This is a genomic window from Lelliottia nimipressuralis (assembly GCF_004402045.1).
GTDB classification, from domain to species: Bacteria; Pseudomonadota; Gammaproteobacteria; order Enterobacterales; family Enterobacteriaceae; genus Enterobacter; species Enterobacter chinensis.
On the sequence record NZ_SOMG01000009.1, the window covers coordinates 1 to 47960 of the forward strand.

The window sequence follows — 47960 nt, forward strand, 5'->3', positions numbered from 1 at the left end:
TACTAATATGTTTATTTTTTTTTTTTTTTTTTTTTTTTTGGGTTTTTTTTTGGGGGGGGGGGCGCCCCCCCCCCCCCCAGTTTTTTTTCCCCGGGGGCCCCCCCCCCCCCCCCACCCGGCGAACAGACGACACTACTCTTTATTCTTCTGCTCAATCGACGCCAGAATCCCGCGCAGGATATTCAGCTCCTGGCTTTCAGGGCGCGCACGGGTGAACATGCGACGCAGCTTGTTCATCACCTGACCTGGATGGCCTTCACGGATAAAGCCGGTTGAGAGCAACGTCTGCTCCAGGTGGCCATAAAAGCGCTCCAGATCGTCTACCAGCGGGTAGGCCGTCTCTTCTTTATGTTCTACCTCTTTCTCCTGCGTCGCCAGCCAGGCCATACGCACTTCATAGGCGATTACCTGCACCGCCATCGCCAGGTTCAGGGAACTGTATTCCGGGTTCGCCGCTATGGCGACGTGGTAGTGGCATTTCTGCAGTTCGTCGTTGGTCAGGCCAACGCGCTCGCGGCCGAATACCAGCGCAACCGGTGCCTGTTCAGCCTCAGAAACACTTTTCAGGCCACATTCACGCGGGTCCAGCATTGGCCACGGCAGCGTACGCGAGCGCGCGCTGGTCCCCACCACCAGGCTGCAACCGGCCAGGGCTTCGTCAAGGGTATCAACGATCTGCGCATTGCCGATCACGTCACTGGCACCGGCCGCCAGAGCAATAGCCTGCGAGTCGGGTTTTACCAGCGGGTTAACCAGCCACAGGTTCGTTAAGCCCATGGTTTTCATAGCGCGGGCAACGGAGCCCATGTTGCCAGTGTGCGATGTTTCGACCAGCACGATTCGAATGTTTTGCAGCATAATTTTTAATGTCTGAATTCAGTGTCTGAAGAATATTCCGGCATATTATCATAAACGGGAGACATAATCCGATCCCGCTGCTATACTCTGCGCCGATTTTCCTGTTCTTTAACATCCAGTGAGAGAGACCGATGCATCCGATGCTGACCATCGCCGTGCGCGCAGCGCGCAAGGCGGGTAATGTAATTGCCAAACACTACGAAACGCCAGACTCCGTAGAAACCAGCCAGAAAGGCAGCAATGATTTCGTGACTAACGTCGATAAAGCCGCAGAAGCGATTATTATCGAAACAATCCGCAAATCTTACCCGCAGCACACCATCATCACCGAAGAAAGCGGTGAACATGAAGGTACCGATCAGGATGTTCAATGGGTTATCGATCCACTGGATGGCACCACCAACTTCGTAAAACGCCTGCCACACTTCTCTGTGTCTATCGCAGTACGCATTAAAGGCCGTACTGAAGTCGCCGTTGTTTACGATCCAATGCGTAACGAACTGTTCACCGCTACCCGCGGTCAGGGCGCACAGCTGAACGGCTACCGTCTGCGCTGCAGCAACGCACGCGATCTGGACGGCACCATCCTGGCGACCGGTTTCCCGTTCAAGGCGAAACAGCACGCGACCACCTATATGAATATCCTGGGCAAACTGTTTACCGAATGTGCGGACTTCCGTCGTACCGGTTCTGCGGCGCTGGATCTGGCCTACGTGGCAACCGGCCGCGTTGATGGCTACTTCGAACTGTCACTGAAGCCATGGGATTTTGCGGCGGGCGAGCTGATCGCGCGTGAAGCAGGTGCGATCGTATGCGATTTCACCGGCGGCCATAACTACATGTCTACCGGCAACATCGTTGCAGGTAACCCACGCGTTGTTAAAGCCATGCTGGCAAACATGCGTGATGAACTGAGCGATGCGCTGAAGCGCTAATGCCGAAAATTCCCTCTCCCTGTGGGAGAGGGGATCCCAACTAAAACGGCCGCAATCCCCTTCCTGGCGGCACCGCACTCATCCACATCGTCACCGCCGCCACCAGCAAAATCAAGCCCCCCGCCAGCGCAAGCGTTGTCCAGCCAACCTGCCGCCATAGCACCGGCGTTTTATTGCCGCTGAGTTTGACCGCCAGCTGACGGAAGCTGTGAACCAGCAGAGCCAGAGACGAAATCGTCAATGACGTTCCTGCCGCCATCGCCAGCGCAGACAGCATTCCCCAGCCGAACACGCCAATCACCTTACTGAACAGCAGCACCATGATTGCTCCCGAGCACGGGCGCATGCCCATCGAAAGCACAATCATCAGCCGCGCGCGCCAGTCATCGCCACTCTGTAATTGTTCCTGCGTGGGCAGATGCTGATGCCCGCAGCCGCAGTTTTCATCATGCACGTGGTGCGGCATGAAGGTTTTAAATTTCGGTTTTTGCAGCAGCACGCGCAGTTTTTTCAGCGCCCGCCAGCAGAGGATAAGCCCCAGCACGCCCACCAGTGCATAACTCCCCTTCTCCAGCCAGAAGCTGCTCATATGCAGCTGGCGCGCGGGAAGCTGTAACAGCGAAAGGACAACCACGACCAGCCCGATAGCCACGCCCCCCTGAAGCAGCGAAGAGGCCAGCGTCAGGCCGATACTCGATTTCAGCTTCGACGGATGTGTGGCGAGCCAGGTCGTGATGACGATTTTGCCGTGCCCCGGCCCCAGCGCGTGCAGAACGCCATAGATAAAACTGAACGCCAGCAGGGAACCGCCCGCTTTAGACGGGTTATCCGCTACCGCTTTGAGTAACCCGCTCATCTGCTGGTTGACCTCACGCTGCCAGACAATGCTTTTCATCATCACCTGCGGCCAGGCCTGCCACAGCCACAGCGCGCCGCAAACGGCCAGCAGTAAAAAGAGCGCCAGCGGCCAGAGATGCAGCCAGCGGCGCGGCTTTCGAACGGACGAGGCGATCACTGACATTGTAACGTTACCTCCTGCGCGAACTGTTTACCCAACTCCATATCCTCAGGCGGTGCATCTTCCTTGTCGAGAGAGACCGCAAAGTTCAGCGTCTCTTCGCTTGGCTTCGGCGTATGCACCGCGAGCTTGCAGGTTTTTTGCAGGACAGTCGGCAGCTGCACGTCACTCTTCTGTGCATAACGCATATCAACGTAGTAGGTGGGATCGAACGTGGAAAAGGTGTATGTCTGCCCTGCCAGCGGCTGCGGATGCGCCAGGGGAAGCACAAACGTCAGCACCGCCTGATGCCCGTCCCGCGTCATGCCGTATTCCGTGGGACGGTTCAGAAATTTGACCTTTTGTCCGTTATGCCAGAACTCAGTAAAGTAGTGCTGGCCGAGCACGTTGGCCATCACTTCCGCCGCCAGCTTTTTCCAGATTTCATCACCGGGCTTCGCGTTCCCCGCATCATAGAGCAGGTCAGCCGAGGTGATTTCATCCATCGTCCAGCGCATTTTCAGTCCGCTCAGCTGCGTGCCGTCGGTGACCAGCTCGGTTTTGAGGGCAATAAAACTGTGAGGGTGTGCGCTGGCAGTGAAACCGATCGCCGCCAAAAATAACGCCATCGCACTTTGTTTAACTGTTTGCATCAATTCCTCACGTCAAAAATTCTGTGATGTTCCCCAGCAATCCTGAGTGAAAGGCCTGCCGACGCGCTTTTCAGCGCCCATCCTTTAGCTATTCTTATCAAACATTCACACTGGATACCCGACAGATGATGCCGACGCTTGAAATTCCATCTGTGCTTTCCAGTTCGCAGCGCCGCTGCCAGGTGCTTTTAATGCTTTACCTGCCCGATGCTGCCGTCACCGCACAGAGCATAATCGCTGCCAACGGCGTGGACGACGCGATGGCACGGCAAGATATAGCCGAGACGCGCGATGAAATCCAGCGCTATCACCGGCTGGATATCGTCACGCACCACGACGGCTGCTACCGGATTGAAGGCACAGCCCTGAATCAGCGTTTATGCCTGCTGCACTGGCTGCGCCGGGCACTGCGGCTTTGTCCGCAATTTGTCTCACACCAGTTTACCCCGGCATTAAAAACCGCGCTTAAACAACACGGCATTGCGCGGCCGCTTTACGACGATGCAAACCTGCGAGCGTTGATCAACTTCTGCTCGCGCAAGCTCCAGCGCCAGTTTGAATGCCGCGACGTCCAGTTTTTACAGCTCTATTTGCAATACTGCCTTATTCAGCACCAACTGGGGAATACCCCGCAGTTTTCCCACACTCAGCGCAGCTGGACCCAGTCGAGAGGGGAGTATTTTACAGCGCAGGAGATCGTCCGGCACTGGAAACGGCGCGTCCCGCAGGGTGCTCACGGCGATGAACAACTGTTTCTGGCGCTCCTGTTTATGATGCTCCGCACGCCCGATCCGGTGCTCGATAAACACCAGCAGGACCAACGTTTGCGCCGGGCCATCGTGCGCATGGTGGCGCGTTTTCGCTCGCAGACCGGGATGAACTTCAGCGATGAGCAAGGGCTGACCGATCAGCTGTATATTCATCTTGCTCAGGCGCTGGACCGCTCGCTGTTTGAGATCGGCATCGACAATAGCCTGCCGGAGGAGATCCATCGCCTCTATCCCCGACTGTTACGTACAACAAAGGAAGCGCTGTTCGAGCTGGAAGCGGAATTTGGGCTGCGTTTTTCCGATGAAGAGATGAGCCTTGTCGCGGTCATTTTCGGTGCCTGGCTGATGCAGGAGACCGATCTGCACGAAAAACAGGTGATCCTGCTGACGGGAGACGATAAAGCCTGTGAGGATCTGATTGAACAGCAGCTTCGCGAGCTGACGCTGCTGCCGCTCAATATTCGCTATCTGACGCTGCAGGCTTTCCAGAAAGAGGGGGCACCGCGCGAGGCCGCGCTGGTTATCACCCCCTACCCTACAGTCCTGCCGCTGTTCTCGCCGCCGTTGATTCATGCCGTTGAGACATTAAACGCGCAGCAGCAAGAACATATTCGCGCCATGCTGGAATCATAGCGACGGGCGAGCGGCCACTTTAGGGCGAACAACGATTGCAGGTAAGGCAACCAGTGCCATTACCCAGAAGACACCATGCCCCAGATGCTGGTAGAGGAACCCCGCAAAGACCGTCATGATCGCAATACTGCCCCCCATTGCGACCGCCGAATACACCGCCTGCAGACGAATAACGTCCCCACCTTCGCGCGCAGCGATATAGCGCATCGCCGCCAGATGACACACGGTAAACGTGCCGCAGTGAAGAATTTGCGCCACAATCAGCCACGGCAGATCGGTCGTCCAGCCCATAATGCCCCAGCGCGCCACGCCGCACACGGCGGAAAGCAGCAGCAGGTCACGCGCGCCAAAGCGACGGAACAGCTTTTTGCTCAGAGCGAATATAACGACTTCGGCCACTACCCCCAGCGACCACAGGTAGCCGACGGCAGAAGCAGAATATCCCGCACCCTGCCAGTAGATGGCGCTGAACCCATAGTACGCCGCGTGTGCCCCCTGAAGCAGACAAACACACGCCAGAAAACGCCAGCTTTGTGCGACCAGGCTCCGCCAGGCGGGCCAGCCTGCGCTCTCCTGATGGCGGCTTTCTCCTTGCGGCATTACTGACGGCCGCAGCAGCATGCCCAACAGCATAGAGGTTATGCCGATGCTCAACAGGGCAAGAATGGCGCGGTAATCGTAAAGGCTAACCAGTTTACCCACCAACGCAGAGCCAATCACAAACGCAATGGAGCCCCACAGGCGCACGCGACCGTAGTCCATGGTGATCTGCTTTTGCCAGGTGTTCGCCAGGGCATCCGTCAGCGGCACCAGCGGTGAGAAGAACAGGTTAAAGCCAACCATTATCACCATCAGCCAGGCAAACTGATTGCTGACCCAGAAGCAGGCCACAAAGACCAGCGTCAGCAGCGCAAGAATACGCACAGCCTTGATCAGTAAGGAGGGATCGCTGACGCGCGGGGCAATCAGCAGGCTGCCGAGGAAACGCGCCACCAGCCCGGCCCCCAGCAGGACACCGATGGTCTCAGGAGTCAGGCCGATACCCTTGAGCCAGACGCTCCAGAAGGGCAGAAAAATACCGTAGCTAAAGAAATAGGTGAAATAACTGAGCGCCAGCCAGCGCGTGGAATGCAAGACCATGAATCCCTCCCGAAATCGAGGCCATAGTCTGGCGAGAATATAAAAATTAAGCAAGTCGATAGCCTGCTATAAATTAACGAAAAATTAACATCTTGTGCAGTCGCCTGGCTTATGGCAGGGAATGAAAATATGTATTACGTTTAAATTACTCCACTTGCAGAGGTTTTTCTGCCATGAACTCACTACGTTATTTCGATTTCGGTCAGTCACGTCACCTGCTGCTGTTGATTGGCCGCATCGCGCTTGTCGTGCTGTTTATTATCTTTGGTTATCCAAAACTGACGGGGTTTAGCGGCACCGTACAATATATGACCTCGCTGGGCACGCCGATGCCCATGCTGGCGGCCATTATTGCGGTGGTGATGGAAGTGCCTGCCGCCATCCTGATCGTACTGGGCTTTTTCACCCGCCCTCTCGCGGTACTGTTTGTGTTTTACACGCTGGGCACCGCGGTAATTGGTCATCACTACTGGGATATGACCGGTGATGCGGTTGTGCCGAATATGATTAACTTCTACAAGAATATCAGTATTGCGGGCGCTTTTATTTTACTGGCCATCGTCGGTCCCGGTGCCATTTCCCTGGACCGGCGTTAAGCCATAAAAAAAGGCCGCAAGCGCGGCCTTTTTTATTTCTGCACAGCAGAGGAATTATGCGTATACCGGGAAGCGTGCGCAGATATCCAGAACTTTACCTTTAACGCGCTCAATAACTGCTTCGTCATTGATGTTGTCCAGAACGTCACACATCCAGCCTGCCAGTTCTTTCACTTCCGCTTCTTTAAAGCCGCGGCGAGTCACAGCCGGAGAACCGATACGGATACCGGAAGTCACAAACGGGCTCTTCGGATCGTTTGGCACGCTGTTTTTGTTCACGGTGATGTTGGCGCGGCCCAGGGCTGCGTCAGCTTCTTTACCGGTCAGGTTTTTATCAACCAGATCCAGCAGGAACAGGTGGTTTTCAGTACCGCCAGACACCACTTTGTAGCCACGGTTCAGGAACACTTCCACCATCGCTTTGGCGTTCTTAGCAACCTGCTGCTGGTAAACTTTGAACTCTGGCTCCATCGCTTCTTTCAGTGCTACCGCTTTTGCCGCGATAACGTGCATCAGAGGGCCGCCCTGCGCGCTTGGGAACACAGCGGAGTTCAGTTTTTTGTAGAGCTCTTCATCACCGCCTTTCGCCAGGATCAGGCCACCGCGTGGACCCGCCAGGGTTTTGTGAGTGGTGGTGGTCACAACGTGAGCATGTGGAACCGGGTTCGGGTAAACGCCTGCGGCAATCAGACCGGCAACGTGCGCCATGTCGACGAACAGGTAAGCGCCGATGCTGTCTGCGATTTCACGCATTTTTGCCCAGTCAACGATACCGGAATAAGCAGAGAAACCACCGATGATCATCTTCGGCTTGTGCTCTTTGGCCTGCTTAGCCATGTCTTCGTAATCAATTTTACCGGACTCATCAATACCGTAAGGGATGATGTTGTACAGTTTACCGGAGAAGTTAACCGGGGAGCCGTGAGTCAGGTGGCCGCCCTGCGCCAGGTTCATACCCAGAACGGTATCGCCCGGTTGCAGCAGCGCAGTGTAGACCGCGAAGTTAGCCTGAGAGCCAGAGTGTGGCTGGACGTTCGCGTAGTCAGCGCCAAAGAGTTCTTTCGCACGGTCGATAGCGAGCTGCTCAACGATATCAACGTACTCGCAACCGCCGTAATAGCGTTTGCCTGGGTAACCTTCAGCATATTTGTTGGTCAGCTGAGAACCCTGCGCCTGCATAACGCGCGGGCTGGTGTAGTTTTCGGAGGCGATCAGTTCGATGTGCTCTTCCTGACGTACTTTTTCCTGCTCCATAGCCTGCCACAGTTCGGCATCATAATCGGCAATGTTCATTTCACGCTTTAACATCCGCATCTCCTGACTCAGCTAACAAGTAAATTTTGGCCTGAAAAGGCAGTCCTGTTGGACGACGGGCAACAGTATAACTGATTAGTTCTGTGATAACAGGTCTTGACAAACGATTTTACGCAAACGTTTTCCTTCGCGCCACGCAAGGGTTTGAGGAATAAAGCCCTCGCCATTTTCAGCGGATTTCTTTTCAGGTTTGTGATGCATATTTTTCATCTTGCAAAGAACCATTTACAACGCAGGGGTATTTTTTATAAGATGCATTTAAAATACATCATTAAAGTCACATCAGAAGGAAGCTGCTATGCTCGACGCTCAAACCATTGCTACCGTTAAAGCCACCATTCCCCTGCTGGTGGAAACCGGTCCTAAACTGACCGCCCATTTCTACGATCGCATGTTCACGCATAACCCTGAACTCAAAGAAATTTTCAACATGAGCAACCAGCGTAACGGCGATCAGCGCGAAGCCCTGTTCAACGCCATCGCGGCCTACGCCAGCAATATAGAGAACCTGGCTGCGCTGCTGCCCGCGGTGGAAAAAATTGCCCAGAAACATACCAGCTTCCAGATCAAACCCGAGCAGTACAACATTGTGGGCGGTCACCTGCTGGCAACGCTGGACGAAATGTTCAGCCCGGGTCAGGAGGTTCTGGACGCATGGGGCAAAGCCTACGGCGTGCTGGCAAACGTATTTATCAACCGTGAAGCACAGATCTACAGCGAAAACGCCGGCAAGAAAGGTGGCTGGGAAGGAACCCGCGCGTTCCGCATCGTTGAGAAAACGCCGCGCAGCGCATTGATCACCAGCTTCGAATTTGAGCCGGTGGACGGTCAGCCAGTGGCCGATTATCAGCCAGGGCAGTATCTGGGCGTGTGGCTCAAACCTGAAGGTTTCCCACACCAGGAAATCCGCCAGTATTCCCTCACCCGCAAGCCAAACGGAAAAGGCTATCGCATTGCGGTGAAGCGCGAGGACGGCGGTCAGGTATCCACCTGGCTGCACAACGAGGCTAACGTAGGTGACGTGGTCCATCTGGCCGCACCTGCCGGCGACTTCTTTATGACCGTTGAAACGACTACGCCAGTCACGCTGATCTCCGCAGGTGTGGGTCAAACGCCAATGCTGGCGATGCTGGATACGCTTGCGGCATCACAGCACAGCGCCCAGGTAAACTGGTTCCACGCCGCCGAGAACGGTGATGTCCATGCCTTCGCTGATGAAGTCAACGCGCTGGCGGCAGAACTGCCACGCTTTACCGCACATACCTGGTATCGCCTGCCGACGGAAGCCGACCGCGCCGCCGCTCGCTTTGACAGCGAAGGGCTGATGGATTTAAGCAAACATGAAGGGGCGTTCAGCGCGCCGGATATGCAGTTCTACGTCTGTGGGCCAGTGGCGTTTATGCAGTATGCCGCGAAGCAGCTGGTGGAGCTGGGCGTGGATAAAGACAACATTCACTACGAATGTTTCGGGCCTCATAAGGTGCTGTAACGCAAAAAGCCCCTCAAACGAGGGGCTTTTTTTTTGCCGGGTGGCGGCTGCGCCTTACCCGGCCTACAAAACCGTTGGCAATGTTAAATCGCGGCGTCGTCTTCTTCGCCGGTACGGATACGGATCACGCGCGCCACGTCAAAGACGAAGATTTTCCCGTCGCCAATTTTGCCCGTCTGCGCGGTACGAATGATGGTATCCACGCAGGTATCCACGATATCATCGCTGACCACGATTTCAATTTTCACTTTCGGCAGAAAGTCGACCATGTACTCCGCGCCACGGTAAAGCTCGGTGTGGCCCTTCTGACGACCAAAACCTTTCACTTCCGTTACTGTCATCCCGGTGATGCCGACTTCCGCCAGCGCTTCACGCACGTCATCCAGTTTGAAAGGTTTAATAATCGCATCAATCTTTTTCATGGTGGGTCCTTAAACGCTTGCCTGTAAGCTGCCTCGTAATCGATTGCTCACAGTATCATATTCAATCGAATTTTGCGGTACTACTCTTTAAAATCGTTGGCTTCAAGCTCATGACGCGACAGCAGCTTGTAGAACTCGGTGCGGTTGCGTCCGGCCATGCGCGCCGCATGGGTCACGTTGCCTTTGGTTATCTGCAATAGCTTACGCAGATAGTTAAGCTCGAACTGATTCCGCGCTTCGGCAAACGTCGGCAGCGCCGTGTTTTCCCCTTCCAGCGCCTGCTCCACCAGCGCGTCGCTGATAACCGGTGAGGAGGTCAGCGCCACGCACTGCTCAATCACGTTGACCAGCTGACGCACGTTACCCGGCCAGCTTGCGGTCATCAGCCGTTTCATCGCATCAGTGGAAAACGCACGCACGAACGGTTTATGACGATCGGCCGCCTGGCGCAAAAGATGGTTCGCCAGCAGCGGAATGTCTTCCGCGCGTTCGGCCAGCGCCGGGATCTTCAGGTTCACGACGTTCAGACGGTAGTAGAGATCTTCGCGAAACTCGTTGCGGGCCATCACTTTTGGCAGATCGCGGTGCGTTGCCGAAATAATACGCACGTTAATATCAATGTCGCGATTGCTGCCCAGCGGGCGGACTTTTCGCTCCTGCAACACGCGCAGCAGTTTGACCTGCAGCGGAGCAGGCATGTCACCAATCTCGTCCAGGAAAAGTGTGCCACCTTCTGCGGCCTGGAACAGCCCTTCCCGGCTGCTTACCGCTCCGGTAAATGCGCCGCGGGCATGCCCAAACAGTTCAGATTCGAGCAGCTGTTCCGGCAGCGCGCCGCAGTTGATCGCAATAAAGGCGTTTTTGCTGCGTGGGCTCGCGTTGTGAATAGCCTGCGCCAGGATCTCTTTCCCGGTTCCGCTCTGACCGTTGATGAGCACGCTAACGTCCGACTGTGCCACCATCCGGGCCTGTTCGAGCAAACGCAGCATAATGGGGCTGCGGGTGACGATAGACTCCCGCCACGCTTCATCACCCGCCGGGGCGGCATGTTCCAGCGCGCTGTCGATAGCTTTATAAAGCGCATCTTTGTCCACCGGCTTGGTCAGAAAGCTGAACACCCCCTGCTGCGTCGCCGCAACCGCATCCGGGATCGAACCGTGCGCCGTCAGGATAATCACGGGCATTCCCGGCTGCTGCTTCTGGATCTCCGCGAACAGCTGCAGGCCGTCCATTTCGTCCATCCGCAGGTCGCTTATCACCAGATCGATTTTCTCGCGGCTGAGGATCTTCAGCCCTTCCAGCCCGCTTTCAGCGGTTACGACGCTGTAGCCTTCACTCACCAGACGCATCCCCAGCAGCTTTAACAGCCCGGGATCGTCATCCACCAGTAAGAGATGGGCAGGTTTACGGCTCGTCATGCTTCACATCCTCTTGTTTCGGCGTATCGCTGTCCGGTGCAGCGGATGAACTCCCCGGCTGATATTTACGCGACGAGAGCTGTCTTTCGATATCGGTCAGGTTTTCCAGCTTACGCGTCGTAGTATCCAGCTGCGTACGCAAATGCTGTTGCTGTTGACGCAGCGTATCAAGCTCGCTGTCGGTGGCCTGTTGCAGCTTGCTGTAGCGGGAGCGTTCTTCAGACAGCTGAAGCTGTAACGTCTGCCCATCGCGCCAGAGCTGGTAGACCGGGCGTACCTGTACCGGAAGATTGACCACAAACGTGTCCAGTCGGGTCACATTGGCGCGGCGTTCAATGGGGGTTATTTTTGCATCTGCCAGTAAAATGCCGCGCTTGAAAGCGTCCTGCCAGGTGTCGTCATCCAGCATCGCCGCTTTCGAGCGGGCGTCTACTGGCGCAAGACGCTGGGCGCAGTCTATTCCACGCAGCCAGAACAGCGGGTTGCTTTCGACATCATGGCCTGACAGGTTCCAGATATCGTCACAGCGGGTTGAGAGGAAATCTGCCAGCTGATTATCGGGCCATTTATCTTCTTGTTTACCGCTGATCGCACTTTGCGGCACATGGGAAACGCAGCCTGCCAGAAATAAACAGGGCAGACCCAGGCGAAGCGTGTTGCTGGAAAACACCGCGCGTACGGCGCGGAAAAAGACGTGTGACATACTCACCAGACATAGATTCATTTTATTAATTTTTCCGGCTCAGGGGCAGTTCAATACGGAAGCAAACGTCGGCACGGTCGTCCGTGGCAATGTTTAGCTCGCCCTGCATGCGTCGTATACAGTCCCGGGCGATGCTTAAGCCAAGACCGCTTCCTTTAACCGCGCCTTTCCGCTGATGACTTCCCTGGAAAAAAGGTTCGAAGATCATGGTTTTTTCGTCATCGGGGATCGGGGTGCCGGTGTTTGCGACGTCAATAAACACCCGTGAACCATTCGTATAACTTCGGATATAAATGTTACCGGATTCAGTACCATAGTGCACCGCATTGGAGTAAAGATTATCCAGAACGCTCATCAGCAGCATGGGTTCAGCCAGGCACGCTGGCGCATTCAGTTCTACACCGGTATGCATCATTTTAGCTCTTGCCGGCAAGCTATGGGCGGAGATCACCATATCCACCAGCGGTTCAATCTCGACGTCCTCCAGTACAACCGCCCCGTCAGCCAGCTTGCGGTTGTAATCCAGCAGTTGCTCAATCAGCTTTTGCAGATTGCGGCTGCTGTTATCCAGGATCTCGACGATTTCTTTCTGTTCTGACGTAAGGGGCCCTGCCACTTCGTCCGCCAGCAGCTCCGTCCCTTCACGCATGCTGGCCAGCGGCGTTTTGAGCTCATGAGAGATATGGCGCAGAAACTGATGGCGCTGAGATTCAAGCCACGCCAGGCGCTCGGACAGCCAGATAATGCGCTGGCCGACGGAGCGTAACTCACGCGGACCTTTAAAGGCGACCGTATCGCCGAGCGATTTCCCCTCCCCCAGGCGGTTGATCATACGCTGGATGCCCTTCACCGGGCCGATGATCATGCGGGTAAAGAGCAGGACCAGCCCAAGACTCACCAGGAACAGCACCAGCGCCTGCCAGCCGAAGAACTGGCCGCGCTCGGCAATCTCCTGCTGGAGCTGCTGGCCGCGAGAGAAAATCACCGTGCGCGTTGACTGCACCATTTCGGTGTTAGCGCTGGCAAAGGCTTCAAGCCGCGCGGCGGCGGCAGCATCCGGCCCGCTATTGTGGCACTGCAGCTGCGCAAGGTCGTTCAAATCCTGACGTAACGCCTGATAGAGTTTGTCGTCAGGCAATACCCCCGCGTGAGCGTCCAGCATTTCGCTGTAGCGTTTACGCTGACTCTGATAAACCTTTTCCAGCGTCCGATCGTCAAGCACGCAATACTGGCGATAGCTTCGCTCCATCTCCAGCGCGGCGTTGGTCATCGCTTCACTGCGCCTGGCATCAATGAGCGTCGTGCGGTTGGTCAAAGCTGCCTGAGCACTCAGAGCGTTCAGACTTTGCCACGCCTGCCAGGCAAGGATCAGTAACGGCAGCAGGATCAGCAGGAAGGCCATCATGACGAGCTGTCGCAGGGAGCGGGGAAAAACGGGCCAGCGTTTCAACGCATTACTCTCTTAATGGGGGTTTACGCAGAGCGTAACTGAGTCTGCCCTTCAGATACAACAAAGCCGGGTAAAAACCCGGCTTTGTCATGGAATGAGGCGGTGCCTAACTCGACGTTTCGCCCTGGCCTGATAAAGCATCGCTATGATCAGTAGTTGGACGGCAGGCACCTTTTTGTGCGTCATTCGAAGTTTATGTAGCGCGTCCCGAAGGGGCTGACATAAGAAGGTGAATGAGCCACTGGTTAATATTATGCAACACCCGTGCCATAATGCAAAACAAAAAATCAACACATTGATATATATGGTTTTTACTCATTTAACCCGTTAATTATCGGTTGAATGATTTCCAGGCTAAGTGTCGCTATTAAGCAACACCTTAACGCGAACCTTTACTGCCATATAAAAATCAATGGGTTAAATGTCTCCTTTTGGAGACATTTAACCCAGAGGGTTGTCGCGATTTTGCGACAGATACAAAAAAGCCCGGTGGCGCTCGCGCTTACCGGGCCTACAGTGACTGCGCTAAAACTTAACCCAACTGTTTACGCGCGTTGCGGAAGATACGCATCCACGGGCTGTCCTCGCCCCAGTTTTCCGGGTGCCAGGAGTTGCTCACGGTACGGAAGACGCGCTCCGGGTGAGGCATCATGATGGTCGCACGGCCGCTTTCGCTGGTCACCGCCGTAATACCGTTGGCGGAACCGTTCGGGTTAGCCGGGTAGGTTTCGGTGACCTTGCCGAAGTTATCGACAAAGCGCAGCGCCACCAGACCTTTGCTCTCAAGCTGAGCCAGATGCGCGGCATCACGCACTTCTATCTGGCCTTCACCGTGGGAAACGGCAATTGGCATCTGTGAACCGACCATACCCTGCAGCAGCAGAGACGGGCTTTGGGTCACTTCGACCAGGCTGAAGCGCGCTTCGAAGCGGTCAGACTGGTTACGCACAAAGCGCGGCCAGGCTTCACTGCCCGGGATCAGCTCACGCAGGTTAGACATCATCTGACAGCCGTTACACACGCCCAGCGCCAGCGTTTGCGGACGGTGGAAGAAGGATTCGAACTCGTCACGCACGCGGCTGTTGAACAGAATGGACTTCGCCCAGCCTTCACCCGCGCCCAGCACGTCGCCGTAAGAGAAGCCGCCGCACGCCACCAGCGCCTGGAAATCTTCCAGACCGGTGCGGCCCGCCAGCAGGTCGCTCATATGAACGTCGATAGCATCAAAGCCTGCGCGGTGGAAAGCAGCCGCCATCTCAACGTGGGAGTTGACGCCCTGCTCGCGCAGCACGGCCACTTTTGGACGCGCACCCGTCGCAATGTACGGCGCGGCGATGTCTTCGTTGATGTCGAAGGAGAGCTTCACGTTCAGGCCAGGATCCTGGTCATTCGCCTTCGCGTTATGCTCCTGATCGGCACATTCCGGGTTATCACGCAGGCGCTGCATCTGCCAGGTGGTTTCCGCCCACCACATACGCAGCGTGGTGCGGCTCTCGCTGAACACGGCGTGACCGTCTGCTTCAATGACGAAGCGGTCGCCCTGAACGGCTTTACCCAGATAGTGCACGCAATCTGCCAGACCGTGCTTCGCAAGGATGGCTTCAACCGCATCGCGATCTGCCGCACGAACCTGAATCACTGCGCCCAGCTCTTCGTTGAACAGTGCCGCCAGACGGTCTTCGCCCAGCGTAGCGATGTTAGCTTCAACGCCACAGTGGCCGGTGAAGGCCATCTCTGCCAGAGTCACCAGCAGGCCACCGTCGGAACGGTCGTGGTAGGCCAGCAGCTTACGCTGCGCCACCAGCGCCTGAATCGCGTCGTAGAAGCCTTTTAACTGCGCCACGTCACGCACGTCGGCCGGTTTATCACCCAGCTGACGGTAAACCTGTGCCAGCGCGGTTGCGCCCAGCGCATTCTCACCGCGCCCCAGATCAATCAGCAGCAGGGCGTTGTCTTCGGTCGCAAGCTGCGGCGTAACGGTATGACGCACGTCTTCCACGCGGGCAAACGCGGTGATCACCAGCGACAGCGGAGAGGTCATCTCACGCTGCTCGCTGCCTTCCTGCCAGCGGGTTTTCATCGACATAGAGTCTTTGCCCACCGGAATGGTCAGGCCGAGAGCAGGACACAGTTCCTCGCCCACCGCTTTCACGGCTTCATACAGGCCAGCATCTTCGCCAGGGTGACCGGCTGCAGCCATCCAGTTCGCGGAAAGTTTGATACGTTTGATATCGCCAATCTGCGTCGCGGCGATGTTGGTCAGCGCTTCACCGACCGCCAGACGGGCAGAGGCAGCGAAGTCCAGCAGCGCCACAGGGGTGCGTTCGCCCAGGGACATCGCTTCGCCGTAGTAGCTGTCGAGGCTAGCGGTGGTCACGGCGCAGTTCGCCACCGGGATCTGCCACGGGCCAACCATCTGGTCACGCGATACCATACCGGTCACGGTGCGGTCGCCGATGGTCACCAGGAAGGTTTTCTCAGCGACAGCAGGCAGGTGCAGCACGCGATTGACCGCTTCCGCCACGGTGATGCCCTGGCGATCCAGCGCTTTGCCTGCCGCTTTACGGGTCTGTACGTCGCGGGTCATCTTCGGCGTCTTACCGAGCAGAACGTCGAGCGGCAGATCGATCGGCTGGTTGTCGAAATGGGTGTCGCTTAAGGACAGGTGTTTCTCTTCGGTCGCTTCACCGATGACGGCATACGGCGCACGCTCGCGGCGGCACAGCTCGTCAAACAGCGGCAGCTGATCCGCGGCAACCGCCAGTACATAACGTTCCTGGGATTCGTTACACCAGATTTCCAGCGGGCTCATGCCTGGCTCATCGCTCAGGATATCGCGCAGGTTGAAACGGCCACCGCGACCGCCGTCGCTGACCAGCTCCGGCATGGCGTTAGACAGACCGCCCGCGCCGACGTCATGGATAAAGAGGATCGGGTTCGCTTCACCCAGCTGCCAGCAACGGTCGATCACTTCCTGGCAGCGACGTTCCATTTCCGGGTTATCGCGCTGAACGGACGCAAAGTCGAGATCCGCATCAGACTGGCCTGAGGCCATAGAAGACGCAGCCCCGCCGCCCAGACCGATGTTCATTGCCGGGCCGCCCAGTACGATCAGCTTCGCGCCAACGACGATCTCGCCTTTCTGCACGTGATCGGCGCGAATGTTGCCGATCCCGCCCGCCAGCATGATCGGTTTGTGATAGCCGCGCAGCTCTTCGCCGTTGTGGCTGTCCACTTTCTCTTCATAGGTACGGAAGTAACCGTTCAGCGCCGGGCGACCAAATTCGTTGTTGAATGCCGCGCCGCCCAGTGGGCCGTCTGTCATGATATCCAGCGCGGTCACAATGCGTTCTGGCTTGCCGAAATCTTCTTCCCACGGCTGCTCGAAGCCCGGGATACGCAGGTTGGAGACGGAGAAACCGACCAGACCTGCTTTTGGTTTAGCACCACGACCGGTCGCACCTTCATCACGGATTTCACCGCCGGAGCCGGTCGCCGCACCCGGCCACGGGGAGATGGCCGTCGGGTGGTTATGGGTTTCGACTTTCATCAGGATATGCGCAGGTTCCTGATGGAAATCATAGCGCCCTGCTTCGCGATCGGCGAAGAAGCGGCCCACCTCGGAACCTTCCATCACCGCGGCGTTGTCTTTGTAAGCAGACAGCACGTGGTCAGGGGTTTTCTCCATGGTGTTTTTAATCATTTTGAACAGCGATTTTGGCTGCTGTTCGCCGTCGATGACCCAGTCGGCATTGAAAATCTTATGGCGGCAGTGCTCAGAGTTTGCCTGCGCGAACATGTAGAGCTCAATGTCGTTCGGGTTACGGTTCAGCTTAACAAACGCATCCTGCAGGTAGTCGATTTCGTCTTCTGCCAGTGCCAGACCAAGACGCAGGTTAGCGTCAATCAGCGCCTGACGGCCCTGCCCCAGCAGGTCCACGCTCTGTACCGGCGCAGGCTGGTGGTGGGAGAAAAGCTTCTGCGCGTCATCGAGAGAGGCAAACACACTCTCCATCATGCGATCGTGCAGTTCAGCCGCAACCGCCTGCCACTGTGCTTCGCTCAGGGTAGAGGCTTCCACGTAGTAAGCCACGCCGCGTTCCAGACGGTTAATCTGGCTCAGGCCACAGTTGTGGGCGATATCGGTGGCTTTGGAAGACCAGGGGGAGATGGTGCCCGGACGAGGCGTCGCAAGGATCAGTTTGCCGGTTGGCGTATGGCTGCTCAGGCTTGGGCCATACTTGAGCAGGCGTTCCAGCTGTACGCGCTCCTCTGCATTCAGGGGGGCATTCAGGTCAGCAAAATGGACATACTCAGCGTAAATATTGCTTACCGGAAGGTCGGCCGCCTGAAAACGTGCCAGCAGTTTAGTGATACGGAAGGCAGACAGTGCAGGCGAACCACGCAGAATTTCCATCATAAGTCTCTCGTCTTCGAAGCGCCGGGGCGCTTACAGTGTGCGCAAGGGGGGAAAACGGGCGTCATTATAAAGAATCCTGAGCGTCGACGAAACCGTTTGCGTCGAAATAAAATCTGCACAGACGTTTAACAATAGATGTGACCTGTATCTCTAATTGGTTGCCAAGTGACGCAAGTTTACGCAAAATGCCGCTCATTCAATGGCAAACCTTATTGTTAACATGGCTACAGCAGACTGAGGCAACCGGCGTCGCAGAGAATTAACTAATTGAAAAAATTAAAGATTAATTATCTGCTCATCGGCATTGTAACGTTGCTGCTGGCAGTGGCCCTCTGGCCTTCCATCCCCTGGTTCGGCAAAGCCGAAAACCGCATCGCCGCCATTCAGGAGCGGGGGGAATTGCGCGTCAGTACCCTCAACTCCCCGCTGATTTACAGCGACATCAACGGCAAAATCATTGGTCTGGATTATGAACTGGCGCAACAGTTCGCCGATTATCTTGGCGTGAAGCTTAAAATCACCGTCCGCCAGAATATAAACCAGCTGTTTGATGACCTTGATAACGACGATGCCGATATGCTGGCCGCCGGGCTGGTCTATAACAGCGAGCGCAGCAAGAACTACCAGCCAGGCCCGACCTACTACTCCGTTTCACAGCAGCTGGTTTACCGCGTCGGGAGCTTGCGCCCGCGCTCGCTGGCGTCAATTAACGATCAACAGTTGACCATTGCCCCCGGCCATGTGGTGATTGACGATCTGCGTGAGCTCAAGGAGAAGAAATATCCGGACCTGAGCTGGAAGGTGGATACGAAACTCGGCACGACGGAGCTGCTGGAGCAGGTTAAAGATCAGAAAGTGCCCTACACCATCGCCGATTCGGTCGCGATCAGCCTGTTCCAGCGCGTGCATCCTGAAATCGCCGTGGCGCTGGACGTCACCGACGAGCAGCCCGTGACCTGGTTTACCCAGCTCGACGACGATCAGACCCTCTCTGCCGCAATGCTCGATTTCTTCAACACCATCAATGAAGACGGTACCCTGGCACGTCTCGAGGAGAAGTACCTCGGCCACGGTGATGACTTTGACTACGTTGACACCCGCAGCTTCCTGCGCGCGGTAGACAGCGTTCTGCCGGACCTGCAGCCGTTGTTCGAAAAATACGCACAGGAGATTGACTGGAAACTGCTGGCGGCTATCTCCTACCAGGAATCCCACTGGGATACTCAGGCCACCTCTCCCACGGGCGTACGTGGTTTGATGATGTTAACCAAAAATACCGCGCTGAGCCTGGGCGTGAATGACCGTACCGATGCAGAACAGAGCATCAGCGGCGGCGCGCGCTACCTGCAGGATATGATGGCCAAAGTACCGGAAACAGTGCCGGAAGAAGAGCGGATCTGGTTCGCCCTGGCGGCCTACAATATGGGCTACGCGCATATGCTTGATGCGCGAGCGCTGACGGCGAAAACGAAAGGTAACCCGGACAGCTGGTCAGACGTAAAACAGCGCCTGCCGCTGCTGAGCCAGAAGCCATGGTATAACAAGCTGACATACGGCTATGCGCGCGGCCATGAAGCCTACGCTTACGTGGAAAATATCCGTAAATATCAGATTAGCCTGGTCGGGTATCTGCTGGAGAAAGAGAAAGAGGCGACTGAAGCAAAACAGCTGGCTCAAAGTTACCCGGTCGTAGCACCGGACGAACTTAATCGTCCGACAGCTTCAATTCTGCCTTTTGCTGCTTTTTCTGCTGACGGCGCATTCGAAAGAAATCGCTTAATAGCCCCGAACACTCTGGTGCAAGCACCCCACCGATAGTCTTCACCTGGTGGTTCATCCCAGGATGACCCAGCACGTCCATCAGTGAACCGGCCGCACCGGTTTTTTCATCCCGCGCCCCGAAGACCAACGTACCGATTCGGCTGTGCACCATCGCGCCGGAACACATCACGCACGGCTCCAGCGTCACATACAGCGTGGTATCAAGCAGGCGATAGTTTTGCAGCACCAGTCCCCCCTGACGAAGCGCCATGATTTCGGCGTGAGCGGTAGGGTCGTGGCGGCCAATGGGACGGTTCCACCCTTCGCCAATCACCTGATTATTGTGGACCAGCACGGCGCCCACGGGCACTTCGCCTTCGTCCCAGGCGCGCTGAGCGAGCGTAAGCGCATGGCGCATCCAGTATTCATGTGAGAATTCAGGGTTGGACAACGGTTGATACTCCAGTCTAAAAGCGGGCGGCATTATACACAGCCCCTATAGATAAGACTATTCGAGTTGCTGTAGTTTGCCTTCGGGCGTGACGCGCCAGCGATGCTGGCAAAAATAGAGCAGCGGGTTGTCCTGTTTGCTGTCGCTGTAGCCGCTGTACAGGCGCAGCGGTGTACCGATGCGTTTCTCCAGTTGCACCACTTTTTCATGCCCAAGGCAGCGCATAGTCAGAACCCAACCGCCGTAACCGCGGGCAATTTGCGTGGCGATAAGATTCACGCGCGGAAGCCAGGGGGTATCAAAATAGACTTGCTCCACCAGCGTCTGCGGCGAGCCGGTAATCAGCCAGATGTCGGCATCGTTGGCGTCGAGGTAGCCGGTGAGGCGCGCCTGCACCACCGGAAAGGCGGCGACGTGGCCGCGAAACCAGTGCGCAAAATCCTGTTCAAGCTGTTTGAGCCGCGCTTCGCTGTGTCCAAACGTGCATCCCCAAAGCAGCAGACTCATCGGCCATCGCGCCGCACGGCCTTTCACCAGCAGCGAGATACCGATCGCCGGTAAGAGAGGTAGTACGAGCAGCGCATTCAAAGGCTGACGCCGCAGCAGGTAACGCATAAACGTACCAAACATATCCTGCTGATGCAGCGTTCCATCGAGGTCGAAAAAGACAACGCGACGCGCGTGATTTGCCAAACCTTACTCCTCTGGGTCGTTGAATCCTAACAGCCAGGTAAACAGGAACCCGGCGATCACCGCCACTAAATAGCCTAACAGATAGAGCATCACTTTTCCGGTCACGATGGTTAATGCCAGCGGTAAACCGGAAAGACCAAAAGTAATTACGGTAGCGACTTTCCAGTAGCTGATCAGCGCTCCGCCGACCGCACCGCCCAGACACGCCGCGAGGAACGGTTTACCCAGCGGCAGCGTAACGCCGAAAATCAGCGGCTCGCCAATGCCGAGCAGCCCGACCGGGAGCGCGCCTTTAATCACTTTTTTCAGGCGCGCGTTGCGGGTTTTCATCAGTACGGCAATCGCCGCGCCGACCTGCCCCACGCCCGCCATCGACAGGATAGGCAGCAGCGCGTTATAGCCATGCGACTGCACCAGCTCGACGTGGATCGGCACCAGTCCCTGGTGAAGGCCGGTCAGCACCAGCGGCAGGAAGGTGCCTGACAGCACCGCCCCCACTAACAGGCCGCCGCGGTCAATAGCCAGAGACGCACCGTGAGCAATGGCTTCAGAGATCCACCCGCCTAACGGCTGAAGGGCCACAATCGCTACGGTACCGGTAATTAACGTGGTCAACAGCGGGTTGAGAATCAGCTCGATCGAGCCGGGCAGAACCGCGCGAAGCCTTTTCTCGATCCAGCACATCAGAATGACCACCAGCAGCACCGCAATCACCCCGCCGCGGCCCGGCTGAAGTGCCTCACCAAACAGCGTTATCTGCGCCAGCTGCGGGCTGGACAAGATCCCCGCCATTACCCCGCCCATGGCCAGCGATCCGCCAAACACCTTTGCGGTATTCACCCCGACCAGAATGTTCATGATGGCAAACACCGCGCTGCCGAAGATCCCAAGGATACCCAACAGGTTCGGATACTGCGTGGCAAAATCCCCCACGATATCCGGCCGCTTGAGGATATTGATGATCCCGGTGATCAAACCTGAGGCAATAAACGCCGGGATCAGCGGAATAAAGACGTTTGCCAGCTGGCGCAGCGCATCGCTCATGGGGGCTTTGTATTTGGCCTTCGCCTGCGCTTTGGTACGTTCAGCATCGTCAATCGACACGCTCGCTTCGCCACCCATCAACGCACGCATGGCATCGACAACCTGCGCCGCTTTCCCCGGCCCGACAATCAGCTGATGCTGTTGCCCCTGTTTCACATAGCCGCTGACGCCGGAAAGTTGCTTCAGACGCGGCACGTCAAGGTGGTCGTCGCTATGCACCTCGACGCGCACGCGCGTCATGCAGTTTTCGAGACGCTGAATATTTTTTTCCCCACCAATCCCCTGCAGGATTTCGCTGGCGAGCGCTGCTGTTTTGTCCATACACGCCTCTGTTAGTTTTCTAGTGCCGCCCGTAAGAAACCATTATGCGCATCAAGTTTGGCTCTCGCGGCCGCCGCATCCAGCCCGCTTAAGATCATCAGAATGGCTGGTTTAACATCGTGATCGGTCTGTTTGAGTACCGCTTCTGCCTCTTCACGGCCTGCGCCTGTCGCTTCCATCACCATGCGGCAGGCTCTGTCCACCAGCTTGACGTTGGTGGCCTGCATATCCACCATCAGGTTCTGGTAGACCTTGCCGAATTTCACCATCGCGCCGGTGGAGATCATATTGAGCACCAGCTTTTGCGCGGTCCCGGATTTGAGGCGCGTGGAGCCGGTAAGCGCTTCCGGCCCGACAACCGGAGAGATGGCAATAGCGGCCACCTGCGCAATCGGCGAGCCCGGGTTGCAGGAGATAGCCACCGTCGTGCAGCCGGTCTGGTTGGCGTATTCCAGGCCGCCAATGACGTACGGCGTGCGCCCGGATGCCGCCAGCCCAACCACCAGATCCTTCGCCGTCAGGTTCAGATCCTTCAGGTCATCCTCACCCAGCTGTTTGTTATCTTCCGCTCCTTCAACGGCTTTCAGCAGCGCACCGGGTCCACCGGCAATCAACCCAACGACCAGACCGTGCGGAACCCCAAAGGTCGGCGGACATTCTGAAGCATCCAGGACCCCAAGACGCCCGCTGGTTCCGGCCCCCATGTAGATAATACGACCGCCGGCCTTGAGGGCTTCCGCCGCCGCATCGACCGCCTTCGCCACCTCGGGTAATGTTTCTTTCACTGCCTGCGCGACCAGCGTATCCTGCTGATTAAAGCGGTTAACCAGCTCCAGGGTGGAGAGCGCATCCAGATCCATGGTTTGCGGGTTACGCGTTTCAGAAACAAGTGAGCCAAGATTCATTTTTGTACCTCAAGAATTTTTAATTCATAATAATCACACTATAATGGAATATAAAATTCATTCAGGCGAGCAAAATCCGTATTTGCGCATATAATCACATTTTCGCCAGGAGACCATATGAACTGTTTAATTCGCATTCGCCAGCGTTATGCAGGCTTTGCCCAAAGCGACAAGAAGCTGGCGGATTTTCTGCTTTCTCAACCCGACCACGCTCGCCATCTCAGCTCGCAGCAGCTGGCGAGTGAAGCCGGTGTGAGCCAGTCCAGCGTAGTGAAATTTGCCCAGAAGATTGGCTTTAAGGGTTTCCCCGCCCTCAAGCTGGCAATTAGCGAAGCGCTGGTGAGTAACCCCAATCCGCAGTCAATGCCGGTGCATAATCAGATCCGTGGCGATGACCCGATGCGGCTGGTCGGGGAAAAACTGATCAAAGAGAACGTGGCGGCCATGCATGCAACGCTCGATGTGAATACAGAAGAGAAGCTACTGGAAAGCGTGGCGATGCTGCGTGGCGCGCGGCGTATCATTCTGACCGGTATCGGCGCGTCCGGACTTGTGGCGCGTAACTTTGGCTGGAAGCTGACAAAAATTGGGCTTAACGCCATCGTCGAGCAGGATATGCACGCCCTGCTGGCGACCGTGCAGGCGATGGATCCTGAAGATTTGCTGCTGGCTATCTCCTATTCCGGCGAGCGCCGTGAAATCAACATGGCGACCGATGAAGCCCTGCGCGTAGGCGGTAAAATTCTGGCGATTACCGGTTTTACGCCGAATGCGCTGCAGCAGCGGGCAACGCGCTGTTTATATACCATTGCCGAGGAGCAGGCCACGCGCAGTGCGGCTATTTCATCCACCAGTGCGCAAATGATGCTGACGGACCTGCTGTTCATGGCGCTGGTGCAGCAGGATCTGGAGCGCGCGCCCGAGCGCATTCGCCACAGCGAAGAACTGGTAAAGAAACTGGTTTGACGCGTATAATGCCCGCCCAGTTTGTGTTGTTTCTGAGAATTTCCTGATGGCGCTGTTAATTACCAAAAAATGCATTAATTGCGATATGTGCGAACCCGAATGCCCGAACCAGGCAATTTCGATGGGCGACAGCATTTATGAGATTAACAGCGACCGCTGCACCGAATGCATCGGCCACTATGAAACGCCGACCTGTCAGAAAGTGTGCCCGATCCCGAATACCATCCTGAAGGATCCGGCACACGTCGAGAGCGAAGAGCAGTTGTGGGATAAGTTTGTCCTGATGCACCATGCGGACAAACTTTAACTTTCGATAATCACCGTCGCGCAGGCGTAGTGGCGTTCATCGGCGAGCGTCACGTGCATGTGATTCACTCCCAGCTTCTCTGCCAGCTTTTGCGCCTCGCCCCATAAACGCAGGCTCGGCTTACCCAGCTCATCGTTAAACACTTCAAACTGGTTAAACGCCAGGCCGTTACGAATGCCGGTCCCGAAGGCTTTGGCAGCGGCCTCTTTTACCGCAAAGCGCTTCGCCAGGAAACGCACCGGCTGCTGATGCGCTTCCCAGATTGCCCATTCGTTATCGCTCAGCACGCGCCTTGCGAGGCGATCGCCGCTACGGGCGATCACCGCTTCAATGCGGGCTATTTCAACGATATCGGTGCCTAAGCCCAGAATGGCCATTACTGACGCGCTTCCTGCATCAGGCGTTTCATTTCTGAAACCGCCTCTTTCAGGCCGCTCATCACTGCACGGCCAATAATGGCGTGGCCGATATTCAGCTCATGCATTTCCGGCAGGGCAGCGATGGCTTTAACGTTGTGGTAGGTCAGGCCGTGTCCGGCGTTGACCTTCAGCCCCAGGCTTGAGGCATAAGTGGCCGCTTTAGCGATACGTTCCAGTTCTTTGGACTGTTCGGCATCGTTTTTGGCATCGGCATAGCAGCCGGTGTGAATTTCGATATACGGCGCGCCCACGTCGGCTGCCGCTTTAATCTGGGTGAAATCGGCGTCGATAAACAGGGAAACCAGGATACCGGCATCCGCAAGACGTTTGCAGGCATCGCGCATTTTGTCGATCTGCCCGGCAACATCCAGACCGCCTTCGGTCGTCACTTCCTGACGCTTTTCCGGTACCAGGCAGCAGAAATGCGGTTGGGTCTCGCAGGCAATGGCCAGCATCTCTTCAGTGACCGCCATCTCCAGATTCATACGGGTGTCCAGCGTCTGACGCAGAATGCGCACGTCGCGGTCGGTGATATGGCGGCGGTCTTCACGCAGGTGAACGGTAATGCCGTCGGCGCCAGCCTGCTCGGCGATAAACGCCGCCTGAACCGGATCGGGATAAGCCGTACCGCGCGCATTACGCAGCGTGGCGATGTGATCAATGTTGACGCCTAACAGTAATTCAGCCATGACAATCCTCGGTATTTTGGTTCATTTCCCTTCCCCCTTTCCCTCCGGGAGAGGGCTGGGGTGAGGGGTAAAACATTAACGTTTCGGTATAAACTGCCTGAATAATTCGCGACTCTTTAAGGGCTTGCCGCCAAGATACGGCTTGAGGGCAATCCGGGTAAAGCGTTTTGCCGCACGCAGGGTGTCCTGATCGGGAAACTCGCGTTCATACAGCGCCCGGAGCTGGCGCCCGGTGAACGTGCTGTTATCCATCACGATGCTGGCGATAAAACCTTTTTCTTCCCGATACCGGTAGGTCATCCCGTCTTCGACCTCGTCTCCACTCCCCGCACAGTGCAGAAAATCAACGCCGTAGCCCAGGTGGCCCAGCAGCGCCAGCTCAAAACGACGCAGGGCGGGTTCGGGCGTGCCGGTTGCGCCAGCCAGCGCCTGGATACAGTGCAGATAATCGAAGAAAAGTTCAGAGAAGCGAGTCTCATGTTCAAGAACCCGTGAGATGAGTTCATTGACATACAAGCCGCTGTAGAGCGTGATACCGGAAAGGGGGAGCGCCAGGGAGACGGCTTCGGCACTGCGCAGGGTTTTGACTTCCCCTCGCCCACCAAAGCGAACCAGCAGCGGCGTGAAAGGCTGTAAGGCACCTTTCAGATTAGAACGTTTGGAACGTGCGCCTTTCGCAACAAGGCGCACGCGACCCGACTCTTCCGTGAAGACGTCCAGCATAAGGCTGGTTTCGCTCCAGGGACGACTATGCAGGACAAAGGCGCGCTGCCATCCATCCATATGCTCGTCGTCTTAGTTTACTGGTCTTCGCCGTAACCGAGGCTGCGCAGAGCACGCTCATCATCGGCCCAGCCAGATTTCACTTTCACCCACAGTTCCAGGTGAACGGGTGCTTCGAACATCTCCATCATGTCTTTACGGGCTTCAATGCCGATGGTTTTGATCTTGGCACCTTTGTTGCCGATCACCATCTTCTTCTGCCCTTCGCGCTCAACGAGGATCAGGCCGTTGATGTCGTAGCCGCCACGCTCGTTGGTCTGGAAACGCTCGATCTCCACCGTCACAGAGTACGGCAGTTCTGCGCCCAGGAAACGCATCAGCTTTTCACGAATGATCTCAGAGGCCATAAAGCGCTGAGAACGATCGGTGATGTAGTCTTCCGGGAAGTGATGAATCGCTTCCGGGAGATGTTTACGCACGATGCCCGCGATGGTATCAACGTTCAGGCCGGTTTCAGCAGACAGCGGAACGATATCGAGGAAGTTCATCTGGCTGCCCAGCCACTGCAGATGCGGCAGCAGGTCGGCTTTTTCCTGCACGTTGTCAACTTTGTTGACCGCGAGGATGACCGGCGTTTTGCCGTCACGCAGCTTGTTCAGCACCATCTCGTCGTCCGGCGTCCAGCGGGTGCCTTCAACAACGAAAATCACCAGCTCTACGTCGCCAATTGAGCTGCTCGCCGCCTTGTTCATCAGGCGGTTAATGGCACGCTTCTCTTCCATGTGCAGGCCCGGGGTATCGACATAGATCGCCTGATACGCGCCTTCAGTATGGATGCCGACAATGCGGTGGCGCGTGGTCTGCGCCTTACGAGAGGTGATGGAAATCTTCTGCCCAAGCAGATTATTCAACAGGGTGGATTTGCCGACGTTCGGACGTCCGACGATGGCAATAAATCCGCAATAGGTTTTTTCTTCGCTCATTCCAGCTCCAGCATTTTTAACGCCTGTTCGGCGGCAGCCTGTTCAGCCTTACGACGGCTTGAACCTGTGCCCACCACCGGTTCACTCAGGCCACTGACCTGGCAATGTATGGTAAATTCCTGATCGTGCGCTTCGCCACGTACCTGCACCACCAGATACGATGGCAGCGGCAGATGACGACCCTGCAAATATTCCTGCAGACGCGTTTTCGGATCTTTTTGTTTGTCGCCTGGGCTGATTTCGTCCAGACGGGTCTGATACCAGTTCAGGATCAGCTTTTCTACGGTCTGGATATCGCTGTCCAGGAACACACCACCAATTAATGCTTCGACCGTATCGGCAAGAATAGATTCACGACGGAAGCCGCCGCTTTTCAGTTCACCCGGCCCAAGACGCAGACATTCACCCAGCTCAAATTCGCGCGCGATTTCCGCAAGGGTATTACCCCGAACCAGCGTGGCACGCATGCGGCTCATATCACCTTCATCCACGCGCGGGAAACGATGATAAAGCGCATTCGCAATCACGAAACTTAAAATAGAGTCGCCCAGAAACTCGAGACGCTCATTATGTTTGCTGCTGGCACTGCGGTGGGTTAATGCCTGTTGCAACAACTCCTGATGATGAAAAGTGTAGCCCAGCTTCCGTTGAAGCCGATTAATTACGATGGGGTTCATGCGATACCAATAAATGAATGCGTCAAAAATGCAGCACACGAAACCGACCTGAGAAAGCCAACGCGGTTTCGTGTGCCGTGGCACCCTTGCAGGGCCAACCTTAAACTTCGGGGGAATATTCTATACACAACGACAGGGGATGTCGTTAGTTCGAAGTGATTTATAGTGGAAATAATTCGCGTAGCCGCTAATTAAAGCGGCTACACGTTCATTTATTGAGAATTAATGGATTCCGCCAATACGATTCAGGCGTACACCGGTCGGCCATTCGCCTTCCTGCTTCTCAAAACTCATCCAGATTGCGGTCGCTTTACCGACCAGATTCGCTTCCGGCACAAAGCCCCAGTAACGGCTGTCCGCAGAATTATCGCGGTTATCACCCATCATGAAGTAATGTCCTGGCGGCACAATCCAGCTCGCCAGCTGCTGACCCGGTTGCTGATAGTACATACCCAGTTGATCCTGCGCGATGGGCACGGTGAGGATCCGGTGAGTCACATCACCCAGCGTCTCTTTGCGTTCGACCAGACGAATACCGTTCTCTTTGGTTTCGCCTTTCGGGACCTGGAAGAAACCGCTGGTTGCTTCGCCACCGTTACGACGCGCAAAGGTCTGCACAAAATCACTTGGCTCAACGTTTGAGTAGGTGATTGGCAGCGCATTTTCACATGCGGTCCCGGAGCTGCAGCCCGGCTGAACGGTGACTTCCTTCGCAACCGGATCGTAAGTCACTTTATCACCCGGCAGACCTACCGCGCGCTTGATGTAGTCCAGGCGCGGATCTTCCGGATATTTAAACACCACGATGTCGCCGCGTTTTGGATGACCGGTTTCGATCAGCGTTTTCTGGTAGATAGGATCTTTAATGCCGTAGGCAAACTTCTCTACCAGAATAAAATCACCAATCAGCAGCGTTGGCATCATTGAACCTGATGGGATCTGGAACGGCTCGTAAATAAACGAACGTACCACCAGCACAATGGCCAGCACCGGAAATACCGAGGCACCCGTTTCCAGCCAGCCCGGTTTCGGGCCGACTTTCTTCAGGGTTTTCGCGTCAATCCCATCGCCTGTGGCTGCCTGCGCGGCAGCCTGACGTTCACGGCGTTTAGGGGCGAAAATAAACTTATCCAGACACCACAGCAGACCTGTCACCAGGGTAGCAATGACCAGGATCAGGGCAAACATGTTCGCCATGCCAACTCCTTAGGGTTATTTTCCGTCTTTACCAACGTGAAGAATGGCAAGGAATGCTTCCTGCGGCAGCTCGACGTTACCGACCTGCTTCATACGCTTCTTACCTTCTTTCTGCTTCTGCAGCAGCTTTTTCTTACGGCTGACGTCACCGCCATAGCACTTCGCCAGAACGTTTTTACGCAGCTGTTTCACGGTAGAACGCGCGATAATGTGGTTGCCGATGGCCGCCTGAATCGCGATATCGAACTGCTGACGCGGGATCAGCTCTTTCATCTTCTCAACCAGCTCGCGGCCACGGTATGGCGCATTGTCGTTGTGGGTGATCAGCGCCAGCGCATCCACACGCTCGCCGTTGATCAGCACGTCCACACGCACCATGTTGGAGGCCTGGAAGCGTTTGAAGTTGTAATCCAGTGACGCATAACCACGGGAGGTCGACTTCAGACGGTCGAAGAAGTCGAGTACCACTTCCGCCATCGGGATTTCATAGGTCAGCGCCACCTGGTTACCGTGGTAAACCATGTTGGTCTGCACGCCACGCTTCTCAATACACAGCGTAATAACGTTACCCAGGAACTCCTGCGGCAGCAGCATGTGACACTCTGCAATCGGCTCACGCAGCTCCTGAATGTTGTTCAGCGGCGGAAGCTTGGACGGGCTGTCGACGTAGATCACTTCTTTCGAGGTGGTTTCAACTTCATACACTACCGTCGGTGCGGTGGTGATCAGATCCAGATCGTATTCACGCTCCAGACGCTCCTGAATGATCTCCATGTGCAGCAGACCGAGGAAGCCGCAGCGGAAGCCGAAGCCCAGCGCCGTTGAACTTTCTGGCTCGTAGAACAGGGAAGCATCGTTCAGGCTCAGTTTACCGAGCGCATCACGGAAGTTTTCGTAGTCGTCAGAGCTGACCGGGAACAGGCCCGCGTAAACCTGCGGTTTCACCTTTTTAAAGCCTGGCAGCGCTTTATCTGCCGGGTTACGCGCACCGGTCAGGGTATCGCCCACCGGCGCACCGAGGATGTCTTTAATTGCGCAGACCAGCCAGCCTACCTCGCCGCATGTCAGCTCGGTACGGTCAACCTGTTTAGGCGTGAAGATGCCCAGACGATCGGCGTTATAGACCTGTCCGGTACTCATTACTTTGATTTTGTCGCCTTTACGCATGGTGCCGTTTTTAATACGCACCAGGGAGACAACGCCCAGGTAGTTATCGAACCAGGAGTCGATAATCAGCGCCTGCAGCGGGGCATCCGGATCGCCTTCCGGAGCAGGAATATCACGTACCAGGCGTTCCAGCACGTCGGTTACGCCTACACCGGTTTTAGCGGAGCAGCGCACGGCGTCGGTCGCGTCAATGCCGACAATATCTTCAATCTCTTCCGCTACGCGCTCAGGATCGGCAGCTGGCAGGTCGATCTTGTTCAGGACCGGCACAACCTCGAGATCCATTTCCATCGCGGTGTAGCAGTTTGCCAAAGTCTGGGCTTCTACGCCCTGCCCGGCATCCACCACCAGCAGCGCGCCTTCACAGGCCGCCAGTGAGCGTGAAACCTCATAGGAGAAGTCAACGTGGCCTGGGGTGTCGATAAAGTTCAACTGATAGGTTTCGCCATCAGCCGCTTTGTAATCAAGCGTGACGCTCTGCGCTTTAATGGTGATACCGCGTTCGCGTTCCAGGTCCATGGAGTCCAGAACCTGGGCTTCCATTTCACGATCAGACAGGCCACCGCAAATCTGGATAATACGGTCAGACAGCGTCGACTTACCGTGGTCAATGTGAGCAATGATCGAAAAGTTACGTATGTTCTTCATATAGTTAAATAATTATGCCTTACGAATTCCTGGAGGCCGCTGTTCTTAGCCTGACGTTTTTCAGTGCGAAAACGCAGCATTCTACACTACATCCTCACAACCTGGAAATGCACTTAGAGACAGGTATAGCGTGAAGAAAGGGTGTTTTCTGTTTTAGGGCGTAAAAAATGATAAAGCCCGATGAATCACCGGGCCTCAGAAGAGAGCGTCTCGACACGAAGCTGGTCTGGCGCCAGCCCAACGCTGAGAATGACAGGCTGCCACTCCTTGCGCGCGGCGAGCGTCGGGGAAAGACCTTTGGCAAGCCAGAACCCGCCCACGCCACCCAATGCGGCACCGCACATGGCGGCCACATCGGTACCAAACAGCATCTGGAATATGCCGCCAATAATAAACAGCCCGACCAGCGGAGAGAGATAAACCAGCATCGCGGAACTGAGCAGGCTACCTTCAGCAATGCCCAGCTCGACCTTCTGCCCCACCATCAGCGGCTGTTCACTGGGCACTGAAATCGTGTGCGATGTTTGCGGCCCGAGCTTATTCAGCACGCGACTGCCGCAGCCCGCTCTGGAGGCACAACTATTACATGAAGCTTTTACGTCGCAGCTTACGAGCGCAATGCCATTCTGCCACGATACAACCGTAGCCCACTCTTTGATCATTGTGCGGCCCTGAATTTAATGCTGTCGGAAATGCGCTTCGCCGTTTGCGGAGGGAGTTCACCCACAATGGTGATCTCTGCGTTATCGCGTACCGTGGTGCTGACCGTACGGCGTCCGGTACGCAGCATTTGTTCGGTGCTGTTTGCCGTTGCGCGATTGATATTCACCGAGAAACTGAATAACCCGTCGGAATAGAGGCGCGATTCAACCGGCGTTTCAATCGTTGGCAGTTGACGACGGCTGCTGGATATTTCGCTAAACCCTTGTGGGATCCAGGATGGTACCCAGTTGAAATTAACGGAATCCCCTGCAGGAACAGAAAGCAGCGGCGGCAGGCTGGCTTTAGCCAGATTCTGCATGCTGTTGCCAACCTGGTTGTTCACACTGAAGGAGATAACGCGGAACTGCTCCAGCGTTTCACCGTCACGGTCGAGCAGGTCTACACGCATGGGGAGTTTGGTTTCCGCGTCAATCCAGACAATATAGCTGTAGCGCGTTCCGTCCCGGGCAACCACGCGGATCACTTCGCACAGCCTGTCCGCGATGCGCGTACGCCCTACCGAAATAAAATCATAGTAAGGAGCAAGCCGTTTGAAGTCGGTGTAAATAAGTGACGGCAGAGAATCAACGATATAGTCGCCATTCAGCGTGAAAGGCTCCAGGCCGGGCTCGAAATAGCTGATTTCATTACCACGCTGGACAACTTCCCGACGCGGGCCATCCATCTGTAAAAGCTGGGCGAGTGGCTGGTTATCAAGACGGGCATGACGATAGCGTAACGACTCGACGCCCTGTTTATTGATGCTGATAAATGCCAACTCGTAATTGAGTGACTGGCTGGCCAGATTCATTTGCTGCAACAACGCCCCGGATGAAACATCAGCCGAGGCGTTGGCAGAGAAGAACAGGCTACCCGCCATCAGAGACATGGCGAACCAAAGTTGCTTCATTACTGCGATTGCGTTCCTAAAGTTTGGTTTCCAGGCACCTGCACAGCAGCTTGCTGTGTTTGCGCCTGCTCAAACTGAAGCTGTTCAGAGTGCAGACGACGCTGCAACTCGTAATCCTGCAACATCGCATTAATGCGACGGCGCTGCTCCTGAACCTGCTGTTGCTGACCGCCGCTGGCGGAAGCATCAGCCGGAACACCCAGACTTACCGGGCTGGCTTTGCCCATCATCGGCAGTGTGTTAAACACTGGCGCTTCTGGCTGCTGATTAGTTTCAGACTGAGTATTATAGTGCTGGACGCCAACGATAACTGCAAGCGATACGCATGCAGCCACACCCATTTGGGTAAGCTGGCTGGCCCACGGACGCACCTTTTGCCAGAACGGCATTTTCTGCCACTGGTGAGGCGCGGGTTGAGCTTCAGGAATCAGCGGAGTGGTCTGATGAACAGGCTCATTCTCAATCGCCGCCATGACGCGGGCTGAGATATCGAAATGGAGAACCTCGCCGGTATCACCGCGAAGGGTGTCGCGGATGAGATGGTAGCTCTCCCAGGTCTCTTGCATTTCGGGAGAATGAGACAGCTCGTTGAGCAGCTCACTGTCCAGCGTTTCACCATCCATTAAAGCGGAAAGTTTTTCTTTCTGCATGCCTAATACCTTTTCCAGTATCCCGCTATCGTCAACGCCTGATAAGCGGTTGAACTTTATTATCAATAGCTTCTCGCGCACGGAAAATTCGTGAACGTACCGTGCCGACCGGACAATCCATGATAGCGGCTATCTCTTCATAGCTCAGACCATCCAGCTCCCGTAACGTAATTGCCATGCGTAAATCTTCCGGAAGCGACTCGATCGTGCGAAAAACGATTTGTCTCAGTTCTTCTGACAACATTAAGTTCTCAGGGTTCGAAATTTCTTTCAATGCGCCGCCACTTTCGAAGTTTTCGGCGTCGATTGCGTCCACATCACTTGAAGGCGGACGACGGCCCTGAGCGACCAGATAATTCTTTGCCGTATTGACCGCAATACGGTACAGCCAGGTATAAAAAGCACTATCTCCCCGGAAAGAATCCAGCGCGCGATAGGCCTTAATAAAAGACTCTTGCACCACATCAGGCACGTCGCCTGACGGTACATAGCGGGAAACCAGGCTCGCCACCTTATGCTGGTAGCGCACCACCAGTAAGTTAAAGGCCTTCTGATCTCCCTTCTGGACCCGTTCAACCAGGACCTGGTCCGTTAACTGCTCGCTCATCCGAGGTAATGTCTCCCCAAACCTAAATTCCACGCGTTATCGAAACGCCACTCTACAAATCCCGCACTTTGAGCAAGCACCGAATTAGAGTGTCTGATCTTCAATAAGTTCCGTAACGCCTTTGTTTTTGTTCATCGCGCCGCAGACTGTTCATTTTCTCTCATTATAAGTCTGTTCACGATACGCACCACTTTCTGACAAGAAACATCTTTTTCCCGCCAGAAGAGTAACGCAACCCAGGCTTTATTTCACCACAAAATCTGACGCTAACGATCTGCTTCGCAAAATAATTTCACTCATTTACTCTCCGTTGACCTCCGCTTACGCGTTTAGCCATTGCAACAGCCTTTAAAAAAAACGTGCGATAAATCGCATTCAGGTGCTATTCTGACCCAACACTGTTTAGTAAATTAAACAATAATCATGAACACAACACCTGAACTCCATTGTGATGTACTGATCATTGGCAGCGGCGCTGCCGGTCTCTCTCTGGCGCTGCGCCTGGCCGAGCATCAAAACGTTATTGTTCTGAGTAAAGGGCCGATAAGTGAAGGTTCCACGTTTTATGCTCAGGGCGGAATTGCTGCCGTGTTTGATGAGACAGACAGTATTGCATCCCACGTTGAAGATACGCTGATTGCCGGGGCCGGGATCGTGGATCCACACGCCGCAGAGTTTGTTGCCAGCAATGCCCGTCATTGCGTTCAGTGGCTTATCGACCAGGGCGTACTGTTTGATACGCAGGTTCAACCCAATGGTGAAGAGAGCTACCACCTGACTCGCGAAGGTGGCCATAGCCACCGCCGCATTCTGCACGCAGCGGATGCCACCGGAAAAGAAGTGGAAACCACGCTGGTCAGTAAAGCGCTGAGTCATCCTAATATTCGGGTTCTTGAGCGAAGTAATGCCGTTGACCTGATTATCTCCGACAAAATTGGCCTGCCCGGCACGCGTCGCGTGGTCGGCGCCTGGGTCTGGAACCGTAATAAAGAGAAGGTTGAAACCTGTCAGGCGAAGGCTGTGGTGCTGGCTACGGGCGGCGCCTCCAAGGTGTATCAGTACACTACTAACCCGGACATTGCCTCCGGAGACGGTATCGCTATGGCCTGGCGCGCCGGCTGCCGCGTGGCGAACCTCGAATTTAATCAGTTTCACCCAACAGCCTTGTTCCACCCTCAGGCGCGTAACTTCCTGCTGACGGAAGCCCTGCGCGGTGAAGGCGCTTATCTGAAGCGCCCTGACGGCACCCGCTTTATGCCGGACTTTGACGCCCGGGGCGAACTGGCCCCACGTGATATCGTTGCCCGCGCCATCGACCATGAAATGAAACGTCTTGGCGTGGACAGCATGTATCTCGATATCAGCCATAAGCCAGCAGAGTTCATTCGCCAGCATTTCCCGATGATTTACGAAAAACTGCTCAATCTTGGCATTGATTTAACCCGCGATCCGGTACCCATTGTGCCAGCCGCCCACTATACCTGCGGTGGCGTAATGGTTGACGATCATGGGCGTACCGATGTCGATGGTCTGTATGCTATTGGTGAAGTCAGCTATACCGGGCTTCACGGCGCGAACCGTATGGCCTCTAATTCGCTGCTTGAATGTCTTGTCTACGGCTGGTCTGCCGCGGAAGACATCACGAAACGCATGCCTTACGCCCGTGAGACAGAGCGCCTGCCGGCCTGGGATGAAAGCCGGGTGGATAACCCGGACGAATTGGTCGTGATCCAGCACAACTGGCATGAGCTACGGCTATTTATGTGGGATTACGTAGGAATTGTGCGCACCACGAAACGTCTTGAACGCGCTTTGCGCCGCATCACCATGCTGCAGCAGGAAATTGATGAGTATTACGCTAACTTCCGGGTATCCAATAATCTGCTGGAGCTGCGCAACCTGGTACAGGTTGCCGAGCTGATTGTTCGCTGCGCGATGATGCGTAAAGAGAGTCGCGGGTTGCACTACACCCTCGACTACCCGGATCAGCTTGTTGAGTCCGGCCCGTCGATACTCGCCCCGCAGGTTTACATAAACAGATAAAACGCCTGGGTCAGGGCAGTGTAATCTTCGGAATAACGCTGGTCTGGCCCACGGATAACCATTCGGTCATTAAAGCATTCACCCTCTTTTGGCGAGAGCGCCAGCAGCACACGGTGCGGCAGTCGTCCTTCCGTATCCGAAATATCGGTACGCAGACGTAATGTCCAGCCGATTTCCTGCGCAATACCGATGAACGTGTTGCCCGTACTCTCCGGCAGGACCACACAGAAAAAACCCTCTTCGGAGATAAGTTCTGCCGCACTGGTGAGCAAGGCTTTATGATCGAGGGAGCTGGTATAACGCGCCTGCTCGCGCTCAGGCGAACCGCACTCAACGCCGGGCTCGTAGTAGGGAGGATTGCTGACGATCAGATCGTAACGCGCGGTTTGTTCAGGCGCCCAGGCCAGTATATCTGCGCATTCCACTCTCATTCGGGCTGCCCATGGGGATTCGGCCGCATTTTCACTCGCCTGCTCTGCTGCCTGCGCATCCAGTTCAACGGCATCAATGGTGACATGCTCTTCCGTACGCTGCGCCAGCATCAATGCCACCAGCCCGCTGCCGGTACCGATATCAAGAATACGCTTAACGCCTGCGACAGGCGCCCACGCTCCCAGTAAAATACCGTCTGTACCGACTTTCATGGCACAGCGATCGTGAGCGACAAAAAATTGTTTAAACGTAAAACCATCGCGGCGCAACTGCGCTTTGAGTTGAGACATGTCAGGGCAACCTTCTAAGTGAAACTGGAGTAGCATAGGGGAAAGCGAAGTGGCCGAAAAGCGATATCCATACAAACAGATGAAGATTACAGCCGTAACGTCTATAATCAGCGCCCCACACAGAGGTAGAACATGACTGTAACGACTTTTTCCGAACTTGAACTCGATGAAAGCCTGCTCAATGCACTTGAGAGCAAAGGCTTTACACGCCCGACCGCCATTCAGGCAGCGGCCATTCCGCCTGCGCTTGAGGGCCGCGATGTGCTCGGTTCTGCGCCAACCGGCACGGGGAAGACAGCAGCCTATTTGCTGCCTGTGTTGCAGCATTTGCTCGACTTCCCACGCAAAAAATCTGGCCCACCGCGTATTTTAATCCTGACGCCTACGCGCGAACTGGCAATGCAGGTTGCCGATCACGCGCGTGAACTCGCGGCGAATACTCATCTTGATATCGCCACCATCACCGGCGGCGTTGCGTATATGAACCACGCCGAAGTGTTCAGCGAAAACCAGGACATTGTCGTTGCGACGACGGGCCGTCTGCTGCAGTACATTAAAGAAGAGAACTTCGACTGCCGCGCGGTTGAAACGCTGATTCTTGACGAAGCCGACCGCATGCTGGACATGGGATTCGCACAGGATATCGAGCACATTGCAGGAGAAACGCGCTGGCGTAACCAGACGATGCTGTTCTCTGCCACCCTCGAAGGGGAAGCGATTAAAGATTTCGCAGAGCGTCTGCTGGAAGATCCGGTAGAAGTGTCTGCTACACCGTCCACGCGCGAGCGTAAGAAAATCCACCAGTGGTACTACCGTGCGGACAATCTTGAGCACAAAGTTGAATTGCTCAAGCACCTGCTGAAGCAGGAAGATGCTCTGCGTACGATCGTGTTTGTGCGTAAGCGCGAGCGCGTGCACGAGCTGGCTGAGATGCTGCGTAACGCGGGAATAAATAACTGCTATCTTGAAGGCGAGATGGCGCAGGTCAAGCGTACCGAAGGCATTAAGCGCCTGACCGATGGCCGCGTTAACGTGCTGGTTGCGACAGACGTTGCCGCACGCGGGATCGACATCCCGGACGTCAGCCACGTCATTAACTTCGATATGCCGCGCAGCGGAGATACCTATCTGCACCGTATTGGCCGTACCGGCCGCGCGGGCCGCAAAGGTATTGCTATTTCACTGGTCGAAGCGCATGACTACCTGCTGCTGCAGAAAATTGGCCGCTATGTTGATGAGCCGCTGAAAGCGCGCGTTATTGACGAGCTCCGCCCGACCACACGTGCGCCGAGTGAAAAAATGACGGGTAAACCGTCCAAGAAAGCGCTCGCGAAACGTGCTGAGAGAAAAGAGAAAGAAAAAGAGAAACCGCGCGTTAAGCAGCGCCACCGCGATACCAAAAATATTGGTAAGCGCCGTAAGCCAAGCTCTGCCGCACCAGAGACGAAAACTGAAGAGTAAAAAAAAGCCGGGAAAATCCCGGCTTTTTTATTCCCCCCTGTCTGAAGCCGTTACAGGCTTTCAGTAAAGGTACGCGCAATAACGTCGCGCTGCTGCTCTGGGGTGAGAGAGTTGAAGCGAACTGCATAGCCGGAGACGCGAATGGTCAGCTGTGGATACTTCTCTGGGTGCTCAACCGCATCCATCAGCGTTTCGCGGCGCAGTACGTTAACGTTCAGGTGTTGACCGCCTTCCACGCGCACTTCCGGTTTCACTTCCATTGGAATTTCACGGTACTCGATCTCGCCCAGTTTGCTTACCGGCACGATTTCATCTTCTGCAAAACCCGCTTTCGCTACGACACAGCGCGCTTCATTTTTCTCGCTGTCCAGCAGCCAGAAAGAATTGAGCAGATCGTCATTTGCAGCTTTAGTAATCTGGATACCTGTAATCATGTGTTGCCTCCCTTAGGCTACATTAACTGATGTCGGCCTCTCGCGGCCAATTGGTAAAACCATTGTTTCTTGTGTGTATATATATCATTCACACCACCGCGATTTATTGATTTAAATCAACAAAAACACCAACCACATAAAGAGTGTGGTCTGAATTTATTGTCCCAGATCAATTTAGCAATCTTACCAATTCAACTCTATCTGCATAATTTCAACATAAATTGAGTGACTTACGCGCATTTTCCGCCTGTAATTTTGCGCCCGGGAATTTAACGGTTAAGCTAGTCACAGATTGAGATTCGCAGGAGAGCGAGATGACGACACCTTTAACCTGGCATGATGTGCTGGCAGAAGAAAAGCAGCAGCCTTATTTTATCAATACACTCAGCACCGTTGCTGCTGAACGTCAGTCCGGACAGACGATTTACCCGCCGCAGAAAGATGTGTTCAACGCCTTTCGTTACACGGAACTGAGTGATGTGAAAGTTGTCATTCTGGGACAGGATCCCTATCACGGTCCAGGGCAAGCACATGGACTGGCATTTTCCGTACGTCCGGGTGTGGCTATCCCTCCTTCTCTGCTCAATATGTATAAAGAGCTTGAGGGAACCTTGCCCGGGTTTACCCGCCCCACTCACGGTTACCTGGAAAGCTGGGCGCGTCAGGGTGTGCTGTTATTGAACACGGTGCTTACCGTACGGGCGGGCCAGGCGCACTCGCACGCCAGCCTGGGCTGGGAGACCTTTACCGATAAAGTCATCAGCCTTATCAATGAGCATCGTGAAGGAGTCGTGTTTTTACTGTGGGGGTCGCATGCGCAGAAGAAAGGGGCGATCATCGACCGTCAGCGTCATCATGTCCTGAAAGCACCACACCCGTCACCGCTGTCTGCACATCGCGGTTTCTTTGGCAGTAATCATTTTGTTCTGGCGAATGAGTGGCTGGAAAAATGTGGCGAAACGCCAATTGACTGGATGCCTGTATTACCGGCAGAGAGCGAGTAGTTTGAGTTTGTATGCCCGGTTAACCGGGCATACAAAAAGCATAATGGCTTATGCTTTATTCTGACGCCACCACTCGGCCAGCAGTACGCCGGTCGCAACGGAAACGTTCAGACTTTCCACATTGCCTGTTCCGTCGATAGAGACGCTCAGATCCGCACTGGAGAGCGCCGCGTCAGACAGACCATCGCGCTCCTGACCCAGCACCAGAACCATTTTACGCGGCAGTGTCGCTTTAAACAGCGGCGTACCGGCGTGGCTTGAGGTGGTCACGATGGAATAGCCCGCTTTACGGAACTGCTCAAGGGCGTCCAGAACGCTGTCGCCGGTGATTGGCTGTACGTGCTCGGCTCCACCTTCCGCAGTACGGATCGCGGCGCCGGATTCCAGCAGCGCGGCATCCTGCAACAGTACGCCTTTCACGCCAAAGTGCGCGCAGCTACGCATCATTGCGCCCAGGTTGTGCGGGTTGCCCACATCTTCCAGCGCCAGCACGCAGTCATCGGCATCCGCCTGGCTGACCCACTGCTGAACGGTCGTGCCGTTACGTTTTTTGATCAGGAAGCAGACGCCGCCGTGGTGCTCGGTTCCCGACGCTTTGGTCAGTTCGGCATCATCAACCACGTGGTAGGCTTTACGGTTCGCGGCCATCCAGCGCAGCGCTTCTTTAAAGCGCGGGGTCACACTCTGGATAAACCAGGCGCGGACAATACACTCAGGACGGCTCAGGAACAGCGCCTGGCACGCGTTCTCGCCATACACGCGGGTCTCTTCCGCACGCTGACGGCGCAGGACTTCCGGATCGATAAAGCTTTTACCGCTGATACCGCCGTGATCGGCTTTTTCTGGCGTCTCTTCACCAGGCGCGCGAGAAACGGTGCGCCACGGGGAAGCGTTATCACGTGAGAAGTCATCACGCGGACGATCGTCGCGTGGACGGTCACTACGTGGGCGGTCGGAACGCGGACGGTCATCGCGTTTGCGATCGTCACGTTTGCGGTCATCACCGCGGTTATTTCTGTCATCGCGGGCGGGGCGACGGCCACCGTCTGCACGAGAAGACGCCGGACGCCCGCCACCTTTTCCGGTACGCGGATTTTGGGTGCGTTTATCAGAGTCATCATCACTGCGGACATACATCACTTTGACCTTGCCGCTTTTGTTTTTCATTTCGTCGTTCATGCTTTTCTCCACCAGCGCTGCGCGAAGCGCGCAGATTACCCGATGTGCCAGCGCATAGCCATAATTTCGTACAAAAGCCTGTGACTATTGTTCTCATTGAATAAAACGCATTGTTGTTTCAAACAGGCTCATTGATAATATGTAACATATTAGAAACATTATCGGCATACTGCCGCTGTCCCACGGCTCTATCAGAGGTTAGTTATGAATACCGTATGTGCCAACTGTCAGGCTCTTAATCGCATTCCGGACGATCGGATTGAAGATGGTGCGAAATGCGGACGTTGTGGCCATGAATTGTTTGATGGCGATGTCATTAACGCGACGGGTGCTACGCTGGACAAACTCCTCAAGGACGATCTTCCTGTCGTGATCGATTTCTGGGCGCCATGGTGCGGCCCATGCCGAAACTTCGCGCCGATCTTTGAGGATGTGGCCGAAGAGCGCAGCGGTAAGATGCGCTTCGTGAAGGTCAATACTGAGGCGGAGCGCGAGCTCAGCGCGCGTTTTCAGATCCGCAGTATTCCGACCATTATGATCTTCAAAAACGGTGAAATGGTCGACATGCTCAACGGTGCGGTTCCGAAAGCTCCGTTCGATAGCTGGTTAAACGAATCACTGTAACAATCCCAGGGGCACATCTTGTGCCCCGCTCCCGCCTCTGCGAAAATAGTGTTTTTCCTGCATTTCGCCCATGACAAATAACGCTGTCCTTAAATTACGCGCCGAACGCCTTGCGCGCGCGACTCGCCCCTTTCTTGCCCGCGGCAATCGTATTCGTCGCTGTCAGCGCTGCCTGCTACCGCTGAAGGTTTGCCTTTGCGAGACGCTGGTCCCGAGTACGGCAGAGAGCCGTTTTTGTCTGGTCATGTTCGATACCGAACCGATGAAACCCAGCAATACGGGGCGTCTTATCGCCGATATTCTGCCGGATACCGTCGCGTTTCAGTGGTCTCGTACGGAACCGCCACAGGCCTTGCTCGACCTGGTGGCAAGCCCGAACTATCAGCCCATGGTCGTTTTCCCCGCGTCTTATGCAGGCGTTGATCGCCAGGTGCTTTCGGCGCCGCCATCCGGTAAACCACCGCTGTTTATTATGCTGGACGGCACCTGGACTGAAGCGCGAAAAATGTTTCGCAAAAGCCCTTACCTCGACGCCCTGCCGGTGATGTCTGTCGATCTTTCCCGCGTCTCGGCCTACCGCCTGCGTGAAGCGCATGCTGACGGGCAATACTGCACCGCCGAAGTGGCCATTGCGCTTTTGGATCTGGCGGGAGATACCGCTGCGGCAGCCGCTTTGGGCAACCATTTCTCATGTTTCCGCGAGCGCTATCTGGCAGGAAAAACCGTTCATAAGGGCAGTGTCACAGCAACAGAGCCAGAAAGCGTTTAAAATCATCAGGTCGCTTGCATTCACAGGAGGCCTGCATGAGCCAGCGAGGGTTAGAAGCGCTACTTCGTCCTAAATCCATAGCCGTCATCGGCGCATCAATGAAACCGGATCGTGCTGGCTATCTGATGATGCGTAACCTGCTGGCCGGGGGATTTAATGGCCCCGTCATGCCCGTCACGCCGGCTTATAAGGCGGTTCAGGGGGTTCTTGCATGGCCTGATGTACAAAGCCTGCCTTTCGTGCCGGATCTAGCCGTACTCTGTACCAACGCGAAGCGTAACCCGGAACTGCTGGAGTCACTCGGCAAGAAGGGGTGTAAAACCTGCATTATTCTCTCGTCTCCGCCTGAACAGAAAGCCGAGCTTCTGGCCTGCGCCAGCCGCTATCAAATGCGCATTCTTGGGCCAAACAGTCTGGGTCTGCTCGCCCCCTGGCAGGGCCTGAATGCCAGTTTCTCCCCGGTTCCAATCCGCAAAGGCAAGCTCGCTTTTATTTCACAATCGGCCGCGGTATCAAATACCATCCTCGACTGGGCGCAGCAGCGTGAAATGGGATTCTCCTACTTCATTGCCCTGGGAGACAGCCTGGATATCGACGTTGATGAACTGCTGGATTTTCTGGCTCGTGATAGCAAAACCAGTGCGATCCTGCTCTATCTTGAACACCTCAGCGACGCCCGTCGTTTTGTATCGGCTTCGCGAAGTGCTTCGCGAAATAAGCCGATCCTGGTGATTAAAAGCGGACGTAGCCCTGCAGCACAGCGTCTGCTGCATTCGCATTCCGGTATGGATCCGGCCTGGGACGCTGCCATTCAGCGTGCGGGATTGCTGCGGGTACAGGATACGCACGAGCTTTTTTCCGCCGTTGAGACGTTAAGCCATATGCGCCCGCTGCGCGGCGAGAAGTTAATGATTGTCAGTAATGGAGCCGCCCCTGCCGCACTTGCGCTGGATGAGCTGTGGCGACGCTTCGGCAAGCTGGCAACCCTGAGTGAAGAGACGCTGCAGCGCCTGAAAGAAGCGCTTCCGACCAGCGTGACGCCCGGTAATCCACTTGATTTGCGCGATGACGCCAGCAGCGAGCGCTATATCAGTGCTATCTCCATTTTGCTGGATAGTCAGGATTTTGATGCGCTGATGATTATCCACTCCCCCAGCGCGGTCGCGCCGGGCAGTGAAAGCGCGCGAGCGCTTATTGATGCCGTGCGCAATCATCCGCGAGGTAAATATGTCACCCTGCTGACCAACTGGTGCGGTGAATTTTCCTCTCAGGAGGCGCGACGTTTGTTCAGCGAAGCCGGGCTACCAACCTACCGCACGCCGGAAGGCACCATCACCGCGTTTATGCATATGGTGGAATATCGCCGCAACCAGAAACAGCTACGTGAAACGCCGGCGCTGCCCGGTAATCTGACGGCGAACACCATAGACGTTCACCGGCTGTTGCAGCAGGCTATCGACGAGGGCGCGACGTCGCTTGATACCCATGAAGTTCAGCCCATTCTGGGTAGCTACGGCATGCAAACCCTGCCGACCTGGATCGCCAGCGACAGCGCTGAGGCCGTTCATATTGCCGAGCAAATTGGCTATCCGGTTGCCCTTAAGCTGCGTTCCCCGGATATCCCGCATAAGTCTGATGTTCAGGGGGTCATGTTATACCTGCGCACGGCGACAGAGGTGCAACAGGCTGCAGATGCCATCTTCGACCGTGTCAAAATGGCCTGGCCGCAGGCAAGGATCCACGGACTGTTGGTGCAAAGCATGGCCAACCGCGCTGGGGCTCAGGAGTTACGGGTTGTGGTCGAACACGATCCCGTATTTGGCCCCCTCATCATGCTGGGAGAAGGCGGCGTTGAATGGCGTCCTGAAGAACAAGCCGTGGTGGCGTTACCGCCGCTGAACATGAACCTGGCGCGTTATCTGATCATTCAGGCAATTAAAAGCAAAAAGATCCGAGGCCGAAGTGCGCTGCGTCCGCTCGATATTGCCGGGTTAAGTCAGTTCCTGGTGCAGGTGTCTAACCTGATTGTGGATTGTGCAGAGATCCAGCGGCTGGATATCCATCCGCTCCTCGCCTCTGGCAACGAGTTTACGGCTCTGGACGTGACGCTGGATATCGCGCCATTCGAAGGTGACAGAGAGAGCCGTCTGGCGATCCGTCCTTATCCTCTGCAACTTGAGGAATGGGTTGAGATGAAAAATGGGGAACGCGCCTTGTTCCGCCCTATTCTGCCGGAAGATGAACCCCAACTGCGGGCCTTTATCTCTCAGGTCACGAAAGAAGATCTCTACTATCGCTATTTTAGCGAAATCAACGAATTTACCCACGATGATTTAGCCAACATGACCCAGATCGACTACGATCGAGAAATGGCGTTTGTTGCTGTTCGTCGCTCCGATAAGGGTGACGAGATCCTCGGCGTCACGCGTGCTATTTCTGACCCGGATAACGTCGATGCGGAATTTGCCGTACTGGTCCGCTCCGATCTTAAAGGTCTGGGCCTGGGAAGACGGCTACTGGAAAAACTCATCAGTTATACGCGCGATCACGGATTGTTACGCCTGAATGGCATTACTATGCCTAACAATCGCGGCATGGTGACCCTGGCGCGAAAACTTGGATTTGACGTTGATATTCAGCTGGACGAAGGTATTGTTGCCTTGTCCCTCAGCCTGACATCGGCAGACAAACACGAGTAAGCTACTGGAAATGTTACCCACTTTGGACGGGACTGGTGGTATCATTGTCCGCTTATGTTGTTTGCATGGTACAGACAACCCTTCAATGAACAGAGAAGAAACGCACTGTGATGTTGTCAAAATTTAAGCGCAATAAACATCAACAACACCTTGCTCAACTACCGAAGATTTCTCAGTCAGTTGATGATGTAGAGTTCTTTTACGCTCCCGCTCATTTTCGGGAGACGCTTCTGGAAAAGATTGCCAGCGCCACGCGACGCATTTGCATTGTGGCTCTGTATCTTGAACAAGATGAAGGCGGACGCGCGATCCTGAACGCACTCTATGAAGCCAAACGCCAGCGTCCGGAACTTGATGTTCGCGTGCTGGTAGACTGGCATCGCGCTCAGCGTGGCCGGATTGGCGCTGCCGCTTCAAACACCAATGCTGACTGGTATTGCCGCACGGCGCAGGAAAATCCTGGCGTTGATGTGCCTGTTTATGGCGTCCCGGTTAATACCCGTGAAGCGCTCGGCGTCCTTCATTTCAAGGGGTTTATCATTGATGACAGCGTGCTTTACAGCGGCGCTAGTCTGAATGATGTTTACCTTCATCAGCTCGATAAATATCGCTACGACCGTTACCATCTGATCCGTAATCCACAGATGGCCGATATCATGTTTAACTGGGTTGATAAAAATCTGGTACATGGCCGTGGCGTTAATCGCCTTGACGATCCCGAGCGTCCGAAAAGCCCGGAGATCAAAAACGATGTTCGCGCCTTCCGCCAGGAGCTGCGCGATGCGGTCTATCATTTCCAGGGAGATGCGAACAACGAAGAGTTATCCGTTACCCCGCTGGTAGGCCTCGGCAAATCAAGCCTGCTGAACAAAACAATCTTCCATCTGATGCCGTGCGCGGAGCAGAAACTCACCATCTGTACGCCGTACTTCAACCTTCCTGCTGTGCTGGTGCGTAATATCATTCAGCTGCTGCGCGACGGTAAAAAAGTGGAAATCATCGTTGGTGATAAAACGGCAAACGACTTTTTCATTCCTGAAGATCAGCCGTTTAAAATCATCGGTGCGCTGCCTTACCTCTATGAGATTAACCTGCGTCGTTTCCTGAGCCGTTTACAGTATTACGTAAACACTGACCAGCTGGTTGTGCGTCTCTGGAAAGATGAAGACAACACTTACCATCTGAAAGGAATGTGGGTCGACGATGAGTGGATGCTGCTGACCGGTAACAACCTGAACCCACGCGCGTGGCGACTGGATCTGGAAAACGCTATCCTGATCCATGACCCGCAGCATGAGTTAGCCGCAAAACGTGAACGTGAGCTGGAGCTAATTCGCACACATACCACTGTGGTGAATCATTACCGCGAACTGCAGAGTATTGCCGATTATCCGGTGAAAGTCCGCAAGCTTATTCGCCGCTTACGTCGTATCCGTATCGACCGACTTATCAGCCGTATTCTGTAATATCCAGGCCCTGCCAACCGCAGGGCTTTTTTATGGAGCCCGTTGATGCGCATTCCTTTATTACTGAGCGTCCTCTTTCTGAGTGGCTGTAGTCATATGGCCAACGATAGCTGGTCCGGACAGGATAAGGCACAACATTTCCTCGCTTCCGCGATGTTGTCCGCAGCCGGTAATGAATATGCGCAGCATCAGGGGTATAGCCGGGACCGTAGCGCGGCGATAGGGTTGATGTTCTCAGTCGGTCTTGGGGCATCAAAAGAACTGTGGGATAGCCGCCCCGCAGGGAGCGGCTGGAGCTGGAAAGATTTTGCCTGGGATGTTGCCGGCGCAACGACCGGCTATGCCGTGTGGCAGATGGCGCATTACTAAAGACGAATACCTTTACCCTTGCGGTGCAGCATCAGAGAGACAATGAAAGCAAGGGCTCCCATTACCGTCACGTACCAGAAGAATGTCGTTTCACTTCCCCATGATTTAAGAGACAACGCAACGTACTCCGCCGATCCGCCAAACAACGCGTTGGCTACCGCATAAGAGAGCCCGACTCCTAAAGCACGTACCTGCGCCGGGAACATTTCGGCCTTCAGTATCCCACTGATAGAGGTATAGAAACTGACAATCACCATCGCCAGCATAACCAGCGCAAATGCAGCATACGGCGAGGAGACATGCTGAAGCGCAGTCAAAATAGGCACGGTACAGAGCGCAGACAATCCGCCAAAAATAAGCATCGAGGTGCGTCGGCCAATTTTGTCCGAGAGCGCACCGACGATCGGCTGTATGAGCATAAAGACAAATAGCGCCACAGTCATGACAACGCTGGCGACGTTAGCGTGCATTCCGGTGGTGTTCACCAGGTACTTTTGCATATAGGTAGTGAAGGTATAGAAACTGAGAGAGCCTCCCGCAGTGAAGCCCAGCACCATAACGAAAGCTTTGCGGTTACGCCATAATCCTTTGAATGTTCCCGCTTCCTTCAACGTCCTGACCTCTTTCTGCGAGGTTTCATCCAACTGACGGCGTAACCAAAGCGCGACGATCGCCAGCACTGCACCCATTGCGAAAGGAATTCGCCATCCCCAGGCGTGAAGTTGTTCGTCCGTCAGGATCTGCTGCAGGATCACCACCACAAGAATGGCCAGCAGTTGACCACCAATCAGCGTGACATACTGGAACGAGGCATAAAAGCCTTTACGTCCTTCCAGGGCAATCTCACTCATGTAAGTTGCACTGGTACCGTATTCGCCACCCACCGATAACCCCTGGAATAAGCGGGCCAGTAAAAGTAACGCGGGTGCCCAGGTACCAATGGATTCATACCCCGGTAAGCAGGCAATCACCAGAGAGCCAAAGCACATCATACAAACCGAGATCAGCATAGAGGCTTTACGCCCGCGACGATCCGCAATGCGGCCGAACAGCCAGCCCCCGATCGGTCGCATTAAGAATCCTGCAGCAAATACCCCTGCCGTTTGCAGTAGCTGTGTCGTGGTGTTGCCTGAGGGAAAGAAGATATGTGCGAAGTAGAGAGAACAGAATGAGTAGACGTAGAAGTCGAACCATTCAACCAGATTCCCTGAAGAGGCGCTGACGATTGCCCATACCCTTCTTCGGGTATCACTGTTAGCCAGCGTCCCGTTTGATGTAATGCTTTCTGTCATTGTGATTATGCTCCTGCCATAAACTGCGGCGTATTGAGCCAGTAGACTCAATTACCTAGTAAATGAAATGTTATAATTTTGTTATAAATAACATTGAGACAGCGATCACATATTCCATTAGCAGGATAAGGGATTAAGAGAAAGGCCAGATTGGGAAGACACAAAGCAAAAAACCCCGCACCTTCCGGTACGGGGTTCTTCTAATTGATGCCTGGCAGTTCCCTACTCTCACATGGGGAGACCCCACACTACCATCGGCGCTACGGCGTTTCACTTCTGA

General features: G+C 55.2%; 45 protein-coding genes. 15 read left to right on the forward strand and 30 right to left on the reverse strand.

Annotation, left to right across the window (positions count from 1 at the left end):
• Positions 1–132: 132 nt before the first annotated feature.
• The gene (trmJ, locus tag E3U32_RS03065; protein ID WP_134347595.1) at positions 133–858 is read right to left on the reverse strand and encodes a tRNA (cytosine(32)/uridine(32)-2'-O)-methyltransferase TrmJ; all 726 of its coding nucleotides are present in this window, start codon (positions 856–858) and stop codon (positions 133–135) included.
• A 131-nt stretch (positions 859–989) separates the two neighbouring features.
• Here trmJ and suhB point away from each other — a divergent pair, with 131 nt between their 5' ends.
• Positions 990–1793 (forward strand): inositol-1-monophosphatase, encoded by an 804-nt coding sequence (gene suhB, locus E3U32_RS03070; protein ID WP_003860668.1) that lies wholly within the window; start codon positions 990–992, stop codon positions 1791–1793.
• A gap of 40 nt (positions 1794–1833) precedes the next feature.
• On the opposite strand, the gene E3U32_RS03075 is transcribed toward suhB, so the two are convergent.
• Both E3U32_RS03075 and E3U32_RS03080 read right to left on the reverse strand, forming a co-directional pair.
• On the reverse strand, positions 1834–2814 hold the full coding sequence (locus E3U32_RS03075; protein ID WP_134347596.1) for a nickel/cobalt transporter: 981 nt from the start codon (positions 2812–2814) through the stop codon (positions 1834–1836).
• Positions 2805–3443 carry a DUF1007 family protein gene (locus tag E3U32_RS03080; RefSeq protein ID WP_134347597.1) on the reverse strand — a complete coding sequence of 213 codons (639 nt, stop codon included), beginning with the start codon at positions 3441–3443 and terminating at the stop codon, positions 2805–2807. The genes E3U32_RS03075 and E3U32_RS03080 overlap by 10 nt, the downstream gene beginning before the upstream one ends.
• Before the next feature lie 125 nt (positions 3444–3568).
• Here E3U32_RS03080 and csiE point away from each other — a divergent pair, with 125 nt between their 5' ends.
• Positions 3569–4846: a stationary phase inducible protein CsiE gene (gene csiE / locus E3U32_RS03085; protein ID WP_134347598.1), complete on the forward strand. Its 1278-nt coding sequence runs from the start codon at positions 3569–3571 to the stop codon at positions 4844–4846.
• Here the strand turns inward: csiE and E3U32_RS03090 are convergent.
• The gene (locus E3U32_RS03090; protein ID WP_134347599.1) at positions 4841–5986 is read right to left on the reverse strand and encodes a 3-phenylpropionate MFS transporter; all 1146 of its coding nucleotides are present in this window, start codon (positions 5984–5986) and stop codon (positions 4841–4843) included. The genes csiE and E3U32_RS03090 overlap by 6 nt on opposite strands.
• A 173-nt stretch (positions 5987–6159) precedes the next feature.
• On the opposite strand from E3U32_RS03090, the gene E3U32_RS03095 reads away from it, so the two are divergent.
• Positions 6160–6582, forward strand: coding sequence for a DoxX family protein (locus E3U32_RS03095; protein ID WP_023333046.1), 423 nt, complete (start codon positions 6160–6162; stop codon positions 6580–6582).
• A gap of 54 nt (positions 6583–6636) precedes the next feature.
• Here E3U32_RS03095 and glyA read toward each other — a convergent pair whose 3' ends face one another.
• Positions 6637–7890 (reverse strand): serine hydroxymethyltransferase, encoded by a 1254-nt coding sequence (glyA, locus tag E3U32_RS03100; protein ID WP_008502165.1) that lies wholly within the window; start codon positions 7888–7890, stop codon positions 6637–6639.
• A 304-nt stretch (positions 7891–8194) separates the two neighbouring features.
• Between glyA and hmpA the strand changes: the two genes are divergently transcribed.
• Positions 8195–9385 carry an NO-inducible flavohemoprotein gene (hmpA, locus tag E3U32_RS03105; RefSeq protein ID WP_134347600.1) on the forward strand — a complete coding sequence of 397 codons (1191 nt, stop codon included), beginning with the start codon at positions 8195–8197 and terminating at the stop codon, positions 9383–9385.
• Positions 9386–9468: 83 nt separating this feature from the next.
• Here hmpA and glnB read toward each other — a convergent pair whose 3' ends face one another.
• The 5 genes from glnB to purL all read right to left on the reverse strand — a co-directional run bounded on the left by glnB (position 9469) and on the right by purL (position 17798).
• Positions 9469–9807 carry a nitrogen regulatory protein P-II gene (gene glnB, locus E3U32_RS03110; protein WP_003860685.1) on the reverse strand — a complete coding sequence of 113 codons (339 nt, stop codon included), beginning with the start codon at positions 9805–9807 and terminating at the stop codon, positions 9469–9471.
• Between the two features lie 80 nt (positions 9808–9887).
• On the reverse strand, positions 9888–11225 hold the full coding sequence (glrR, locus tag E3U32_RS03115; protein WP_047346771.1) for a two-component system response regulator GlrR: 1338 nt from the start codon (positions 11223–11225) through the stop codon (positions 9888–9890).
• Positions 11212–11949 (reverse strand): two-component system QseEF-associated lipoprotein QseG, encoded by a 738-nt coding sequence (gene qseG, locus E3U32_RS03120; RefSeq protein ID WP_134347601.1) that lies wholly within the window; start codon positions 11947–11949, stop codon positions 11212–11214. Before qseG ends, glrR begins: the two co-directional genes overlap by 14 nt.
• A gap of 4 nt (positions 11950–11953) precedes the next feature.
• Positions 11954–13378, reverse strand: coding sequence for a two component system sensor histidine kinase QseE/GlrK (gene qseE / locus E3U32_RS03125; protein ID WP_134347602.1), 1425 nt, complete (start codon positions 13376–13378; stop codon positions 11954–11956).
• 532 nt (positions 13379–13910) lie between these two features.
• Entirely contained in the window at positions 13911–17798 is a 3888-nt protein-coding gene (gene purL, locus E3U32_RS03130) for a phosphoribosylformylglycinamidine synthase (RefSeq protein ID WP_134347603.1), read from the reverse strand.
• A gap of 267 nt (positions 17799–18065) precedes the next feature.
• Between purL and mltF the strand changes: the two genes are divergently transcribed.
• Positions 18066–19616: a membrane-bound lytic murein transglycosylase MltF gene (gene mltF, locus E3U32_RS03140; RefSeq protein ID WP_134347605.1), complete on the forward strand. Its 1551-nt coding sequence runs from the start codon at positions 18066–18068 to the stop codon at positions 19614–19616.
• Here the strand turns inward: mltF and tadA are convergent.
• The 4 genes from tadA to murQ are packed head-to-tail and all read right to left on the reverse strand — an operon-like array spanning position 19504 to position 22973.
• Positions 19504–20043: a tRNA adenosine(34) deaminase TadA gene (gene tadA / locus E3U32_RS03145; protein WP_134347606.1), complete on the reverse strand. Its 540-nt coding sequence runs from the start codon at positions 20041–20043 to the stop codon at positions 19504–19506. The genes mltF and tadA overlap by 113 nt on opposite strands.
• Positions 20044–20067: 24 nt before the next feature.
• Positions 20068–20703 (reverse strand): phosphatidylglycerophosphatase C, encoded by a 636-nt coding sequence (gene yfhb / locus E3U32_RS03150; protein WP_134347607.1) that lies wholly within the window; start codon positions 20701–20703, stop codon positions 20068–20070.
• Between the two features lie 3 nt (positions 20704–20706).
• Entirely contained in the window at positions 20707–22068 is a 1362-nt protein-coding gene (locus tag E3U32_RS03155; protein WP_134347608.1) for a PTS transporter subunit EIIC, read from the reverse strand.
• A gap of 11 nt (positions 22069–22079) precedes the next feature.
• The gene (murQ, locus tag E3U32_RS03160; protein WP_134347609.1) at positions 22080–22973 is read right to left on the reverse strand and encodes an N-acetylmuramic acid 6-phosphate etherase; all 894 of its coding nucleotides are present in this window, start codon (positions 22971–22973) and stop codon (positions 22080–22082) included.
• A gap of 117 nt (positions 22974–23090) precedes the next feature.
• Here murQ and E3U32_RS03165 point away from each other — a divergent pair, with 117 nt between their 5' ends.
• Both E3U32_RS03165 and E3U32_RS03170 read left to right on the forward strand, forming a co-directional pair.
• Entirely contained in the window at positions 23091–23939 is an 849-nt protein-coding gene (locus E3U32_RS03165) for a MurR/RpiR family transcriptional regulator (protein ID WP_134347610.1), read from the forward strand.
• Between the two features lie 46 nt (positions 23940–23985).
• Positions 23986–24246: a YfhL family 4Fe-4S dicluster ferredoxin gene (locus tag E3U32_RS03170; protein WP_008502177.1), complete on the forward strand. Its 261-nt coding sequence runs from the start codon at positions 23986–23988 to the stop codon at positions 24244–24246.
• Here E3U32_RS03170 and acpS read toward each other — a convergent pair.
• The 12 genes from acpS to rseD form a co-directional block, all read right to left on the reverse strand.
• Complete coding sequence (gene acpS / locus E3U32_RS03175; protein WP_042715848.1) at positions 24243–24623, reverse strand: holo-ACP synthase; 381 nt, start codon at positions 24621–24623, stop codon at positions 24243–24245. The two genes, E3U32_RS03170 and acpS, sit on opposite strands and share 4 nt — an antisense overlap.
• Positions 24623–25354, reverse strand: coding sequence for a pyridoxine 5'-phosphate synthase (gene pdxJ / locus E3U32_RS03180; protein WP_134347611.1), 732 nt, complete (start codon positions 25352–25354; stop codon positions 24623–24625). Before pdxJ ends, acpS begins: the two co-directional genes overlap by 1 nt.
• 75 nt (positions 25355–25429) lie before the next feature.
• Complete coding sequence (gene recO / locus E3U32_RS03185; RefSeq protein ID WP_134347612.1) at positions 25430–26137, reverse strand: DNA repair protein RecO; 708 nt, start codon at positions 26135–26137, stop codon at positions 25430–25432.
• Positions 26138–26154: 17 nt separating this feature from the next.
• Positions 26155–27060: a GTPase Era gene (gene era, locus E3U32_RS03190; RefSeq protein ID WP_006176722.1), complete on the reverse strand. Its 906-nt coding sequence runs from the start codon at positions 27058–27060 to the stop codon at positions 26155–26157.
• Entirely contained in the window at positions 27057–27737 is a 681-nt protein-coding gene (gene rnc, locus E3U32_RS03195; protein WP_003860711.1) for a ribonuclease III, read from the reverse strand. The genes era and rnc overlap by 4 nt, the downstream gene beginning before the upstream one ends.
• A 222-nt stretch (positions 27738–27959) precedes the next feature.
• Positions 27960–28934 (reverse strand): signal peptidase I, encoded by a 975-nt coding sequence (gene lepB, locus E3U32_RS03200; protein ID WP_134347613.1) that lies wholly within the window; start codon positions 28932–28934, stop codon positions 27960–27962.
• A 15-nt stretch (positions 28935–28949) separates the two neighbouring features.
• Positions 28950–30749, reverse strand: coding sequence for a translation elongation factor 4 (lepA, locus tag E3U32_RS03205; protein ID WP_134347614.1), 1800 nt, complete (start codon positions 30747–30749; stop codon positions 28950–28952).
• Positions 30750–30934: 185 nt separating this feature from the next.
• Positions 30935–31411, reverse strand: a complete 477-nt coding sequence (gene rseC, locus E3U32_RS03210) for a SoxR-reducing system protein RseC (RefSeq protein ID WP_134347615.1) — start codon at positions 31409–31411, stop codon at positions 30935–30937.
• On the reverse strand, positions 31408–32361 hold the full coding sequence (gene rseB, locus E3U32_RS03215; protein WP_134347616.1) for a sigma-E factor regulatory protein RseB: 954 nt from the start codon (positions 32359–32361) through the stop codon (positions 31408–31410). The genes rseC and rseB overlap by 4 nt, the downstream gene beginning before the upstream one ends.
• On the reverse strand, positions 32361–33011 hold the full coding sequence (gene rseA / locus E3U32_RS03220; protein WP_014832926.1) for an anti-sigma-E factor RseA: 651 nt from the start codon (positions 33009–33011) through the stop codon (positions 32361–32363). Before rseA ends, rseB begins: the two co-directional genes overlap by 1 nt.
• A 31-nt stretch (positions 33012–33042) precedes the next feature.
• A complete protein-coding gene (gene rpoE / locus E3U32_RS03225) occupies positions 33043–33618 on the reverse strand; it encodes an RNA polymerase sigma factor RpoE (protein WP_006176728.1) in 576 nt (191 codons plus the stop codon).
• On the reverse strand, positions 33615–33698 hold the full coding sequence (gene rseD / locus E3U32_RS23880; RefSeq protein WP_353620348.1) for a rpoE leader peptide RseD: 84 nt from the start codon (positions 33696–33698) through the stop codon (positions 33615–33617). Before rseD ends, rpoE begins: the two co-directional genes overlap by 4 nt.
• Positions 33699–34041: 343 nt before the next feature.
• Between rseD and nadB the strand changes: the two genes are divergently transcribed.
• On the forward strand, positions 34042–35661 hold the full coding sequence (nadB, locus tag E3U32_RS03235; protein ID WP_134347617.1) for an L-aspartate oxidase: 1620 nt from the start codon (positions 34042–34044) through the stop codon (positions 35659–35661).
• Here the strand turns inward: nadB and trmN are convergent.
• Complete coding sequence (gene trmN / locus E3U32_RS03240; protein WP_134347618.1) at positions 35646–36383, reverse strand: tRNA(1)(Val) (adenine(37)-N(6))-methyltransferase TrmN; 738 nt, start codon at positions 36381–36383, stop codon at positions 35646–35648. The two genes, nadB and trmN, sit on opposite strands and share 16 nt — an antisense overlap.
• 132 nt (positions 36384–36515) lie before the next feature.
• On the opposite strand from trmN, the gene srmB reads away from it, so the two are divergent.
• Positions 36516–37844, forward strand: coding sequence for an ATP-dependent RNA helicase SrmB (gene srmB, locus E3U32_RS03245; protein ID WP_134347619.1), 1329 nt, complete (start codon positions 36516–36518; stop codon positions 37842–37844).
• A 50-nt stretch (positions 37845–37894) separates the two neighbouring features.
• Here srmB and grcA read toward each other — a convergent pair whose 3' ends face one another.
• Positions 37895–38278 carry an autonomous glycyl radical cofactor GrcA gene (grcA, locus tag E3U32_RS03250; RefSeq protein ID WP_008502190.1) on the reverse strand — a complete coding sequence of 128 codons (384 nt, stop codon included), beginning with the start codon at positions 38276–38278 and terminating at the stop codon, positions 37895–37897.
• A 314-nt stretch (positions 38279–38592) separates the two neighbouring features.
• On the opposite strand from grcA, the gene ung reads away from it, so the two are divergent.
• On the forward strand, positions 38593–39282 hold the full coding sequence (ung, locus tag E3U32_RS03255) for a uracil-DNA glycosylase (RefSeq protein ID WP_134347620.1): 690 nt from the start codon (positions 38593–38595) through the stop codon (positions 39280–39282).
• 48 nt (positions 39283–39330) lie between these two features.
• Here ung and E3U32_RS03260 read toward each other — a convergent pair whose 3' ends face one another.
• Complete coding sequence (locus tag E3U32_RS03260) at positions 39331–40461, reverse strand: tRNA/rRNA methyltransferase (RefSeq protein WP_134347621.1); 1131 nt, start codon at positions 40459–40461, stop codon at positions 39331–39333.
• Between the two features lie 204 nt (positions 40462–40665).
• Between E3U32_RS03260 and trxC the strand changes: the two genes are divergently transcribed.
• From trxC to E3U32_RS03285, 5 genes are all read left to right on the forward strand, one after another.
• Positions 40666–41085 carry a thioredoxin TrxC gene (gene trxC, locus E3U32_RS03265; RefSeq protein WP_047346793.1) on the forward strand — a complete coding sequence of 140 codons (420 nt, stop codon included), beginning with the start codon at positions 40666–40668 and terminating at the stop codon, positions 41083–41085.
• Between the two features lie 70 nt (positions 41086–41155).
• Positions 41156–41854, forward strand: coding sequence for a tRNA-uridine aminocarboxypropyltransferase (locus E3U32_RS03270; protein WP_134347622.1), 699 nt, complete (start codon positions 41156–41158; stop codon positions 41852–41854).
• 35 nt (positions 41855–41889) lie between these two features.
• Entirely contained in the window at positions 41890–44553 is a 2664-nt protein-coding gene (locus E3U32_RS03275) for a bifunctional acetate--CoA ligase family protein/GNAT family N-acetyltransferase (RefSeq protein ID WP_134347623.1), read from the forward strand.
• Positions 44554–44663: 110 nt separating this feature from the next.
• On the forward strand, positions 44664–46019 hold the full coding sequence (pssA, locus tag E3U32_RS03280) for a CDP-diacylglycerol--serine O-phosphatidyltransferase (RefSeq protein WP_023333068.1): 1356 nt from the start codon (positions 44664–44666) through the stop codon (positions 46017–46019).
• Positions 46020–46064: 45 nt separating this feature from the next.
• Positions 46065–46388: a YfiM family lipoprotein gene (locus E3U32_RS03285; protein ID WP_134347624.1), complete on the forward strand. Its 324-nt coding sequence runs from the start codon at positions 46065–46067 to the stop codon at positions 46386–46388.
• Here the strand turns inward: E3U32_RS03285 and E3U32_RS03290 are convergent.
• A complete protein-coding gene (locus tag E3U32_RS03290) occupies positions 46385–47680 on the reverse strand; it encodes an MFS transporter (RefSeq protein WP_134347625.1) in 1296 nt (431 codons plus the stop codon). The genes E3U32_RS03285 and E3U32_RS03290 overlap by 4 nt on opposite strands.
• Between the last annotated feature and the right edge of the window lie 280 nt (positions 47681–47960).

What these genes read in the sequence shown, in the direction of transcription:
- csiE (WP_134347598.1), top strand. Translation starts at nt 3,569, where the DNA reads ATGATGCCGACGCTTGAAATTCCATCTGTGCTTTCCAGTTCGCAGCGC.
- E3U32_RS03270 (WP_134347622.1), top strand. Translation starts at nt 41,156, where the DNA reads ATGACAAATAACGCTGTCCTTAAATTACGCGCCGAACGCCTTGCGCGC.
- pdxJ (WP_134347611.1), bottom strand. Translation starts at nt 25,354, where the DNA reads ATGGCTGAATTACTGTTAGGCGTCAACATTGATCACATCGCCACGCTG.
- E3U32_RS03285 (WP_134347624.1), top strand. Translation starts at nt 46,065, where the DNA reads ATGCGCATTCCTTTATTACTGAGCGTCCTCTTTCTGAGTGGCTGTAGT.
- glnB (WP_003860685.1), bottom strand. Translation starts at nt 9,807, where the DNA reads ATGAAAAAGATTGATGCGATTATTAAACCTTTCAAACTGGATGACGTG.
- suhB (WP_003860668.1), top strand. Translation starts at nt 990, where the DNA reads ATGCATCCGATGCTGACCATCGCCGTGCGCGCAGCGCGCAAGGCGGGT.
- hmpA (WP_134347600.1), top strand. Translation starts at nt 8,195, where the DNA reads ATGCTCGACGCTCAAACCATTGCTACCGTTAAAGCCACCATTCCCCTG.
- tadA (WP_134347606.1), bottom strand. Translation starts at nt 20,043, where the DNA reads ATGCCGCCCGCTTTTAGACTGGAGTATCAACCGTTGTCCAACCCTGAA.
- acpS (WP_042715848.1), bottom strand. Translation starts at nt 24,623, where the DNA reads ATGGCCATTCTGGGCTTAGGCACCGATATCGTTGAAATAGCCCGCATT.
- E3U32_RS03290 (WP_134347625.1), bottom strand. Translation starts at nt 47,680, where the DNA reads ATGACAGAAAGCATTACATCAAACGGGACGCTGGCTAACAGTGATACC.
- rseC (WP_134347615.1), bottom strand. Translation starts at nt 31,411, where the DNA reads ATGATCAAAGAGTGGGCTACGGTTGTATCGTGGCAGAATGGCATTGCG.
- ung (WP_134347620.1), top strand. Translation starts at nt 38,593, where the DNA reads ATGACGACACCTTTAACCTGGCATGATGTGCTGGCAGAAGAAAAGCAG.
- E3U32_RS03075 (WP_134347596.1), bottom strand. Translation starts at nt 2,814, where the DNA reads ATGTCAGTGATCGCCTCGTCCGTTCGAAAGCCGCGCCGCTGGCTGCAT.
- lepA (WP_134347614.1), bottom strand. Translation starts at nt 30,749, where the DNA reads ATGAAGAACATACGTAACTTTTCGATCATTGCTCACATTGACCACGGT.
- srmB (WP_134347619.1), top strand. Translation starts at nt 36,516, where the DNA reads ATGACTGTAACGACTTTTTCCGAACTTGAACTCGATGAAAGCCTGCTC.
- rpoE (WP_006176728.1), bottom strand. Translation starts at nt 33,618, where the DNA reads ATGAGCGAGCAGTTAACGGACCAGGTCCTGGTTGAACGGGTCCAGAAG.
- trmJ (WP_134347595.1), bottom strand. Translation starts at nt 858, where the DNA reads ATGCTGCAAAACATTCGAATCGTGCTGGTCGAAACATCGCACACTGGC.
- E3U32_RS03080 (WP_134347597.1), bottom strand. Translation starts at nt 3,443, where the DNA reads ATGCAAACAGTTAAACAAAGTGCGATGGCGTTATTTTTGGCGGCGATC.
- purL (WP_134347603.1), bottom strand. Translation starts at nt 17,798, where the DNA reads ATGATGGAAATTCTGCGTGGTTCGCCTGCACTGTCTGCCTTCCGTATC.
- recO (WP_134347612.1), bottom strand. Translation starts at nt 26,137, where the DNA reads ATGGATGGATGGCAGCGCGCCTTTGTCCTGCATAGTCGTCCCTGGAGC.
- era (WP_006176722.1), bottom strand. Translation starts at nt 27,060, where the DNA reads ATGAGCGAAGAAAAAACCTATTGCGGATTTATTGCCATCGTCGGACGT.
- E3U32_RS03165 (WP_134347610.1), top strand. Translation starts at nt 23,091, where the DNA reads ATGAACTGTTTAATTCGCATTCGCCAGCGTTATGCAGGCTTTGCCCAA.
- E3U32_RS03170 (WP_008502177.1), top strand. Translation starts at nt 23,986, where the DNA reads ATGGCGCTGTTAATTACCAAAAAATGCATTAATTGCGATATGTGCGAA.
- glyA (WP_008502165.1), bottom strand. Translation starts at nt 7,890, where the DNA reads ATGTTAAAGCGTGAAATGAACATTGCCGATTATGATGCCGAACTGTGG.
- pssA (WP_023333068.1), top strand. Translation starts at nt 44,664, where the DNA reads ATGTTGTCAAAATTTAAGCGCAATAAACATCAACAACACCTTGCTCAA.
- trxC (WP_047346793.1), top strand. Translation starts at nt 40,666, where the DNA reads ATGAATACCGTATGTGCCAACTGTCAGGCTCTTAATCGCATTCCGGAC.
- E3U32_RS03275 (WP_134347623.1), top strand. Translation starts at nt 41,890, where the DNA reads ATGAGCCAGCGAGGGTTAGAAGCGCTACTTCGTCCTAAATCCATAGCC.
- grcA (WP_008502190.1), bottom strand. Translation starts at nt 38,278, where the DNA reads ATGATTACAGGTATCCAGATTACTAAAGCTGCAAATGACGATCTGCTC.
- rnc (WP_003860711.1), bottom strand. Translation starts at nt 27,737, where the DNA reads ATGAACCCCATCGTAATTAATCGGCTTCAACGGAAGCTGGGCTACACT.
- lepB (WP_134347613.1), bottom strand. Translation starts at nt 28,934, where the DNA reads ATGGCGAACATGTTTGCCCTGATCCTGGTCATTGCTACCCTGGTGACA.
- qseG (WP_134347601.1), bottom strand. Translation starts at nt 11,949, where the DNA reads ATGAATCTATGTCTGGTGAGTATGTCACACGTCTTTTTCCGCGCCGTA.
- murQ (WP_134347609.1), bottom strand. Translation starts at nt 22,973, where the DNA reads ATGAATCTTGGCTCACTTGTTTCTGAAACGCGTAACCCGCAAACCATG.
- nadB (WP_134347617.1), top strand. Translation starts at nt 34,042, where the DNA reads ATGAACACAACACCTGAACTCCATTGTGATGTACTGATCATTGGCAGC.
- glrR (WP_047346771.1), bottom strand. Translation starts at nt 11,225, where the DNA reads ATGACGAGCCGTAAACCTGCCCATCTCTTACTGGTGGATGACGATCCC.
- trmN (WP_134347618.1), bottom strand. Translation starts at nt 36,383, where the DNA reads ATGTCTCAACTCAAAGCGCAGTTGCGCCGCGATGGTTTTACGTTTAAA.
- E3U32_RS03260 (WP_134347621.1), bottom strand. Translation starts at nt 40,461, where the DNA reads ATGAACGACGAAATGAAAAACAAAAGCGGCAAGGTCAAAGTGATGTAT.
- rseA (WP_014832926.1), bottom strand. Translation starts at nt 33,011, where the DNA reads ATGCAGAAAGAAAAACTTTCCGCTTTAATGGATGGTGAAACGCTGGAC.
- E3U32_RS03090 (WP_134347599.1), bottom strand. Translation starts at nt 5,986, where the DNA reads ATGGTCTTGCATTCCACGCGCTGGCTGGCGCTCAGTTATTTCACCTAT.
- E3U32_RS03155 (WP_134347608.1), bottom strand. Translation starts at nt 22,068, where the DNA reads ATGGACAAAACAGCAGCGCTCGCCAGCGAAATCCTGCAGGGGATTGGT.
- E3U32_RS03095 (WP_023333046.1), top strand. Translation starts at nt 6,160, where the DNA reads ATGAACTCACTACGTTATTTCGATTTCGGTCAGTCACGTCACCTGCTG.
- rseB (WP_134347616.1), bottom strand. Translation starts at nt 32,361, where the DNA reads ATGAAGCAACTTTGGTTCGCCATGTCTCTGATGGCGGGTAGCCTGTTC.